Origin of the sequence: Fluviicola taffensis DSM 16823, from assembly GCF_943372375.1 — a bacterium.
GTDB lineage: Bacteria > Bacteroidota > Bacteroidia > Flavobacteriales_D > Crocinitomicaceae > Fluviicola > Fluviicola taffensis_A.
In genome coordinates this window covers 1-44540 of the sequence record NZ_CALRYJ010000024.1, presented here as the reverse complement: position 1 = coordinate 44540, position 44540 = coordinate 1, and the positions used below count along the sequence as shown (strand labels likewise).

The 44540-nt window shown below is 39.2% G+C and carries 41 protein-coding genes and 1 tRNA gene; 22 read left to right on the top strand and 20 right to left on the bottom strand.

Annotated features, from left to right (window positions below):
• Positions 1–341: 341 nt before the first annotated feature.
• Positions 342–1178, bottom strand: coding sequence for a T9SS type A sorting domain-containing protein (locus AAG807_RS20000; protein WP_341908054.1), 837 nt, complete (start codon positions 1176–1178; stop codon positions 342–344).
• A 322-nt stretch (positions 1179–1500) separates the two neighbouring features.
• Here AAG807_RS20000 and AAG807_RS19995 point away from each other — a divergent pair, with 322 nt between their 5' ends.
• The 4 genes from AAG807_RS19995 (at position 1501) to AAG807_RS19980 (ending at position 4444) form a co-directional block, all read left to right on the top strand.
• Positions 1501–2352: a helix-turn-helix transcriptional regulator gene (locus AAG807_RS19995; RefSeq protein ID WP_341908052.1), complete on the top strand. Its 852-nt coding sequence runs from the start codon at positions 1501–1503 to the stop codon at positions 2350–2352.
• Positions 2353–2418: 66 nt separating this feature from the next.
• Positions 2419–3234: an alpha/beta hydrolase-fold protein gene (locus AAG807_RS19990; RefSeq protein ID WP_341908049.1), complete on the top strand. Its 816-nt coding sequence runs from the start codon at positions 2419–2421 to the stop codon at positions 3232–3234.
• Positions 3231–4133 (top strand): hypothetical protein, encoded by a 903-nt coding sequence (locus tag AAG807_RS19985; RefSeq protein WP_341908047.1) that lies wholly within the window; start codon positions 3231–3233, stop codon positions 4131–4133. Before AAG807_RS19990 ends, AAG807_RS19985 begins: the two co-directional genes overlap by 4 nt.
• A 65-nt stretch (positions 4134–4198) precedes the next feature.
• Complete coding sequence (locus tag AAG807_RS19980; RefSeq protein WP_341908044.1) at positions 4199–4444, top strand: hypothetical protein; 246 nt, start codon at positions 4199–4201, stop codon at positions 4442–4444.
• A gap of 129 nt (positions 4445–4573) precedes the next feature.
• Here the strand turns inward: AAG807_RS19980 and AAG807_RS19975 are convergent, their stop codons facing one another.
• On the bottom strand, positions 4574–5011 hold the full coding sequence (locus tag AAG807_RS19975) for an SRPBCC domain-containing protein (protein ID WP_341908040.1): 438 nt from the start codon (positions 5009–5011) through the stop codon (positions 4574–4576).
• A gap of 68 nt (positions 5012–5079) precedes the next feature.
• Positions 5080–5655, bottom strand: coding sequence for a Crp/Fnr family transcriptional regulator (locus AAG807_RS19970; RefSeq protein WP_341908038.1), 576 nt, complete (start codon positions 5653–5655; stop codon positions 5080–5082).
• Between the two features lie 283 nt (positions 5656–5938).
• On the opposite strand from AAG807_RS19970, the gene AAG807_RS19965 reads away from it, so the two are divergent.
• A complete protein-coding gene (locus AAG807_RS19965; RefSeq protein ID WP_341908035.1) occupies positions 5939–6307 on the top strand; it encodes a BlaI/MecI/CopY family transcriptional regulator in 369 nt (122 codons plus the stop codon).
• Entirely contained in the window at positions 6300–7742 is a 1443-nt protein-coding gene (locus tag AAG807_RS19960) for a TonB family protein (protein WP_341908032.1), read from the top strand. The genes AAG807_RS19965 and AAG807_RS19960 overlap by 8 nt, the downstream gene beginning before the upstream one ends.
• A 366-nt stretch (positions 7743–8108) precedes the next feature.
• Here AAG807_RS19960 and AAG807_RS19955 read toward each other — a convergent pair whose 3' ends face one another.
• From AAG807_RS19955 to AAG807_RS19930, 6 genes are all read right to left on the bottom strand, one after another.
• Positions 8109–8291, bottom strand: a complete 183-nt coding sequence (locus AAG807_RS19955; RefSeq protein ID WP_341908030.1) for a hypothetical protein — start codon at positions 8289–8291, stop codon at positions 8109–8111.
• Positions 8292–8334: 43 nt separating this feature from the next.
• Complete coding sequence (locus AAG807_RS19950; protein ID WP_341908027.1) at positions 8335–8832, bottom strand: VOC family protein; 498 nt, start codon at positions 8830–8832, stop codon at positions 8335–8337.
• A 79-nt stretch (positions 8833–8911) separates the two neighbouring features.
• Positions 8912–9727: a helix-turn-helix domain-containing protein gene (locus tag AAG807_RS19945; RefSeq protein WP_341908024.1), complete on the bottom strand. Its 816-nt coding sequence runs from the start codon at positions 9725–9727 to the stop codon at positions 8912–8914.
• A 171-nt stretch (positions 9728–9898) separates the two neighbouring features.
• The gene (locus AAG807_RS19940; RefSeq protein WP_341908021.1) at positions 9899–11065 is read right to left on the bottom strand and encodes a DUF418 domain-containing protein; all 1167 of its coding nucleotides are present in this window, start codon (positions 11063–11065) and stop codon (positions 9899–9901) included.
• A 125-nt stretch (positions 11066–11190) separates the two neighbouring features.
• Positions 11191–11694 carry a GNAT family N-acetyltransferase gene (locus AAG807_RS19935; protein WP_341908018.1) on the bottom strand — a complete coding sequence of 168 codons (504 nt, stop codon included), beginning with the start codon at positions 11692–11694 and terminating at the stop codon, positions 11191–11193.
• 591 nt (positions 11695–12285) lie between these two features.
• A complete protein-coding gene (locus tag AAG807_RS19930) occupies positions 12286–13275 on the bottom strand; it encodes a hypothetical protein (RefSeq protein WP_341908015.1) in 990 nt (329 codons plus the stop codon).
• A gap of 304 nt (positions 13276–13579) precedes the next feature.
• On the opposite strand from AAG807_RS19930, the gene AAG807_RS19925 reads away from it, so the two are divergent.
• Positions 13580–15355: a DUF6119 family protein gene (locus tag AAG807_RS19925; protein ID WP_341908012.1), complete on the top strand. Its 1776-nt coding sequence runs from the start codon at positions 13580–13582 to the stop codon at positions 15353–15355.
• A 220-nt stretch (positions 15356–15575) separates the two neighbouring features.
• On the opposite strand, the gene AAG807_RS19920 is transcribed toward AAG807_RS19925, so the two are convergent.
• The 3 genes from AAG807_RS19920 to AAG807_RS19910 form a co-directional block, all read right to left on the bottom strand.
• Positions 15576–16793 (bottom strand): PIN domain-containing protein, encoded by a 1218-nt coding sequence (locus AAG807_RS19920; RefSeq protein WP_341908010.1) that lies wholly within the window; start codon positions 16791–16793, stop codon positions 15576–15578.
• Between the two features lie 135 nt (positions 16794–16928).
• Positions 16929–17002: transfer RNA gene (locus AAG807_RS19915), tRNA-Ile, on the bottom strand.
• 204 nt (positions 17003–17206) lie between these two features.
• On the bottom strand, positions 17207–18244 hold the full coding sequence (locus AAG807_RS19910) for a COX15/CtaA family protein (protein WP_341908007.1): 1038 nt from the start codon (positions 18242–18244) through the stop codon (positions 17207–17209).
• Positions 18245–18433: 189 nt separating this feature from the next.
• Between AAG807_RS19910 and AAG807_RS19905 the strand changes: the two genes are divergently transcribed.
• Positions 18434–18838, top strand: a complete 405-nt coding sequence (locus AAG807_RS19905) for a hypothetical protein (RefSeq protein ID WP_341908005.1) — start codon at positions 18434–18436, stop codon at positions 18836–18838.
• A 113-nt stretch (positions 18839–18951) separates the two neighbouring features.
• Positions 18952–19737, top strand: coding sequence for an NAD(P)-binding domain-containing protein (locus AAG807_RS19900; RefSeq protein WP_341908002.1), 786 nt, complete (start codon positions 18952–18954; stop codon positions 19735–19737).
• Here the strand turns inward: AAG807_RS19900 and AAG807_RS19895 are convergent, their stop codons facing one another.
• From AAG807_RS19895 to AAG807_RS19885, 3 genes are all read right to left on the bottom strand, one after another.
• Complete coding sequence (locus AAG807_RS19895; RefSeq protein ID WP_341907999.1) at positions 19738–20586, bottom strand: DUF4412 domain-containing protein; 849 nt, start codon at positions 20584–20586, stop codon at positions 19738–19740.
• Between the two features lie 91 nt (positions 20587–20677).
• A complete protein-coding gene (locus AAG807_RS19890; protein ID WP_341907996.1) occupies positions 20678–21403 on the bottom strand; it encodes a LytTR family DNA-binding domain-containing protein in 726 nt (241 codons plus the stop codon).
• A gap of 3 nt (positions 21404–21406) precedes the next feature.
• Positions 21407–24424 (bottom strand): histidine kinase, encoded by a 3018-nt coding sequence (locus tag AAG807_RS19885; RefSeq protein WP_341907993.1) that lies wholly within the window; start codon positions 24422–24424, stop codon positions 21407–21409.
• Positions 24425–24576: 152 nt separating this feature from the next.
• Between AAG807_RS19885 and AAG807_RS19880 the strand changes: the two genes are divergently transcribed.
• A complete protein-coding gene (locus tag AAG807_RS19880) occupies positions 24577–27258 on the top strand; it encodes a PKD domain-containing protein (protein ID WP_341907990.1) in 2682 nt (893 codons plus the stop codon).
• Positions 27259–27325: 67 nt separating this feature from the next.
• On the opposite strand, the gene AAG807_RS19875 is transcribed toward AAG807_RS19880, so the two are convergent.
• Positions 27326–27673, bottom strand: a complete 348-nt coding sequence (locus AAG807_RS19875) for a group III truncated hemoglobin (protein ID WP_341907987.1) — start codon at positions 27671–27673, stop codon at positions 27326–27328.
• A 111-nt stretch (positions 27674–27784) separates the two neighbouring features.
• Between AAG807_RS19875 and AAG807_RS19870 the strand changes: the two genes are divergently transcribed.
• Together AAG807_RS19870 and AAG807_RS19865 are read left to right on the top strand one after the other, a co-directional pair.
• Positions 27785–29404, top strand: coding sequence for a hypothetical protein (locus tag AAG807_RS19870; RefSeq protein WP_341907984.1), 1620 nt, complete (start codon positions 27785–27787; stop codon positions 29402–29404).
• Positions 29405–29566: 162 nt separating this feature from the next.
• The gene (locus AAG807_RS19865; protein WP_341907981.1) at positions 29567–30169 is read left to right on the top strand and encodes a hypothetical protein; all 603 of its coding nucleotides are present in this window, start codon (positions 29567–29569) and stop codon (positions 30167–30169) included.
• Positions 30170–30233: 64 nt separating this feature from the next.
• Here AAG807_RS19865 and AAG807_RS19860 read toward each other — a convergent pair whose 3' ends face one another.
• Entirely contained in the window at positions 30234–30746 is a 513-nt protein-coding gene (locus tag AAG807_RS19860) for a gamma carbonic anhydrase family protein (protein WP_341907978.1), read from the bottom strand.
• A gap of 185 nt (positions 30747–30931) precedes the next feature.
• On the bottom strand, positions 30932–31852 hold the full coding sequence (locus tag AAG807_RS19855) for a LysR family transcriptional regulator (RefSeq protein ID WP_341907975.1): 921 nt from the start codon (positions 31850–31852) through the stop codon (positions 30932–30934).
• A gap of 173 nt (positions 31853–32025) precedes the next feature.
• Between AAG807_RS19855 and AAG807_RS19850 the strand changes: the two genes are divergently transcribed.
• From AAG807_RS19850 to AAG807_RS19835, 4 genes are all read left to right on the top strand, one after another.
• Positions 32026–32472, top strand: coding sequence for a Dps family protein (locus AAG807_RS19850; RefSeq protein ID WP_341907974.1), 447 nt, complete (start codon positions 32026–32028; stop codon positions 32470–32472).
• 155 nt (positions 32473–32627) lie between these two features.
• On the top strand, positions 32628–33245 hold the full coding sequence (locus AAG807_RS19845; protein ID WP_341907971.1) for a peroxiredoxin: 618 nt from the start codon (positions 32628–32630) through the stop codon (positions 33243–33245).
• Between the two features lie 5 nt (positions 33246–33250).
• Entirely contained in the window at positions 33251–33565 is a 315-nt protein-coding gene (locus AAG807_RS19840; RefSeq protein WP_341907967.1) for a thioredoxin family protein, read from the top strand.
• Entirely contained in the window at positions 33546–33803 is a 258-nt protein-coding gene (locus AAG807_RS19835; RefSeq protein ID WP_341907963.1) for a hypothetical protein, read from the top strand. Before AAG807_RS19840 ends, AAG807_RS19835 begins: the two co-directional genes overlap by 20 nt.
• A gap of 279 nt (positions 33804–34082) precedes the next feature.
• Here the strand turns inward: AAG807_RS19835 and AAG807_RS19830 are convergent, their stop codons facing one another.
• Both AAG807_RS19830 and AAG807_RS19825 read right to left on the bottom strand, forming a co-directional pair.
• On the bottom strand, positions 34083–34529 hold the full coding sequence (locus AAG807_RS19830; protein WP_341907961.1) for a cold shock domain-containing protein: 447 nt from the start codon (positions 34527–34529) through the stop codon (positions 34083–34085).
• A 92-nt stretch (positions 34530–34621) separates the two neighbouring features.
• On the bottom strand, positions 34622–34816 hold the full coding sequence (locus AAG807_RS19825; protein WP_013684866.1) for a cold shock domain-containing protein: 195 nt from the start codon (positions 34814–34816) through the stop codon (positions 34622–34624).
• An 816-nt stretch (positions 34817–35632) separates the two neighbouring features.
• On the opposite strand from AAG807_RS19825, the gene AAG807_RS19820 reads away from it, so the two are divergent.
• From AAG807_RS19820 to AAG807_RS19795, 6 genes are all read left to right on the top strand, one after another.
• Entirely contained in the window at positions 35633–36178 is a 546-nt protein-coding gene (locus AAG807_RS19820; RefSeq protein ID WP_341907953.1) for a tail fiber protein, read from the top strand.
• Between the two features lie 46 nt (positions 36179–36224).
• Positions 36225–36761: a tail fiber protein gene (locus AAG807_RS19815; RefSeq protein WP_341907950.1), complete on the top strand. Its 537-nt coding sequence runs from the start codon at positions 36225–36227 to the stop codon at positions 36759–36761.
• A gap of 40 nt (positions 36762–36801) precedes the next feature.
• A complete protein-coding gene (locus AAG807_RS19810; RefSeq protein ID WP_341907947.1) occupies positions 36802–37332 on the top strand; it encodes a tail fiber protein in 531 nt (176 codons plus the stop codon).
• Positions 37333–37354: 22 nt separating this feature from the next.
• The gene (locus AAG807_RS19805; RefSeq protein WP_341907943.1) at positions 37355–38491 is read left to right on the top strand and encodes an ABC transporter substrate-binding protein; all 1137 of its coding nucleotides are present in this window, start codon (positions 37355–37357) and stop codon (positions 38489–38491) included.
• The gene (locus AAG807_RS19800) at positions 38488–39411 is read left to right on the top strand and encodes a formyltransferase family protein (RefSeq protein ID WP_341907941.1); all 924 of its coding nucleotides are present in this window, start codon (positions 38488–38490) and stop codon (positions 39409–39411) included. The genes AAG807_RS19805 and AAG807_RS19800 overlap by 4 nt, the downstream gene beginning before the upstream one ends.
• Before the next feature lie 75 nt (positions 39412–39486).
• On the top strand, positions 39487–44540 hold a 5054-nt coding region (locus AAG807_RS19795; protein ID WP_341907938.1), incomplete at its 3' end, for a hypothetical protein.

Genomic DNA, 44540 nt, shown 5'->3' with positions numbered 1-44540 from the left:
AGGCAAAAATGCCTTGATTCCAATTGCAGCCTTCAAGCAATCTTCCGTTCCTGACCGATCTATGGAAAGACGGGGTCAGGACCCCAAATGACAAGCACTTTCCAAGATCGGTAACCGAAACGGAAGACTTTTACTACCAAGTAACACCTAGAAGTACGGGTGAAGATTTTTGCTTCTAATTTAAATTTTCCCTGTCGCGCAATTGGAACTTGTCCGCGGTCAAGACTCCAACAAATAGGATTGTTATCTTTTACGAAAAGTAAACCTCTTTTTTAAGAATGAGAATTCTGTGACTGAAATTTATCTTCCCTGATAACCATGATTACGGATTACAAATGGACTTATTCGAAAGAAACCAATTGTTTGCTTCGGTAGATCTTACCTGAAGCCGTAGCTTGAAACAAGTAAACTCCTGCGCTGATTCCCGTTTGCAATTGGATTGTGTTCTCCGTTCTGACATACGATACCTTTTTTCCCATCGCATCCATAATTTGAAGGTTATCAATCGACAAATCCGGATTCAGGGTAAAAGTCGTTCCGTCTTGCTTCACTAATAATTTATCATCAATCACGTTCTTGTTAAGCGATAAAGATGAATTGCAAATAGTCGTACTGAATGAAATTTGTCCATTGTTTTGAGTTGTTTCCTCTACATATGAATTGGCATTTCCCTGTTCGCTATAGAGAATCATTATATCACTTCCATGAATAACCCACGGTGACCATCTATTTTCCAATTCCTGAATCAAATCTGCATTCACTGCATTTACTGCATTGTAATCGTAAGAAATTGGTGTGTAAATAATCACAGAATGTCCTGTTGGGATATTTTGAATCATATACTTCATTCCTGCAAGCTGCAAGGAATCGTCCGCATTGAAAACAAAGTAATATTCGACACGCTGTCTGCAACTTCCTTCATTCATATTACCGAATGAGTGAGTTGGATTCGCACCATTATAATTCGTCCCCCAAGCTGAACAAGTTGATGGATCTATTACTGCGACGTAAAATGCCGGTTGTGTCCCACACAGACTGTATTCAATAACGTTATCATCGATAGAGAATGAATTGAAGGGTGTATCTGAATTATAGCAATTTACAGATAATGTAGCTTGTCCGTAAGCAGAAGATGAAGCCAAAACAAAGGCAGCAAAGTAGGTAACTATCTGTTTCATAGGTCAGTTTTTTGTGTAAAACTAAAGAAACAATGCTGATTACACAAAAAATCAGTCGGTCAATTACCAATTACGCGGTTTCTTCTCTCAATTAGTACTTCCGGGAAAATTTCTGAATTTTATTTCCCCGGTTTATTTAAACGAGATGCTTACTTCTCCGATTCCTCCTTCAACTTTTCATTCATTGCACGGAAATCATTGAGTGCACTTCCATCGAGCATTTTTGAAAGCATGCGAACTAAAACATCTGGTGTTTTGTACCTGAATCAAGGTTGCCAAAAATAAGCTAAACTACTTCTTTTTTATATCTTTGGTTCTGAGTATGTATCCGGACAAATCATTCATTTCAGTCAAACCTTTCGATAGTACTTTAAACCAGTTTATCGCCTATTATTATTTTCATTTCTCGAAAAATGAATCGATCACAAACTTTATCTACTATCCAAATTACAAAAATGCCTTAACGGTTTATAAAAATTCCAGAGTCACCTTTAAACCTGACTATTCACTCTCTGAACCGGATATATCTACCTCATTCAGTGTATTGTATTCTGGTGTACAGACCAAACCCCGTTTAGCAGAAATAAGAGCACCATTTGATAAAATCGGCATTGTTTTTCAACCCCTTGGGATGAATCATTTTTGTGAGAAGCCGCTATACGAGTTGCAGGCTAACCTGGAAAACCCTGACAAATCCTTTGATTATTTCGGAAACAATTTCACTGAAATCTGTGAGTTAGTATTCAGGGAGCCGGATACCTTACAAAAAGTAAAACTACTGGATCAGTTCTTTTTAGGGAAACATACTGAATTTCACGAAAAAAATCTAATAAACTGTATTGAGTTACTTTTAAAAACAGAAGGGAAACAAACAGTTAAATCACTTGCTGAATCACTTCGAATAAGCCGACGAACACTTCTCCGACTCTTTCAAAAACACCTTTGTTGCACTCCCAAAGCTTATATCGATATCGTACAATTCAGAAAGACACTCGAGCACCAACTTTTGGAAGATCATTCATTGTCATTAACGGAGTTAGCGCATGAAAACCATTACTACGATCAACCTGAATTGATTCATCACTTTCAAAAACTGACAGGTCTTAGTCCGGGGAAATTCATGAAAACCATCCGGCATTTGGGAAAAGAAGCTACTTTTTGGAAGATGGACTGATTCCTGTCCCATTTTACCAATTTGGAACATTTTCGGTCTATTATCTTTGAGCAAAAGAATCCTGAAATGAATAACGTAACACTTTTAACGATCCTATTATTCCCTGTTTTTTTGTTTTCACAAACTCAAAACAATGCCACAAAGGAATATACCATAAACTCTTCTGTTTTTCATGCCGAACGAGAAATATGTGTCTTCGTACCGCACCTAAATCAACCAACAGATTCCTTACCTGTGATTTATCTATTTGATGCACAATGGGAAGAATTTTATGCCTTTACAAATGCAACTCTCGGTTATTTAATCGCCATCAATCGTTTTCCTGCTTGTATATTGGTCGGTATAAAATCTGTTGACAGACAATTTGAACTCACCCCGCCTCCTGTTAATGATGATTGGAAAATGCCCGAGTTGGGAGGTTCCAATTTATTGGAAGCACATTTGCTCCGGGAAGTATTCCCACTCATTGACAGTATTTACAACCCAAGCCCCTACCGATTAGCAATCGGGCATTCGCTTGGAGGAACTTTTATTTTGAATTCGCTAGTCGATTGCCCGGAGTTATTTCATGATTACCTGGCTATGAGTCCGAATTTACAATTGGATGAAGGCGAACTTGTCCTGAAAATCAACCGGAATTTAAAAGAAATCAGTCAACTGGATAAATCCGTTTTCATCAGTATTGGTTCCGAAGGGGAGATTGACGATCTTTTTCGCCCTTTCGTGGAAAAATTAAATGAATCCATGCAAAAATTGGAACAACCTACCTTTCAATGGCATTTCGAACTAAGTGAAAAGATGGATCATGCTACTATTCCATTATCAAGTATTTATCGTGGTTTATTGCATTTAAGTGAACTAATTAAATCTACAATAAAATGAAAATTATAACTTACTCTCTATTGCTCTTAATCTCTAACTATTCATTCAGTCAATTGGAAACACCTTCCACATCTATCAAAAAGCATATGAATTCTTTCGGAATTTCATTTGAGTTAGGTGGAGGTCTGGAAACAGCAGATGATATAGAAACGGTTGTTTCGAGTGATTATCACAGAAGTATCATGGAAGGGGTTGGTAAGCCAAACGTTGGTTTCGGACTGTTTTGGGAACATCAATGGAACTTTCATAAAAACCATGGTCTTCTCTTTGGTATGGCAGTTACCTACACCTCATTCTACTCCGGTGTAACCTTTAAAAACCCTGAATATGCTGGCACACAATATATCGCTCCTACAAAAGAGTACGTGCTTGGCGATTTCCGCCAGAGCTTCGTGAGCCTTGAACTGCCTTTATCTTATACTTATGCCATAAAAACTAAAATTGGAACATTTAATCCGTTTCTGGGCGTAACTCTGAAAACCATAGCCTATGTGCAGGATGCAGGAAGGAATTATGGTGGAGTGAGCAGCACTACTTCGGAGATAAACGGTAATGACACAATTTATTATAATCAGTATTATTTTCGTTATGGAACCAAGAGTATCTCACCTGTATTAATGCCGACAATTGGTTTGAAATACAGCACTGATTTGAAGAATGGCGGTAAAATGAATGTTTCCCTTAATTATAAATTCTTTGTAAAAACGTCTAATACAGTAGAGGCCTATTTGAATAATTATGATAATACCGAAAACGGGATTGAATATCTCTATTTTAGTTCCGATCATCCAATCAGTTATAACCAGTCAACCGGGGAATGGAGCGGTACCAAACAGAGCATTTATTTTAGAGTGAATTTATCAAGCTTTAATGTAGGGGTGTCATATACATTTAAATAATTAACTTAAGTTTTTTACTATCGTATGGAAAATTTGGAAAGACCAACGACCAGCGTTTTTTTGACATGTCGAACGAAGATTGGTTTCCTGTTTTCGATTCGCTTTATTATTCGAAAGTAAAAGCCGGTTCGTTTATCTCATTATCCATTGGATTGATGGTTACCCCATTACCTGGGGTTCGGGAGCACGACAAGCTGGATTGCCCCTGCAGCGCGCCATCAATAACAAAGGCGGAAATGTTTCAATTGATGGAGCTATCGGACCTAAAACCATTGCAGCTGGAAACAGGAAAATCACTTTTCGATGATTGAAATTCATTTTTTTCATTTGATGTGGTTGTGTTTAAAGTTCGCGCACTGATTTATTGATAAATAAGCAATCTTGACTCACAATCCAAAATTGGGTAAGACAACTGAACGGAGTTCGAGAATTCACGAATTCTATTCTTTTTCAGCTTCCTCTTTCAATTTCTGGTTCATCATGCGGAATCCGTCCAAAGTACTTCCATCGAGCATTTTTGAAAGCATGCGAACCAGAATTCCTTTGAACCGTTCGGCTTGGATGAAGGTGGTTGTTCCGTCTCCGTTTTCGATGAGTTCAAAGCGGTGTTCCCCATCAAATAGGCCGGTGATGAACAAATGACCGATCCATTTGAATTCCTTGTTTTCTTCAAAAACGAGCACTGTCGGTTTGAAAGTCATTCCTTTTGCTCCGGGAGGTTCCAAACGGACCACCATCTTCTCTCCTACTTTCACCTGTCCCTGAAGGGATTTGATAAACGGATTCCAGCTTGGATATTTTTCAAAAGCAGTTAGAATTTCCCAAATACGATTGGGTGAAGCCTGAATAACTATTTCCGATTTGATTTCTTTTTTCATCTGTTTGAATTTTGATTATTTGATAAACCAAAGTTCGATGAAAGGAAGGAGTCTGCTCTTGACAAATATCAAGAATTTGAAATACTTTTCTTTCTAAGTCTGCTAAAGGTTTCGGGGGTCATGCCAAGCATGGAAGCCAAATACTGCAAGGGAACCTGGTTAAACAATTCCTTATTCGCATCCCACAATTGATTGTACCGTTCTTCAGCCGACAGGGAAATATAGGTCAGGATCCGGTCTCCCATCGTGGAAAAACATTTCGCCATAAATAGCTTCTCTATTGCATTCCAGGATGGAATGGTTTTCCCCATGTTGTTGTAATCTTCTTTACTAATGACCTGAATTTTGCACTCTGTTAATGCCTGAAGTGCGGATTTGGAAGGTTTCTCAAATAAAAAACTGGATAAGTCGGTAATGAAATAACCCGGCGTTGCAATCCATTTGGTCACTTCTTTATCGGGAAGATTGACCCACTCACGAAGGATTCCGGATTCCACAAACCCCATTTGATTCGAATAGCCATTCTCCTTGAAAAAGTACTCTCCCTTATTCAGGTGAATCGGTCGGAAATAGGAACTGATCGTTTTCAATTCATTCGCATTGACTTCAAACAGTAAAGCAATATTCTTTTCCAATTCGTTCATACTCTTTCTTAAACCACGAAATATAATTAAAATAACGATGATACACTCTCTGTTTTTCCCGCAACGTTTACACACAAAGATTAGTGATTCGCACACTACAAGCTGTGTGTCATTTGTTTTCCCGCAGATGCACAGATTTTAAAAGGCACCTACCGGATGCCTTGTTCATAAACACAAAATATTGCAGACAAAAATCCCAGTAAAATAAAGCTTTTCAAAATTTGTTTTATTTATATTTATAAATATAGTTGTATAATTAGAAAAGTAATTATATCATTGCATTATGAAAAAGGAATTGACAAAAGCGGAAGAACAAATCATGCAGGCCATTTGGTCCGTTGGAAAAGGATTTGCAAAAGATATCCATGAGCAACTGGAAGAACCGAAACCAGCATACAATACGGTACTGACGGTAATCCGCGTGTTGGTTCACAAAGGATTTGTGGAATTCAAAACGTATGGAAAATCCAATGAATATTATCCGATGATCACCAAAGAAGCTTATTCTGCCCAGCGCATCCAATCCCTGAAGGAAAATTACTTTGGGAATTCGAATGCGAAATTGCTGTCCTTTTTCATGAAAGAAAACAACCTCGATCTCCAGGATTTGAATGAACTACTGGAAATCATTAAAAATGAACGCCATGACTGATTATTTGTGGATTATTTTCGAAGTGAATATACTGATCACCTTGTTGTTCGGTATTTTCAAACTCATCCAACGTTACCTTTCGTTTGGGTGGCAACGCTTCTCTCTGCTTTCTATTCCCGTATTGTCGATCGCGGCTGTCTGGACAAAGCACGGAGCCGTTTCCCAATCATCCTGGAGTTATCACATTCCGGTATTCGAATTAGAAACAATCGAAATCAGACCACAACAACCAGTCGCAACTCCTTTTGACTATTCATCCCTGTTGGAGATTACCTATTGGCTCGGAGTCGGATTTCTTTCCCTTTGGATGTTGTTCAACCTCTATCAAGTGATCCGTTTATTTCTAAAGGCGAACCGATCAAAAGAAGATGGTTTTACGCTGATCGAATTACCAAACGAAGCTCCCTCCTCTTTCTTTCGTTTTATTCAATTACCGAGCGGACTTTCGGAATACGATCGCGGGATCATTCTTCAACACGAAAAAGTTCATGCTCAAAAATTGCATTCGGCAGATCGTTTGTACCTCGAAGCGATACATTGTTTATCGTGGTTCAATCCTGTATTGCTACTCATGAAAAAAGAATTGATTCATATCCACGAATTTGAAGTGGATCGGATCATGTACAACAAATACCGCGTCGGCTATATGGAATTCCTGCTGGCGTATTCACTCGGAACTAGTTCATCCTCATATTTATTCACCAATCAGTTTATGACAAAGCTCACACTGATTAAACGCATCAAAATCATGAAAAAAAATTCAAAAAAAGTGTTGGTAGCAGCACTTGCCCTGCCTATCATTGCCGGCGGAATGACCTTGATCTCTTTCACGGGAACAAACGACAAAACTCCTGAGAATAGCTCTACAAAAAGTGGCAGTGGATCACAGGAAACTCCTACCAATAAAAACCCGGAACATTCCAAGGGAACAGTAGCCGTTCCTGAAAAAGGTATTTCCAATACTAGTACTGAAGTCTTGAGCGACAGAACTGACAAATCTACTTTACCAAAGGAAAAGGATATCTATTTCGCGATGCCAATGGGAACGACTGACGAAGCTCCTGTAGTGGACGAGATGCCTGAAATATCGACCAAAATGCGGACTTTGGATACCAAAAGTGTATCGCAGGAAGCAGAAGTGGACAAAATGCCGGAATATCCGGGTGGATCGGAAGGATTGACAAAATACCTTGTGAGTAACATCCGTTATCCGGAAGCTGCTGCCGCTGCAAAAACAACCGGAAAAGTCTTTGTTTCTTTCGTTGTGACAAAAGACGGAAAGGTCAGTAAGGCTGCTATTAAACGTGGAGTAAGCAAGGAACTGGACAACGAGGCTCTGCGCGTCATTTCCGCTATGCCGAATTGGATTCCCGGAGAGAAAGAAGGTAAAAAAGTAGATGCTGAAATGGTATTGCCTGTTTCGTTTAAATTGTAAAATAAAATAGCCCGTTGCAGATTCTTGTGGCGGGCTTTTTTTTCACGCAGATTTCGCAGATTTACGCAGAGATTAGTTGGTTACAGTTGTGAGAAAAATAGGGTTTTGTGAAATCGGGACTTCGGATAAATTCAGTCACCTTCATATTAGACAGAAAACAATTCACTTATCGAATAAAAACCAGTGAAATCAGGTGTTAAATACTTAACCTTTTAATACTCTATCCATGCTTTACCTATGCTCTATCTATAGAGTATCTGCGCAGTATCTTTCAGGTTGCTTAAAAGCTTGTTTAAAGGCGTTGTTTTATCTGACCCGGGAAAGATCATACTATTTACAGTTGTGAGAAAACAGAATCCGGAATAACTAATTCCCCAATGAAGCTACTTCACGCAATTCATTCACTACTTCCTGGAATTTTTCATTGGCTTTGCTTTCAATGTCTCCGGCATCCCGACTAATTCTAAACAGATCTGCTTTCAAGGTTGTATTCCATGATAGTTCCAACATTTGCAGGTGTCCCGGAGGGCAGCATACCGCTGATTGCATCCCAACGGTTTGCGGCTTTGCGTTCGCTCTTTTCTTTTCTCCGTTAGTTCGGTGAATTAAGTGCCATTTTGTTTCCTTCCGAGTCAAGGAAAATTGCAAAGTACCCACTTTCGTCTGCGTGAGCTGTTTTAGGTAATATTATTTGTCCACCATTTTTCTCAACTCTGTCAAGAACTACTTGCAAATCTTCTCCTGCGTTCAAGTACATTGTTACACCGTCTGCTGAATGTTTGTAACCGTCTGCCTGTATGATGACCCCTGTTACCATTTGTCCTTCATAAGGCCAGATTCCCATTTGCATTCCTTCAACATCCATTTTTTCTATTTTGATGTCTAACAATGCTTGATAAAAATTAATTGCTCGTGAAATATCCGTTGCTGGAATTTCAAACATTGAAATGTAACTTTTCATATCTTTTCCTTTTGAGTTTGTTAAAGTGTCTTGTAGCGATGCTTCTGAATTTGTCTTGCCTGAATTGTTGCACGAAACAAAACACATTGCAGAAACCATTGAAGCTAAAATTATTCCTTTGACTGTCATTGATGTTTAAATTTAAATTCCAGTGCAAAGTAATAAGTGACAAAGAAGTCAAAATAGTAGAAATGCGACACTTCAAAATTTATTTATAGAAAAGTGCAGATAGAGCCATATGTTCATTGTTTAAATACTCCTTTGGTGTAACTCCAACCAGATCTTTAAAATCTTTTATGAAATGGTTTTGGTCGAAATAGTCATTTTCGTACGCAATGTCTGTGAGTGTTTCTGATTTTTTGTTAAGCAACAAATTTAATGTTGTTTGAAGTCGAATAGCCTTGCTTAACTGCTTTGGGCTAATACCAATTTGCTTTCTAAAATGCCTTTCTAACTGTCTTCTCTTTGAAATGTTATCAGTCAAAATATCATTTATAGGAGTTGTTCCGTTTGTCTTGAGAAGAACATCAACAGTTGATTTTACGATATTACTAATCGTATTTTTATCAATAAGCATTTTCAAGAAAAAGGCTTCAATAATGTCAATTCGCTGTATAGTATCAGTAGCTTGAATCATTTCTTGCTCTAATATGCTGGCTACTTCTTGTCCGAAAAGTTCTGAAATAGCTGTTTCCTTGTCAACTAAGTTCTCAAGAGGCCTTGTCACGAAGTTTGCAAACCCAATAGGATAGAAACAGATTGCGAAAGTGTCCACATTTCCATTAGGTAAGATGTCAAAGGATTTAGTTCTCTGTCCCATTACCATTGCATTGGGGTGCAGGATAAAGTCGTTCTCAGAAGTGTATCTTCTAATCTTGTCACCAAAATTGAAGGTCATTTCTATGCAGCCGTCAGGTACGATTTTTTGCTTTTGATTTTTTGGGTCAAAAGGCACTTCCAAAATCCAATAAAATTTAACTATGGATTCTAAGTCTTTATGTGGCTTAAATGTCTGATAGTTCATCTACGCGGTCTGTTTCTTAGAGTGACGCATAACGTTTTGCAGCTTGGCGAAGTGGCGGAAATCGAAGCACAAATGTTCAGTTTTGCACAAAAGTTCAATCGAAGAACTGAACTTGATTTTAGTACTGAACCCGCCATTTTGCCAAACTGCTGTTAGGTGCTGTTTTTTTTGTCATCCCGATATTTTTCTCATTAATGTTTCTAATGGACCATTTTTAAATTTCCTGCTCCAAAAAATACTAAATAGAATACTGAAAATATAAAAAATGATTGAATATGTAAGTATGTATATTGAAGAAGTTGGTTTTTCGTCTTCAAGTAAGCCTGTATAATGTTTGCCTGTTAAGAAAGCCATTAAAACCATGCCCAATGTCAAATGAATAACATAATGGGATAGTGTCATTTGTCCCGTTTTTTGTAAAGCTAAAATAAATTTATTGTTTGGAAATTTATCTCCGATAACCATGCAAATGGGAATTACCATAAATGCAAAAGCTATTGTCACCAATACGAAAGGTAAATAAGGCGGAAAATATTCAGCCATAATGTAATCGCTCCAAAATGGATTGAAAAAATGTTGCCGAACCATTAAACGCAATGCTTGAATGGTTATAAAAACCACAAGTCCAATTAGGAAAATATTTCGTTTGATAAGTTTGTCTTGCCAATTTAATCTTCCAAGCCACATTCCAATAAGAAAGTAGGAAATCCAAGGAAATATTGAATTCCAACCATTATAAAAGGTGTTTCTCAAAAATCCAATTGGTGTCCAAAAATCTTTGTATTTAAAAGTGCTGAAATCCCAACTTGTGTCAATTGGAATAACAAAAAGTAAGAAATGAAAAATAATGATTGCTAATAAAGCACCCAGTAAATAATAACGTTTCGGGACGAAAAGCAGAAAAGCCGCCAAGTGCATATAACCACCATAAAAATGTAAAATGTCACCCGACCACCAATTGTAAAGTAATAATCCGATTGCAAATAAAAACCAAGAACGTTTTAGAATTTTTGATTTTAAAGTTGCCTTTTCTTCTTTGCTGTAATTGTTTCTGTTTGTCATTAATGAAACGCCCATTCCAGCACAAATAATAAAGATCGCAGTCGAATTACCAGTAAAAATGTTAAGAAAGTGTCCAACGTTGTCTGTTGGCGACATAATAGAGCCAAAGCTAAAATTAAAATTGACTATAAACATTCCAAATATAGCATATGCTCTTGCTAAGTCAAATCCGATTATTCGTTGTCGCATTTTTAGTAGTTTATTGTCGTTGAGTCTTTCTTGTGAGCCTTGCAGGTAACGGTTTGCGGGCTTGGCGAAGGTGGCGATTTTCACCATCCCGAAAGCTTTCCGGATTGATGCGGAGAACCAAATTTTGATTAACCACAAATGTGTCTGCGGAGCACTGAACCGCCACTTTTGCCAAACCCGTGTTAGCGGTTCGTTGTTTTTGTGTCCAAACTTTATTTTAGTCTCAATGTCATTTGGTCTTCAGTAAAATATTTTCCTTTCCATTTTATTGCGTTGCTCTCAGACCCAAATGTTACAAAGCCAAATTTTTCATAGAGCTTTTTTGCATTGTCATTATTTGAAATTACTGTCAAATTGATTTGTTCGATGTCTGAAATTTGCTTCACTCTTTCAATTAATTTTTCAATTAACTTCTTTGCTATTCCTTGGCCACGAAAGTCTTTGGAAACGTACATTCTAAAAAGAATACCCTTATGCCTTAATTTTTCTCTATCTCCACCGTCACGTGTAAAACTTACTACGCCAGCTAATTCATTGTCTGAATAAGCCCCAAGTGAAAAACTATCTAACGTGTTTTTTGTTGGAAAAGAAGCATTTAAGTCGTCATTAGGTGTTATGCGAAAATTTTCTTCGTCATTAATAAGTCCAAAAGTTAGAAACTTTTTGTAGCGTTCAATTTGGTCAGACTTGATTTCTGTAATTTCAATATCATTCATTTTATTTGTCGTTTTGAGTTGTTCGGTACAATAACCGCTAACGTCCGCGCCGCTTGAAGAAGTTCTCGTTCTTCATTCGCAGAATGAAAGATAAGAGAATTTTGTCAAGCGGCCAGTTGTGTGCTGTCCCGGAGGGCAGCATACGGCTGGTTGCGCAGCGGCGCGGACGTTGGGATGCTTTATAGATCTTGATCCAATAAACTCCATTACAGAACGAGAGTGAGCATTGAGGGCAAAAAGAAAAGCGAACTATTTAGTGGAGGATTTGAAACTTTTTATCGAATAGAAAATCAGTCTGGAACCCAACCGGATTCGAACCGTTTTGGCTTTTTAAAACTGAATGATGTCAAGTGGAAGGGAGATTCAAGATTAAATCCAATGAACTAAAATGATGCTAAATCAGAGATCAAAACAAAAATTCTTATCTAAATTCTTATCCAATCCAAAAACAAAAAGCCGCAGAACCAATGTTTCTGCGGCTTTTGCCTTTGTTTTTTGTGGAGAAGAGCGAACAGAAATGGAACCGGTAATGTTTTTGAACTTTGCTTACATATACGTTTTTAAAGCATTCAGTTGTTATACGATGTAAGTCTAAATTTGTGAACTAACCCCATTACGTTTTGCTAATAAATTTGGAATTAACAAACTTAAAATGGTTCCAAAAATCGCAATAAGTACTCCTAGCATCCAAGCATTTTGAACCTCCATTTCTTTCTGTATTGAATCGAGTTTAGATTGCGTTAATTCCTTAGAATAATCGTCTGTTTTTTTTAATAATTCAATTTCTTGTCTGACTTGAAGAATTGATAAAGTTTTCTCTGGATTATCTGATATTCCAGTTTCAATTACTTTAATTCTTTTTTCTAACGCAGTGATATTTGAATTAATAAAAACCGTGTCAGGCTTGTTATTTGTCCTTTCAAGATGATTTATTTGCACTTCTAAAAGTCTGATTTTTTGTTGAATGGTTTTATAATGGTTTTCTAAGTTTTCACAGCAAGAAATTGGCTCATTTGATGGTTTATCAAAACCCTCTTGTTGGATAAACACCGCTAGTAATGATGCTGAAATACCTACAATCAAACTTAACAAAGTGAAATAAGAGCTTTGTTTAGCTCTTCTTTTTTTGTCTTCAAGTTCTTTTATCTTTTTTTGTAATAACTCTCTTTGTTTAATCTTTTCTTCTGTAATTCTTTTAGCAGATAATGCTTCAAAATTAGGGAAATCATCCTTTGATATTGGTTGAAATGTGTTGTCCTTTGTAAGTTCAAATATTTGAAAATCTTGATGGTCAATAGGGATAACAAGGTAAGCAGGGATACTATTTGTTCCTAAGTAACCGAAGTATTTGAAAAACTGACCTAAAGTAAGCTCTTCAACTCTTCTATCAATTCGATTTTTAAACTCAATTAACCCAATATATTCCTTGTTAATTGTGTCAATAATGATTAAATCTGGTCTAAATACAGTTTTTTCATTTTCTACCCTGATTGCAAATTGAGACAATAAATTATCCTTAGAATACCCCCTACTAAATAGAAAATCGATAAATAAATTTTCAAGTTCCCTTTCTAACATCATCTTTTTAAGGTTCGTGTAAACGTAAAAAATCCTTGGAATCAATTAAAACAGGATCCAGTTCCAATTCTAATATTAAATTCTATTAGAAGGTTCCCTAAGCAAATAGTCCATCATTACGTTAGTATCTCAATACTAGTAAAAAAATCTGGAATACAATGGAGTGGATTTGGTTTTCGGATTAATCTTCCATATCCTCCTCATTCCTCCTCTAAAGGAGGAAGTTTAATGATTTTGAGTAAAAAATTCGTTGGCAATGTACTAATAGCGAGATATTTTTGTAGTTTAACCAGTTAACCTTAACACTATGGAAAAACTTCAGGCTGATATTTTTAAGCTAGATAATGACTTAATTGACACCGATATTACATTTGAAGAATATATCCAATCAATTATTGACGAACATTCTGATAAAGGAAATTTACGCTATATACCAATAGATGTAAAGAATGAAGTAGAAACTGATGCAGGTTTTTATATTAGGTTGTTCATCAGCGATAACAAAGAGAAGCCTGCACCTTGGTTGCAATTTCTAAATTCATTCATAACAGAGGACGAAAGTTCAAAGATGCTTCATCTTAAGAGTAATTACCCTTCTTTTTTATTATTTCTTTTTAATGATGAATCTATATATGCTATTGCAAAAGGGGCAGGAAGTAATGTAATCAAAGATCACATTCTCATTAATTTTGGGTTGGAGGTTATGGAGCGTTTAATTGAGCGCAATGCGTCTGATTTAAGGCAGGCTGATGAAAGAGGGATTTTTGGCTCTGTAATAGCCCAATCTCGCTTCTTTGTTCCCAATCACAAAATGGATGATGAAAACACCTTCGGAAAGTTTTATAAAAACATTAAAGCATTTATTTCTAAAGATAAGTTGGCAAATGAATTAGGCTTACAGACAACTAAGAGTAGTTTAGTCGTTGGTGGAGAAAATTCACTTCAAATAAAAACTAAGAATACCATTGAAGAAATAATCTACAGGATTCAGAAACTTGATCAACTTTTAGTAGCACCAATGCCACCGCAGCATAGAAGAATCAATACTTTTAGACGGCTAGGCATTAAAGAGTTAAATCGTCCATTTTCTGGAACCTCTATGTTTAAATACCATCTTGAAACTCTTTTAGTAAAGTTTGTTTTCACTGAATATAAGTTAGATAAAGATGTAGAAATTTATCATCCTGATATTTTCAAGTATCTAACAGCAGATTACTTAACTTTCTATCACGCTGATGATACGAGTGTGAACAAAGACATAAACTGTAGTGAAAGAGTTACACTACAAAGTGTTTTTGAGCTTTTTAACCTAGCACCTGATAATGAGCAGGATTTTGTTCTTGCACTTAAGTCAATTTATGGACATATTGTTGATGAGACTCAAGAATATTCCTTTGACTCAAAAAACCTACTAGCATGGATAACTGGTGAGGTAGATACAGGAACTAATAAGTATTTCAAGTATGACGATATGTGGCTTCAATATGAAGATTCTTTTGTTACCAATATAAACAACAGCCTTACCTATCTATTGAGCAAAATGGGTAAAAATGAAGCCTTTCCAGTATGGAACTACTCTAAGGAAAAGGAAAGAAAATACAATCTCAACTTTAGGGGTTCAACATATATTGTTTGCGATACAGCTATAGTTAATAATATTGAGATTTGCGACTTCTTCAAAATTGATATTCCCAATAGGACAGCTACTTTCTACCATGTAAAAAATGGATGGGGGCAAAGTATTAGAGTTTTGTGTAATCAAATAATGAACGGCGCAAAGCAAATCAGTAGTATTATCAATAATAGAAATGAACAAGAATTACAGGTTTGGTATAGCCGCATAAAAGCAAAAAATTATGTGTCTCATCCTAATTCTCCAACGTTTGATCAAATTAAAGAACTTTTTAATTGCTCTACTTTTGAATATCATTTAATCTATGGCTCAACCGCCACTAGTGGGCGTGATCTAGAAATATTAAATTCCAGATCAACGATCGCTAAACTATCAGTATTGTCATGTGAAGGTGAAATTAGATCAAATTACGGAATGAATTTCAAAATTTCTAAAGTGCTAATTACATAATAGTAAGTTTCTAAAAACAAAAAAGCCTAGCAAAATTTGCTAGGCTTTCGTGGTGGAGAAGGCGGTACGGGAGTCGAACCGGAGATAGCGGTTGGGCTACTCGAAAGTTTGACCTCGAAGCAACTCAGTAGGGCCCAAGCACAAACTTTGAAGACTATAATGCTTTATCCCTCAATGAAGCCAATCTTTTGGAAGACACTGTCAGACTTGTTATGCCCTTCTAAAGATTGCTAAATTCATACTCTATTTCGTAAATTCCTTTTTGCAGAGGAACATTTAATTGCATAGACTTTATTCCGAAATGGAAATCATGTGTAGTACCGGTCTTTACGAAGATGTTGGTATTAATCCCATCAGAAGGATTAGATACAATTTTATAAGAACTCTTAGCTGGTGGATTTACGAATGGAGTGGCAAACTTTCCAACGACGTGTCCCTTATATGATTCTTCTGCCACTAATATTTTCAAGACTCCCGATTGTGTTTCGCTAGTATCTGTCAGGATTTGATGCTCTAAGATAGAAGCATGATTTTTGTGAATTGAATATCTTTCTTCTTCGACATATTCTTTAACCTCTTCCAATGTTGATGTTTTAGCTTTCCGAATTTCTAAGAACGATTGAAAATCGATTATGGCAATTGATTTTCCATTTGTTTTACGTCTAAATTCATCTAACAACTCTATTCGAGGTGAGACAGGAGTTTCCTGCTGTCTATAGAACCAATCACCATGCCCTTCATTAGTTACAAAAACTATATCAGATTGACGATCTGCTCCAATTTCAAGTGTAGTTTGCCAAACGATTAAATCACCTATGCCGCCATCTAATTTCTTCTGATCTTGTTTTTTAAAGCCCGGCGGAATCTCATGGTTAAATCGATGTTCCAAACGTTTCTCAATTTCATCCTGATTTTCTTTTAGTTCAATGATAATGTCTTTTGTAAAAATATCTTGATACATTTGAGTTACAGGGTCAAGCCACTTCCATTCTTTCAGTTTTTTAGAAAGTGAGTCTAACTTTTCTCTATAAGTATTTTTTAATCTATTGATCTCTAATTCAGCTTCCTTTAAAGCTATGTAATCCTCATCAGTTTCGAATATTGGAAACTTTTCAAAACGTATTTCTGATCTATTAAGCCTCTGCTGCGACTCTACAATTTTACTATAGGCTTCTGCTAGCTTTTTCCCACGATTACTGGCAAATTCACGCGCTACACGTGCTGGTATAAGAAGTTTCCCTGCCGCTTTAAGTTCTGTGAATATTTTTCGGAAATCATCTACCGATTCCTTACTTGTGAAATATGGAGTTAGTAACACCATTGTATCAAAGACGAAAATCGCCCCACCATTCAATTCATCTAATGGTTTATATCTAAACTGAAATATTGCTTCGGCGTCTGGAAATACATTCTCCAAATAAAATTTATCTTGTCCCATTCAGTGATAGTTAATTATGAAATTCAATATTAACAAATTATTGAGTGTGATAACAGGAAAAGTTTGAATTTAAGAGTGAAATAATAAAACAATAAATGCCCGCGATTAGTGGGCATTTATATTTAAATTGTTTTGTGGTCCCACTTGGGATCGAACCAAGCACCTACTGATTATGAGTCAGTTGCTCTAACCGACTGAGCTATAGGACCGTAACTAATATTTCAACTTCCAAGCACCTACTGTACCGATAGCCATCGGCAGAGTCAGTTGCTCTAACCTCCCGATTCCTATCGGGATGAGCTATAGGACCGCACTAAAATTCCAAAACCTGTACTGCTTTGGAGCAATTAGATTGGTGCAAATATACTATTTCTATCGAATTTCAAATCGAAAACGCCAAAAGTCAACGAAATTTATCCGCGGATACTGGTCTTTGCAAGCGGTTTCGATAATGGACGCAAACGGATGAATTGTAAAAACAAGATCCCGAATAAAACGGTAGCACACAATAAATGAGACACTTGCACTAATCCCGGCATATCCGCGTAGGCTAGCAAAACTCCACCAACCAATTCAATGACCAGGACGAAAAATGCCCAGTATACGGATTTCACTTTGTCTGTTTTGTAATTCAGGAACACCAATAGAATCATCAATACCAAGACTGCCCAAGAGAACGAACGATGAATAAAGAATGCCCATCCGAACTGGCTCGTCCAGGAATCTCTTCCTAATCCTTGCTGTGTTAATTGATCGATGTATTCTCGCACCTGTGTTCCCAAAAACATCTGGTAAGCTGTAATTGCCAGGATGATTCCTATCAGCCATTTCATCGCAACAGGTAAATTCAAGGTCTTTTGCTGTACCGGACTAATTCTTCGGATCAATAGTAGCTGTAGGCAAACAACCAATAGTGCCAGGAACATGTGAACGGTAATCGTCCACGGAACCAGGTTTGTTGCCACTACCATGGAACCAAACCATCCGTTCAGTCCGATTACAATCAAGTTAATGAATGCAAGCCAGACAAATCTGCGATCCTTCCGGTATTTCAAAAATCCCCAAAGAAAAATGATCAATACCCCGTTACCTGCCAGGAATCCAACCAACCGATTTCCATATTCTGTCCAAGTCCTTTGTGCATTGAACGGTTCTTCTTGATATGTTCTGGGATCTTTCTTGATCTTCTCCGCTGTTTCCTTCATTCCAAGCGCGGAAAGGAATCGGGCAAACTTCTCTACTTTTGCGACACGTTTTTCACCGTATACTTCCCTGTAATCCTTGGGTAATTGCGCTTCATTGGTTGGAGGAACCCACGATCCGAAACACTTTGGCCAATCCGGACATCCCATTCCACTCCCTGAAGTTCGAACTACACTTCCGGCAATAATCACCAGAAAGATAAACACCAATGTAATCCAGTTTAATCGTATAAAAGCTTTTGAAAACATAGTCGCTATTTGAGCTTCAAAATTAGGTATAAAAGGGGCTGATAAAGCTGATATATGTCATTTTTTTGAATTATCCCACCATTTATACATCGGCTTAAACAAACCACTCAAAGTGAATAGAATACGCCAATTGCAGTATTGTGGAGATTCCTTTTCTATCGTTCCTTTGTCCAACTAAATTATTACGCCATGAAACAGTTACTTTTAATCATCAGCCTACTTTTCACCTCTATCGGTTCATTTGCACAATTAAACATCTCCACGAATTACCGTCAGGATGGAATCTGGAACGAAGAAACCGCACAATGGGATATCACTTCCACGGATGAAGGCGGAACCTTGTTCGAATTCAATAAGGAACTGACCACTTTCCATCACACCACGGCAAGTATTTCTTCCGATTATTTCATCACGAAGTACGATTACAACGAAGAAGAGATCAAGTACACGATGAATATCAAGAGTGATGTCGGAAATGAGTATGAAATGATCATCGACGGGGTGAACAATTGTGTTTGCTTCTTCTATTGGAGAGATAGCAAGTATTATTTGGTAAGACACACGATCAAAAACACCTGGATCAAAGAGAATTAAAATTAGAATGAGAAACAGAATGAGAGTGGATGTCTAAGGTTTTTTTTAGTGTAAACTGATAAATCTCCTCTTCTCTCTCATTCTCATTCTCATAAATAGTGTACATTTATCTCATGAAGATCGGAATAATCGGATTGGGATGGCTCGGACTTCCACTAGCCAAATCACTATTAGACAAAGGACACCATGTCATTGGAACCACCAGATCACGTTCAGTCGGGTTATCCCATGAACGTTTTTCACACGTCTTGTTCGACCCATTGCAAAAAAAGCAGTCGAGTTCGGGTTATTTCAGTGACCTGGACATACTCATTTTAGCGTTTACACCTTCCAGAACGGATGAAAAGGCATACGCCAAGGATTGTGTCCGCTTATTGGATTTTATTTCTCCTAACTGCAAGGTAATTCAGATAAGCTCTTCCAGTGTCTATCCTGAACGGAACGGTACATTTAACGAGTCCGATTATCCTGCAGGTTCCGTAAAGACAAATTCGATAGGCTATGCAGAATTGGCTATCAGTTCCATGCTCCGGGATCGGTTGACTGTTGTTCGTTTGAGCGGACTGGTCGGTCCGAAAAGATATCCGGTGACTTCCATGGCAAAATCGGGAAAGACTTACCAGGCATTCGATCCTGTGAATCTGATTCATTTGGAAGATGCTATTGGTCTGATCGAACATGTCATCCAAAACAAATTGTGGAATAAAACAGTAAACGGATGCTCAACCGAACACCCGTTTAAAGGACAATTTTATACTGATATGGCTTCCAAACTGGGAATCGAACCTCCATTGTTTCAAGACCAAAAGCGCACGGAACGCATTATTTCAAATCATTATTCATTGGAACTTGGGTATAAATACATCTATCCGGATCCGAATGATTTTCCTGTGGCTTGATTATAATTTCGTGATTTTGTAAGCTCCGATATTCACCGTTTTGGTTTCTTTCGAAAGGGCTGTCACCACCATGTGCATTTCCGGTTTTCCTGCCTGGTCGATCGAATTCATCTCCATCATCATTCCTCCTTCGGTAAATGCTTCAGACGGAATCTGTGAAGCGGAAGTTTTACTCATATTCGCAAAAGTCTTGCTTACATCGATCCCTGCATCTTTGGTAATCCAAACTTCTGTTTTCTTATCTGATTCAATGAGCATCTCCTCACATTTATAACCCAGGATCGTTTTGGTTCTTCCCGTTTTGGTAATTTTTGATGCCGGTTTATTTCCTTGATTCATTTGTTGTTGCTGCATTGCAGCTTCCATCGCTTTGGTGGACATCACCATCGCTGTTTTCTCTTTGTCGTTCAGTATGATCATCACTCCGTTCTTCGAATCGAGTATCGAAGCCATTCCCTGGCTATTCGCGTCCATTTTCACAACCTGATCTCCGAAGTTGTAATTGATGATTTGTGACTCCCCCGGTTTTTTGCTGCTTTCCATTTGATAGGTTACGCTGCTTGTAAATGTATAGGATGCCTGATAATCACCGGAAGCTTCTGTTGGAGCTTCTTCTACCGGTGTTGCACTTTCGCTTGAAGCCGGAGCCGGCGAACCTGGTGCCGGAGCAGATTCCTTGGATTTATCATCCATCAGATTTCCGCGTTCCTTATTATTTCTCGTAGTATTGAAATCCTTCGCGTTTGCTTTTTCCTGAGCAGTTTTGCCAATGGATTTAATCAAATCAGATTGCCCTGAAACAACTGAAGATAAGCAACATGCGATTAGCGCCAATAGAAGTATTTTCATAAGTCGGTTTTACAAATCAAATGTAATTAAAGTCAACTAAATCAAGACCCAAAACTTGTGGATCTTCCATTTCAGTGTGTAAATTCCCTACTTAGTTGATTCCTAAAACTTCCAAAAGTTCCATTTTCTTACTTCGGGAAACTCCGATCTCTTCCTGATTGGATAAAATCACGGAACCACCTTCTCCACGAATGTATTTCACTACCTGGTTCAAATTCACCAAATGGGAATTGTGCAATCTGAAGAAGAATGGAAAATCGATCAATTGTTTTTCAATTTCCTTCAGTGTTTTTGAAACTGTGATCTTGCGTTGATGCAAAACAATGGTTGTATAGTTTCCGTCGGATTCACAGCGGATAATCTGATCCACTTCGATCAATTCAACACCGTTCAAGGAAGAAATCGGAATTTTCGGTTTCAATCCCATTCCATTAATCCCGGAAGCTTTCCCTTCCAATCGTTTCTTTTTCACGCGTTGAACACTTTCAACCAGGTCTTCCGCATCAATGGGTTTCACCAAATAATGTACAGCGCCCTGTTTGAAGCCTTCCAAAGCATATTCATCGTAAGCTGTTGTAAAGATTACATCCGATTCCTTATATGTTAACACGTTCAATAATTCAAAGCCGTTCATCTTAGGCATTGATATATCAAGAAAAAGTAAATCCGGTTCTTCGGTATTAATAATTTCGACCGCATCGATTGGACTTTGTAATTCGGCAATCACCTCTACATCAGGACAGAACTTTCGAATTAATATAGCAGTAGTTTCTAAACTGTGCCTTTCATCATCAACAATAATTGCACGTAATTTCATATTCTAATTTAGCATTTCAAAGTACAAGGTAACTAAAGTTCCGATTGCTCGACCATTTTCGTCAATTAAATCTTCTATTTCAAATTCGTTCTGTCTTTTCGTCCTTAAAGTGAGTGAGCGCAGACGATCCTTCGTTATTTGAAGACCGACACTTCCCTCTTTTAACGAACGTTTCCGATTGTTTTCTTTTGCTTTCTCTCTTCCGATCCCGTTATCCTGAACCATGACATAAAGTCCGCTCAATTGTTTTTGAAAGGACACCCGAATTTTCCCGCCTTCTTCGGTTCTGGGCATCAATCCATGCCAAATTGCATTTTCTATAAACGGTTGAATGATCATCGGTGGAATCTGACAATCCAATACTTCCTGTCCATCGATCTGCAAATCGAAATCAAAGTCCTGGTCAAACCGCAAACGCTCAAATTCCAGGTACAATTTCAAAGATTGGATTTCATCGTAAACGGTAATCATATCCTGGCGCGAATAATTCAGGATCATCCTTAGCAGCTTTGAAAACTTGGCGATGTAATCCGCGGCATTGTCCACTTCATCTTTCAGGATAAACAAACGGATCGAATTCAAACTATTGAATAAAAAATGGGGATTCATTTGAGCCCTTAATGCTTTTGACTCCATCTCATTGATCTGCAGGCTGAATTCCGCTTTCATCTGTTCCGTGCTTTGAATCCGTTTGATCCGAGAACGCATGAAAAACCAAATTCCGAAGGCTATAGCCAATGATGATAGTGTAATGAACCACCATCGTCGCCAAAAAGGTCGTGTAATCTTGAACGAATAGGAAATGACCGTGGATTCATCCCCTTCAACCACCTGCACCTGGAAAATATATTTTCCGCTTGGAAGGTTGTGATACAATGCCTCGTTCTTCTGGTTCCCATTGATCCATTTGTCATCCAATCCAAGCAAACGATAACTGACCAAGTTGTTCTCCGAGTTTGAAAAATCCCGAATCCCGAATTCAAACACCAGATTATTCTGATCATAAGAATACTTGGACTTACCCGTTGAAAACCGATTCATCCCATTCATGTCCCTAACCTGAATAATATAGGGAACAGCTTTCTTTCTGACGGGTAGGCTCTTGGAAACATCTCCGACTACATAGGAATTCCGTTGAAGAAAATAAATGGAATCCGGTGTGATAGTGATCCCGAATACATCACTGATCCCATTGCGCCTTTCCAGACTTTGGACTTTCTTCGTAACTATATTGACGATCGCAATGCAGGAAGGATTCAAAATCCATAGTCTTCCTTTGGAATCCAGTGTCAGTTGATTCACCTCATCATTTTGCAATCCGTTGAAGGAGTTGTAAACATTGACTAGCTTTTTCGATGTCAGATTATAACTCCATACACCACTTGCACGCGTCCCGATCCACAGTTTTTGTTTTGCACCAATTGCAAGACAGGTAATCTGGTCTGTATTCTCATGGTTGAAGAGTTTTATTTGTTCCGTTTTTTTTGAACGGATATCGTATTGATACAGTTGCTCGTTTTCGGAAAAGTATACCATTCCATGCTTGTATACCATTGCCAAAGGAAAATTCTCCCGTGTTTCATCCAGTTTCGTTTGTTTTGAAATGGAATAGATCCTTCTCATGGAAAAGTCCTTAAGTCTGAAACAAATCATGCTGGCATCCAATGTTCCGACAAACAGAAGTGAGTCTTCTACCAAGAGTGAATTCTGAAAGCGCTTGTCAATGGATTGGTGATTGGAATGAAGCATCTTCCTGACCACTTTATAACTTCGGTCTATCAGGATCAATCCATTGGCACCAACAACCAACATATTCCCGTTTTTCAGATAATAGAAGGATTTCGCATCGATCAGCCCGTTCAAAGAGACTGTTTCCGGACCTGAGCCGAGGATGCGCTTTAAAACAGGATGTGCTCCCCCTAACAATTGATAAGCACTCTTTCGATCTAGTGAATATCGGACAGCATGCAACTGCATTTCCGTTTTCACCTTCGTTCCATAGATCAGTGATTCATCGTGAACAAAAAGTCCGGCACTGGAACTAGCTATCGCCAATTGGGAATCGAATTTTGTAATCTGAAAAGGCATTACCGCACTGCGTTCGGATTCCTCATAGCGCACATACTCTTTCCTATTCGTATCAAACAACAGAATCTCCTTATTCAAAAAGCAGAGGTACAAATACCTGGGATCCCGCCATTGAATGGAAGCTATTTCAGAAGATCTCAGATCATCAAGCGTAATTGGGAAAGACTTGAACAATCCCTGGTACTGATCAAAATAGAGCAACCCTCCTTTTTTCAGACCGATGAACAAATTCCCTTTGCTATCCTGCACACAGCAAACCATTTCATTTCTATAACTAGTAGTCAGCTCCGGATTGATATCTGTCGATCTTTTAAACTTAAACGGAAGTCCTCCACGATCCTTCACCCCAAAACGATACAATCCGTTGGATGACATGATCCAAAGTTTATTCGGATCCGATTCGTCAATCAAAATAGCGTTTAAACGGGAAACTTTGGAGTCAAATTTATTGAGTGAAAACTGAGCTGTCCTTTTACTTTTTGAATTAAATGAATATAGCTTCCCTTCGGCGGATGCATACCAAATAATATCATTCTGAACAGCCATTGTATTGATCCGGTTGCTTCCAAAGGAAGGGATTGTGTGTTTGCTGTAATTGACAATATCGAAGGTTTCGGTTTGGATCGCTATGAGCCCTTTGTTATAGGTATAGGCCCAAATGGTTTTATTTCCGTCGAACACTAATCCCTGAACGTCATTGGAAGCAATTGAACTGGAATCTATCGGATCGTGTTTGAAATGGATAAACCGCTGTCCATCAAAGCGTTCAATCCCTTTTGGGGTTGCTAACCAGATGAATCCATTCTGATCATACGCCACATCCCGAATCTCATTGGATATCAATCCGTTTTCTTTGGAATACTGAATCAATCCCCTTTGAGCAAAAAGAGCCACATTCGAAAGGAAGAAAAGCAACCAAAGTCGAAATTTCATGTCACCAATGTCGAAACTATATTTTAAATAGCGTGAAACTTATTGAATATTTTCTCCGTTAACATGAAAAATTAAACCGTTTAATCAATAGAGCGTCAAAGTTTTAAAGATTCCAAAAAAAAAACTGATTTTTATAGTGCTTTTCTCCATTTATGCGTAAAAACCTCATACTCTTATTCCTGCTAATTTGGGCGCTTCCATCCCAAGCTTCGCATATTGTAGGGGGAGAAATCTATTATGATTACCTGGGTGGAAACAATTACAAATTCTACATTGCCATTTACCGGGATTGTGCCTCAACAGGCGCATCCTATGACTCTCCGCTTCCTTTAAGTGTTTTTACCGGTACCGGTATTCGAATCTCTGATCACGATGTCAGTTTTCCGGGAAGTGTTGTCTTACCGATCATATTCAACAATCCGTGTATAACTGCCCCAACCGGGATTTGCACGGAACGGGCGATTTATACGGTTATTCTCAATCTACCACCATCGGTCAGCGGTTACATTGTTGCCTATCAGCGCTGTTGCCGAGGTCCCAATATCACCAATCTTGTTAACCCGGATGATACCGGTCTCACTATTAAAGCAATTATTCCTCCGGGAGGTCAAAATCAATACATCAACAGTTCAGCCCGTTTTGTCAATTATCCACCATTGGTTATTTGTAATAACGAGGATCTGAATTTCGATCACAGTGCAACGGATCCGGACGGAGATAGTTTATCTTATGAATTGGTTACTCCACACGCTGGAGCCAACTCAATGAACCCGGCTCCCAATCCCATTCCTAATCCACCTTATCCGAATGTAACCTGGGGTGGTTCCTTTAGTCAGGCAGTTCCGCTTGGACCGGGTTCCACGACAACGATTGATCCCTTAACGGGTCAGTTATTTGTAGATGCGAACAATCTCGGATTGTACGTGGTCGGTATTCGCGTAAACGAATGGAGAAACGGTGTTCTGATCAGTTATGTGACCCGCGACTTTCTCTTCCGGGTGGTGAACTGCAATGTGCAACTTTCAGCAATCGTAACGGAACAGGAAAACACTCCCGGATTCATTTCCTATTGCCAGGGACTCAGTTTCACCTTCGACAACCAAAGTTTTGGGGCGACGAGTTATTACTGGGATTTCGGTGTTACCGGGATCACAACAGATAATAGTACTGCTTTCGAACCTACTTATACGTATCCACAACCCGGAACTTATCAGGTCATGCTGGTAGCCAATCCTGGGTGGCCTTGTACCGATACGGCCTACATTGACTTGATTTTGGAAAATCCATTCCAAGTGGATTTCAACTTTATCGATTCCACTTGTTTCATTGATAACACACTTGACTTTAATAGTCAGATCATCAACGGACCACCGACCACCCAATTCAGTTGGGATTTTGGTCCAAATGCCACGCCTGCAACTTCGACCGCAGCCAATGTATCCAATGTCGCCTTCAGTTCTTCAACAGGAAATGTGGTGACTCTTATAGGGACATACAATGTTTGTGCGGATACGATTTCAAAAACTGTTTTCTTTTATGATAAACCGAACCCGCAGGTAGGCTTTCAGACAAACCATGAATGTGTCGGATATACCCAGACTTTTGCCAATAACTCAACTGGTTCCAACAGCTATTCCTGGGACTTTGGTGTTCCCGGAATTACAACGGATGTGAGTACGGCAGTTTCTCCTACTTACACCTTCCCTGCAGAAGGAACTTATCCGATCACACTCATTGCAAGCAGCGGACCGAACTGTACGGACACATCAATCCAAAACATTACGATTTACGAGCCTCTAACTGTTTCCTTCACACACAATGATTCGCTTTGTGTAACCAGCAACAGTTTCAATTTTGTTGGAAACGTTACCGGACCATCCATCACGACCTATTCCTGGGAATTTGGAAATCAAGCGAATCCATCGAATGCGACCAGTTTAAATGTAAACAATGTGGTGTTTGACACTTCAGGTGTATTTCCAGTCACTTTGACTGCCAGCTTCCTGAACTGTTCCGAAAGTGCAAGCTCCAGTGTATTCATCTTCTCTGTTCCTACCATCGGATTCACCATCAGTGATGAATTGAAGTGCGAGCCTTATCCTGCTCAGTTTATTAATCTAAGTCAATACGAAGCTCCGTTGCTAAACTATTGGACTTTTGGAGACGGAGGAACGAGTACACAAGTCAACCCGCTCCATGTCTACCAAACTGCTGGAATCTATTCCGTTGAATTGACTATCATTTCGACTATTGGTTGTATTGACACTTTCAGTTTGATCCAACAGGATTTCATTACAATCCATCCGAAGCCGATTGCCGGTTTTTCCGTTGATAAAACTGAAACCACTATTTGTGATTCGGAAGTGCAGTTCACGGATTTATCCCAGGGAGCGACGCACATCACTTATTTCTTTAATGAATTGGGTTCCGGAAGCACGGATCCCAATCCAATCCATACTTATTTTACGGACGGAATGCATTATCCGAAACAAATCGTATTCAATCAATTCGGCTGCAGTGACACCACTTTCAAAAGTATCGCGATCGAACCCTTCGTGGTGTATGTTCCGAATACCTTCACTCCGGATGGAAACGAGTTCAACAACGATTTTTATCCTAAAGTCGGGCTGGAACCGGTTGAATGGGATATGAAAATCTTCAATAGATGGGGAGAGACGGTTTATCAATCGACCAACTTTGAGGAGCATTGGGATGGAACATTCAGCGGTCTTCCTTGTAAAAACGACACTTACAGCTATGTGATCCGCTATGTTTCATGTGCGCCTTATGCCAATGCGGAAGTGATTACGGGACATGTAACGTTGTTGCGTTAATTCAAAAGGTGCCTTCGACTGCGCTCAGTCACCTTTTAATCAAAAAGTTAAGCTCAAAAAGTCGCAATTACTTGATGAATTTCGTTTTCATTGTCCAGCCTATCAAGGTCGCGCGTTGTTTTGCCAAATCTGCTTTTTCTCCGATAAAAAATTGATCTACCGTTTCATGGAATAACTTGAGCCAGCGCTCAAAGGATTCTTCTTTCAAATCCAATTTCGTGTGTTTCTCCATCATATTGGCGCTGTATCCTGCTTCATCCAATAAGATAAAGCTCCAAAACTGAACCACTCTTGGCAGGTGTTCTTTCAAATCGAGCTTTGAAAAAAAATGGGAAATCAATTCATCCTTCACTAATTTTTGATAGAATGTTTCCACCAATAATTCCACATCCGCCTTTGATTCTATCTCTTTCATACTTCAAAAATAAGGTTCTTTCGAGAGTTTTTTTATGATAAAAATCAATTTCCTCGTTTACCTTTTTGCTTTTTTGACATTATACTATGGAACCTCGAAAAAATGAACTATATGAAACTGAGACTACCGATCATTGCGCCCTTATTATTTATTGCTTCAATAAGTTATTCGCAAACAAGCCACAAGCAATTGGAAGTGGAAAAAGTTGCTCCCCAAAAAGGACCGTGTGTTGAAATTCCAAGCACCTTTTCGCATGAGACACTTTCCCAATCGAAATCCCTGAAAGAGTTGCAATCAAAAAAGATCCGACGAATCGAATTGGTTTATACCAGCTACAAGGAAAGTGCTGATTTCGATCAGAATCAATTGAATGAAGACCGGATGTACCGATTGAACCAGCTACTTCCCAAACTTCAAATCGACAAACCTGAAGTTGTTTGGATTGAACAAACAGGTGCTACAACCCGTGAGGAGGCGAAAAACTACTTTCACGGCTTCCGGATCTATACCGATGCCACTCCCGATATGAAGGCTTATCACCGCACAAACCTGAAAGACGCAGGAAACCCGGCAACCGATTTTTCGGTAGACAATTCAAAAGGTGGTGTTTTCACTCATCCGAATGGAAGTCAGATCCATATTCCTGCAAATGCGGTGGTTTATGCAAATGGAAAGCCCGTTTATGGAAATTATACGGTGAGTTATACGGAATACCGCAATCCGGCTGAGATCTTATTCTCCGGACTTCCAATGGATTTTAAAGATAAGACGGGATCATACCTCTTCAACTCTGCAGGAATGTATGAACTGCGCGGAACAAAGGATGGTCAGAAATTGACACTTCAGAAGGATATTTCAGTTGATTTCAATTGTACCAAGAAAGCTCCCGGCGTCAACTTTTATGAAATGGACGACCAAACCGGTGAATGGACTGTTTTGAAAAAGGACTTATTCGCTCCAGCCAATAATAATCAGGAATTTAAGCTACAAAAGGTGCTTGCTGATAACAATGATGTTGAAGTGGAAATTGGTCAGCCTAGAGAAGCAAAAATCTCTTATGTCACTTTAAAGCCTTATACGATTGTGACATTGGACGAAGATACACGAGAAGCTTACCGCAGACTTGCTAAAAAATCACCCCAAAAGGTGGAAGAAAGTGTAGCACAGGACCTGACTGCTGATTTCCAGCTGAAAGTACGACCGGAATATGCGGAGCCTTTGATTCAACTGATTTGGGACGAGTACAATGCTAACAAAATCAACAATAATCAGGTTCATGTTAATAGAAAAATGGCAGGCGGTAAAAATAACACCTTGCTTCCCGGAGGCGGGGACAAAGGGCACCAATACCCCAATCTGGTGAGTGGATTGAATTGTGAAAAATTCGGAGTTTACAACTGCGACCAGATCTATCAGGTTGCAAATGCCATCAGCTTTTCTCCGAAATACCTGGATGCATCGACACAAAAGGAGATTAAAAACCAACATATCCTTTGCCTGATCGATAAGGGAGTAAATGGCTCCTTCAGTTTCGATCCGAAGCAGATTATGTGCAATGCAAAAGGAGAAAATATTTTCCTGCTGTTTACTGAAGGCAGAGAAGTTTACTCCATTCGATCGGAAAAAGACAAACTGATCGATTTGAACGCAAAGACACCCGAATTCCGAATGGAAAACATTACCAATCAAGTGAAAACATCCGACGATCTAAAAAATTACCTGGCAATCTAAATCGAAAACCCAAAGCCAGACAAAAGGCATCCGTTCCGGCGGATGCTTTTTTCATTTACATCTCCTTAATTATTAAAAATCAACATTTTAACAGTTTATTATTTGGAAAGCATCTCCGGATTTTCTAAATTGGAAACACATTATTCACTCATTGTCATTCTCATGAAAAGATCATTATTTTTACCAATGGCTGTAATTAGCCTGTTCTTGGCGGCAATTGCATTCAATGCCTGCCAGAAAGAAACGAAAGAACCCCTTTCTTCCGCAAAAGAAGGAAAAGGCAATCCCGCACATGTTGATACCAAAACCTGTGTTCATCCTGTATTTTGTAACAAACAAGTAGACGCTTCCTGCATCGATGGCTATTCTTGTGTTCTTGCAATGATTCCCGCAACAAACAGAAACCGGATCAGATGGCATGTAGGAACACAATGCGGTTGCAGTAATAGTTATAGCTCTACGGTCTATTACACGTTGTACAAATGGACATCCAATACCGCACCGCAGTATACCAAAGTAGCAACATTTAGCTGCAACAATGCTACGATGTGGTATGCAAAAACATTATTAACCAACAGTAGCGTTTTCAACTTGCTCATTGATGAAACCTCCATTACCCGTCCAACCTCCATTTCGGAAGATGCATTCGGTTATCTATACGACACGGGAGGCACTCCAATAAGTTCCAGCGATAACTGGAAATTCACCACAGGTGCAACTGCCGGTACGGTTAGTTGTATTGTTAAAGAACCAGGAGGGATCTAATCGTTTGTTTACAATTGTGATTTCAAAATAAAGAAAGGCTGTTTCCAAATGGAAATAGCCTTTCTCATTTAAACCACCCGGAATACATTACGTAATTATTCGCGATACGTTGTACTTCTCCTTCAAACAATTCGGGAGATAAGGTTTTTACTTTCTTTGCGGGAATCCCTGCATAGACACTCCATGCTTCCACTCGTGTATTTTCCAAAAGAACTGCTCCTGCAGCAATGATGCAATTTGATTCGATGTAACAGTTATCCATCACAATCGATCCCATTCCGATCAACACATTATCTTCGACCGTACAACCGTGAACCAAGGCATTGTGACCGATTGAAACATTATTACCCAATGTGGTTTTCGTTTTCTCGTAAGTACAATGAATCACGGCTCCATCCTGCACATTCACCTGATTTCCCATCCGAATTGAATTCACATCTCCTCGAATAACTGCATTGAACCAAACGGAGCAACGATCTCCCATCACCACATCACCAACTATTGTGGCATTTTCTGCCAAGTAAATATCTTCGCCAAATTGAGGTTCGATTCCTCTACATGATTTTATAAGTGCCATAGTGTAAATTCAAAATGTGAAATTCAAAATTCAAAAGTTTAAAGATATTAAGACTTTAGGATTTTAGGACATTAGGACTTGACAATGTTTGAACTCTGAAGGCTTACAGTCTTGAAATTCTAAGATCCATTATAAAGAGAGCAGCCTCCGTGATAATTTCACAATCAATAATTGATCATTCTCTCCTATTTCCAGCTCAACAATTCCAACTCTTTTGAAACAGGTTTCCCGTATTTATGCTGAATGGATCGAATGATTTTTTCCATAGAATCCCAATTTGCATGACGGAATGCACTTACTGCAATAATCGACCGGCCAGGAAAAGAACCTTGGTTATCCCGAATTGACTTGAACTCGGTGCTTTGGGAAACAAAGGGATGATAGAATTCCGGAATCAGTGTATATCCTCCCTGCTGATCCACCATGCGCATCAATAAATCCATGTTTCCTCCCTGGTAATTCCAACTGGAAGGTAAATCATCGTTGATGGAGCAAAACTGCATCATTTGCGTGCGCAGGCAGTTTCCTTTATTCAGAAGCCATGGTTGCAGATCCTTCAATTGGTCAACTAACAAAATCTCTCCCGGAACACTTGGAGCATAGGCTAAAATCTCTTCAGAGAACATCGGTGTTACGCGGTAATTATTCTGATTCAATGGTCCTGCCAAAATTGCCAAATCCACCTTGCGCTGATCCAGGGCTTCAATTAATTCTTCGGTTTTCAATTCTTCCACAAAAACTTGCGTTGTAGGAAGCAAAGTCTGCCATTCCTGAAAATTATCCAGTAACAAATAAGCTGCTACTGTAGGAATCACACCTATTCTCAACCGTTCCTTGTATGTTCCTGAGTAGATCTGACTGATTCGATCGATTGCCCCAAAATCTCCTTGAATCTGTTGTAAAAGTGGCACCAATGACTTCCCGAAATCTGTCAGCTCCATGGAGTTTGTATCCCGATGAAAAATGAGATGTCCCAGAAGCTCCTCTGCTTTTTTCAATTGCATGGAAAGTGTGGGTTGTGTTACAAAGCATTGCTCTGCGGCTCTGCTGATTGAAGCTGTCTCGTAGACCGCTAAAATGTATGCGATTTGTTGTGGAGAAATCATTATAAATTAATTCTATGGATTTATAAAGCTAATCAATAACATTTATATTTACAAAATAGGCAACTTTGAAGTATGGAAAAAGACCAGAGACACCAGACTAAAGACTTTAGACAATCTTGTCTTTTGTCTATCGTCTTAGGTCTTGAGTCTCTTAAAATCTAAAAAAGAAAACGATGAGTTCACAACAAGATTTAAATAATAAAATGAATTGTCTTTTGGCAACGTATCAGGTACATTATCAAAACTTGCGGGCGATTCACTGGAATATAAAAGGAAACAACTTCTTCGAATTGCATTTGAAATACGAGGAATTGTATACCAGAACACAAGTGATCATTGATGATCTGGCGGAACGGATTCTAACTCTTGGAATCACTCCTCTTCACCGATTTGAGGATTACCTTAAAAACAGTGCCCTGAAAGAAAACGCAACGATTCACGACGGAAAAGAAGGCATGACATACATTTTAAGTGCGCAGGAAACCATTTTGAAATTGGAACGTGAGATCCTGACTGAATCTGCTGATTTGGGGGATGAAGGAACCAATGGAATGATGAGTGACCTGGTGCGTGAAAAAGAAAAAACGAATTGGATGTTTGCAGCTTGGCTTGGGAAATGATTTGACTTTAGGACATCAGGATTTTAGGATTTTAGGATTTAACTAAATTCTTAATCAATCAAACCTGATTTATATCATAGGAAAATCCTCTTTTCTTTTCGAATATTGAATAACAAAAGAATTAATTAATAAATCAAACATAAAAACAACAAAAAATGAGTGTAGTAGGTAAAAAATTTCCTTCCGTATTAGTGAATGCAATGGATGAAATGGGAGATACTTTCCAAATTGATGTATTGCGTCATGCAATTGACAACAAAAAGAAAGTGGTTTTATTTTGGTATCCAAAAGATTTCACATTCGTTTGTCCAACAGAAATTCATGCTTTTCAAGAAGCTGCTGCAGATTTCGCAAAACGGAACACATTAGTTATCGGAGCATCTTGTGATACCGCTGAAGTTCACTTTGCATGGTTAAACACTGCAAAAGACAACGGTGGAATTGAAGGGGTTAAATTCCCATTGATTGCTGATTCAACACGTCGTTTGGCAGAAGAGTTGGATATCTTGGATTTCGATCCGTATGATGAGGATTCAACAGGTGACAATGTGACTTACCGAGCAACATACCTGATTGATGAAGAGGGAACTGTATTCCACGAATCGATTAATCACATGCCTGTAGGACGTAATGTACAGGAGTACATCCGTTTGGTTGATGCATACACACATGTTCAAACACATGGTGAAGTATGTCCGGCAAACTGGGAAGAAGGAAAAGATGCGATGAAAGCTGACCGCACAAGTACAGCAGATTATTTAAGCAAACACTAAAAATCATGTTTACAGAGTTAACGGAAGACAATTTAGAGCAGTTATTGAGTACCAATCAAAAAGTGATGGTTCAATACGGAGCATCATGGTGTGGTAACTGTAAAATCACAAAGCCGAAGTTCAAGCGTATGGCTGAGGAGAATCCTGGGATAGAATTCTATTACGTGGATGCAGAGAAATTACCAAACTCACGCAAATTTGCAGATGTTTCCAACCTGCCAACTTTCGCTGGCTTTGTAGGAGGAGAATTGGTAAAACAAGCTCAAGGAAACAAAGTGGAAATCATTCAAGAGATCAGAGATGCGGTTGCCGGTAATTAAGCACATGGTAGCTTTCATCGCCGAAAATGATGAAGACTACGTGAACGAGACTATTGAAACCCTGGAGCACTTGATTGATGCTCCGGGTTTGAAAGATGAAGAACTGGATGTTATTGGAGAAATCCTTTCCAACCTCTCCGGTGCAATCGAAGTTCACAAGGAAATAAAGTCCGGAAAATCTCAGAAAGATGCCCTGAATGAATTCATGAAGCGGGTTACCGGTTCCATTGATAAATGAATTAAGAAAGGTTCTCGAAAGGGAACCTTTTTCATTTTCACACTCTTTATTGTTATCCAATTGGGATTGATTGCAGGATCTGCAATCGTTGGGGGGAAGAAATCGGTATTCTAAAAAGCACGAATGACACGTGGGATGGGAAGCACAATGGATTATCTGTTCCGGACGGAATATATACTTACACCATTGTCGTAACTTATTCAAATGAAAAAATCGAATTTAAAAGTGGATTTATCGCTGTGATACACTAATAAAATTCGATTCTATCTTAACGGATAATTAATCCTTCTTAACTCTTACAGCTGTTGGTCCTCTTTGTCCTTTTTCAACTTCGAAAGTAACGCGGTTTCCTTCTGTAATCGACTCAGTCAATTGATTTGCGTGAACAAATATACTATCTCCTGATACACTATCTTTGATAAAGCCATATCCTTTCGAATCATTATAGAAAGTTACAGTTCCTGTACGAATTTTCTCTTCTGGTGGTAAGTCCTCTCTTTTCGGGACACCGATAACGATATCTTCAGCGTTGAATTCCAATCGCTTTGAATGATCTGGCGGAGTAGTTGTCTGATTTCCATTCTCGTCAATATAAACGATCATGTCCTCAAAACTTGCTTTTCCACCTTCTTTGCGCTCAAGCATTTTCTTTTCTTTGTCCTTGCGCTTTTTGTCTTTTTTGCTTTGAATCTCTTTTTTATTGAAAGTCTCTTGTGATCTTGCCATTTAATTTTTTAAAATTTCTACTTTTTTAAAATAAAAAAAGAGTTTATTCGTCAGCCGACGAACAAACTCTTTAGTTCAATTATTAAAATCAATTATTGGATTACGCGAACGTTTACTGCGTTCACTCCTCTTTTACCTTCTTCTAATTCGAATTCTACTTGGTCACCTTCACGGATTTCATCAACTAATCCTGATACGTGTACGAAGTGATCTTTTGCGGAGTCATCTTCTTTAATAAAACCAAATCCCTTAGTTTCATTGAAGAACTTTACTGTTCCTTTGTTCATTAAACTTGTTATTAAATAAATATTAGAACGAAGGTACGGTTTAAAATCAGGATATTGATAAAATAAATGCTATTTCCGTTAATTTAACTTTTATTCAACTCTAAAAAAAGAACCTTTTGAGAGTTTCAACACCTCGAAATCCAAGTATTTAAAGGTCTTGACACTTTTTTAAGTCGCTTGATTTTATTTTAAAAAAAAATCAAATGAGATTAATCGATAACCATTTGAATTATAATCGATTATTTTTTTGCTCATACATTTCAAGAATAATCAAGGGTTTCCCCCTAATTTAGATTTTTAGTCGATATTTTTTTAGCTGTCGTCGATTGTTTATTACATTTAATAATTATATTTGTTTTAACCGTAAATATGAAACTTTCACTGATGATAACACCACTATTATTCATTGTGCCTTCAAAGGTCTTTCACGAAATGACAGCTAGTTATCATTTGTCAAAATATAACTTTAACAACTAAAAACTATGTCTACAAAGCCAATTCTCTGTTTTTGAACTTTTCAGCTATTGATTTGATATCTAATTATCATTCATTTAGGGGAAACAAAAATTAACCGCTTTGTTTCATGTTATTTTTTAAGCTATGAATTTCAATAAACTCGTATTCAAGGAATAAATTCAGCCAGCTGTTTTTTACCGCAACAATGAAACACATTCACTTTTATAAACTTCACTATGAGACTATTCATTCCAAACAAACGCAATTCCACTTTAAACTAGTTTTCTGCGTTTCTCATCAAAAAACTAACTGATAATCTGTATTTTACTAAACATCAATATAAACTAAAATCAATTAACTATGGAAGGAACAATTGGCGAAATTCGCATGTTTGCCGCTACGTTTTCACCTAAAACCTGGAGTTACTGTGATGGTTCAATTATAGCAATTGCATCAAACACAGCGCTATTTTCCATTTTAGGAACTACTTATGGCGGAAACGGAACTACAAATTTTGCACTCCCTGACCTTCGTGGTCGTATCGCTTTGGGAGCTGGAAATGCGGTAACCGGTACGGTCTATGCACTTGGTCAAAGATCTGGAACAAACACCACCACTCTTACAGTAGGTAATCTACCTCCGCATGCACACACTGGTGTTGCGAATGTGGTTATTCCCGCATTAAGCGAAGGAGGTACTTTGTCTGATCCGAGCGGTAATCATCTGTCAGCTTTAACAGGAATGTTTGCTCCAGCCTCTGCCGGAGCAGATACACATCTGGCGCCGTTCAATGCAACTGTAACAGATGGTGTTTCAGGAGGAGGTCTATCTATTCCACTTATGCAGGCTTTCACCGGTATGAACTACATTATTTGTATGTACGGTATTTTCCCTTATCGCAACTAATTAGACACTAATCAATAATTTCATTCACTAAAAAAGAACAAAATTTATGGAAGGTTATATAGGAGAAATCCGCATGTTTGGAGGGAATTTTTCCCCTGGATCATGGAATTTTTGTGATGGATCATTGCAAAGTATTGCAGTGTATACAGCTTTATTTTCGATCATCGGGACAATTTACGGTGGAGACGGTCAGCAGACCTTTGCTTTACCTGATTTTCGCGGAAGAATCCCTGTTGGAACAGGACAAGGTCCCGGATTACCACGATACGATTTGGGACAAGTCAGTGGAAGCGAGAATGTTACCTTGACTTCGCAAACGATGCCAATGCATTCACACATTACAAATATTGCAATTCGCATTCCGGCTTACTCCGAGCAAGGAGCTGCAGATCCGAACGGTGCAATTTTGGCAAGTGTCACTAACGCATATACGAATCAGTCAACTGACAGTCTTTTGGCTCCATTCAGTTCTCCTGTCACACTACAACCTGTGGGGGGAGGAATCCCGTTTTCCGTTATGCAGCCTTACTTGGCTCTTAACTACATTATCTGTATGGAAGGTATATTTCCTTCCCGTAATTAATTTATTAACATTGAAAAACTGAAATAAAATGGAAGGTACAATGTCAGAAATACGCTTCTTTGCAGGTAATTTTAGTCCTAAATATTGGGCTTACTGCCAAGGGCAATTGTTATCAATAGCACAAAACACAGCACTATTCAGTTTGCTAGGAACTGTTTACGGAGGAAACGGAACTACAACTTTCAGTCTTCCGAACTTAGCAAGCCGTACACCTGTAGGAACCGGAACCGGTCCTGGTTTAGGAACAATCGATTTGGGAGAAATGGCTGGTGCTCCAACTACCACGTTAATACAGACTCAGATGCCTGCTCATAGTCACCCGGGATCAAGTACCATTAGCGTACCTGCTTACTCGGAGGCAGGAACTTCAGCTGATCCAAGCGGTGCTTTGTTAGCATCAATGAATGGTCTTTACAAAACCGGGACACCGGCAGATTCATTTCTAGCTCCGATGGGCGGTTCTGTTGTAGTGGGAAGTGCAGGTGGTAGTCAACCATTGAATATTGAACAACCTTATTTAGCAATGAATATTATCATTTGCTTACAGGGAATTTATCCATCTAGAAATTAATCGCAATCTGAAGTATTTTAGTATGAACATCAGTTTACTAATACCTCGTTCCGTTTTATATCCATCAATGGGTTTCGATATCGTTGATGGTATAAAGGAAAGTTTAAAAAAAGCGGGAGTCAATGACCCCCGCTTTGACATAAATAATATTGGCGTCGCTGCGCGTGATCAGGATATTTTTGCAAGCTGCGAAAAGGTTCTTATGAATGGGGCTGATATTGTCGTGGCTTACATTAATCCCTCAACTGCCGAATATGTTCACGGACTGTTTGAAGCAAATAACAAGATATTACTTGTATTGGATAGTGGAATGCACTTTTTGCCTCAAAATAAACTCTCTAATGCATTCTTCATATCACTTGATGGAATGCTTTGTTGCAGGGCAACTACAAATCTAGCTGTGAATGCAGGATATCTTCAAAACATTTTCACGTGCTCATTTTATGACGCAGGATACCGTGGTCCGCTTTCTTTTAGCAATGCTTTGGAAAAAAGTGGTGGTCACGTTTCATTCAACCATGTTACTGCTCTCAAGCGTTCCGAATTTACCCTTGAGCCTATAAAAGAACACCTAGCTCAAAACACGGAGCAAGGCATACTTGCGGCTTTCTGCGGAGACATGGCTCTAGATTTCTACAAATCGTTGAGTGAAACAGCTTCTATTAAAGACACTGCTGTTTTTGGTTCACCTTTTATGATTGAAGAAGTTTGGCTGGATAAAATCCCTTATTCGGGTCAAAAGATTACTGCTGTTTCTTCTTGGGCAAGAGCCCTTGATAATCCGGAGAACATTACTTTCAAAGAAGTACTGAACAAACCCGGAAAAGCAAACGTATTCTCTGTAATTGCATGGGAGGCGGGGATATTATTATCCATGGTGTTAGAAGCCCCTGTTGAATCCGTAATCAACATTTGGTCTACTTGCGAATTCAACTCTCCGCGCGGTTCTGTTCGCATGAATCCGGATTCAAACTACCTTGAATCCCCTATTTATCAATGTGAAGTAATTGAAGGTGAAAATGGTTTTTGTGCCTTGAATATAGTAAACGAAATTGCATCTGCAAATGATGAACGTGAACAATTGATAAGCGAGATGAAAGCTTACGGTGATCAAACTTCAAATAGTTGGCATAACGCTTATCCTTGTCTTGAATCATGAATAAAGTAATTGTCTTTTGTAACAATAGAATGGCTCTTCCTGCTATTCAGATCTTGGCACAACACCAAATTTTGTCAGGAATTGGTATTCCCGATACCAATACTGAATTAGAGCAGGAATGCCGGCATTTTTTTGGAGCAAGTAATATTTCCATTCAAAAATTAGAACAAAAAACTCTCGCGGAAGTCACTTTAAACTGGCTTCAAACAACACAATCACATTATGTATTATTAATGACCTTTCCATGGAAAATTCCAGCGTCATTATTAAATACACTTCCTAATAAATTCATAAACTTTCATTATGGATTGCTTCCCCAAATGAGAGGTGCCGATCCAATATTCGAGAGTATCCGCCGACAATTCAATGAAACAGGAATAACAATCCATATTGTGACCTCAGAAATTGATAAAGGCCCTATTTTAATTACTCAAAAAATCTTACTGGATAAACACATTACTCACGGGTTGCTTTGTACTCGTATGGCTAATTTAGCTGCACAAATGTCACAACAATTGATGCATTTATTAAATCAGACTAATTTGCCTGATGGTGAAGTACAATCAGAGCATGAGGCTATGTATTACAACCGTGCCAATCTGAATGATGTTATTATCAATTGGCAAACAATGGATAGCAAATCAATTGATGCACTGATTCGTGCTTGTAATCCTTGGAATAAAGGTGCATACACTAGTCATGGCAATTGGAACTTTCGTATCATCGCTGTTACAGATGCCGGACAATCCGATACTAATTCTACTCCCGGAACAATTTCAAGAGGAGAAAATAACGAATGTCATGTGCATTGCAAGGACAATCGAAAACTAAATATCTCAATTATCCACTCCGAAGAAGGTTTTTTCGAAGGAAATATGTTATTTGAATTCGGAATAAAATCAGGTAATTATCTAAATTAATTTTTTAGGCCTATCTTTGACCGTTAGCTTTAATCTAAACTTTAATGTATGAACATGCAACAAAACAATATTAACATGAGGGTCCTGCTCATGTTTTGTATCCTTTTTGGGATACAAAACAGATCACTTGCCCAGACAACTTTAACTCCCGGAGATATTCTTTTCACAGGATATACCGGTCTAGCAGTAGGGGGAACTGCTCCTGACACTTTCTCTTTTGTTGTACTAACTCCTATTAGCGCTAGTACAGTCATTTATTTTACAGAACGCGGCTATCAAGGAGCCGGTGTTTGGCAAGTAAGTGGTACTACGGAAGGAACGATTTCCTGGACATCGGGTACCGCTTTATCAATCGGTCAAGAAGTTGAAATCGTCGGTATCGGAGCAAGTGCTGCACGGGTTAATGGTACACCAAATGGAACAGTTGCTATTGTAGCAGGTGGAAATGTAACTACCGGGCTTTCTCTTTCGAATGCCGGTGATCAGATAATCGCCTTCCAAGGTGGAGCTGGTGATCCAACTAGTGGATCTGCTGTTATGATCAGTGGTATTAACTGGGCTCTTAGTTGTGGAACCACGACAGTTGCCGGATGGAATGGAGCAGGCTGTTCATACGGCCCTCAGACTTCAACCCTACCTCCAGGGTTAACAGGAGGAACCAATGCATTTTTAGTTGGCCCTCCTGGAGCCACTCCAAACAATGATCATGGTAAATTCAATTGTACCGGAACTCCTTATAGTACTGTAAGTGCTTTGAAAACGGCAATTATGACTTTAAGTAATTGGGTATATAGTAACACAAGTCTGACTGTCTATAATCTTCCTCCAGGTTGTAATTATTATTCAACTTGTACTGCACCAACTATTACTGCTAATCCGCCGAACCGTACTATTTGTGCTGGTAGCAACACTACTTTTACTTCTAATGCAAGTGGTGCAACTGCTTTCCAATGGCAGGAAAACAGCGGATCCGGTTTTATTGACATCGTAAATGGAGGTATTTACTCCAATGCAACAACAAATACCTTAACAATTACCGGAGCAACAGCTGGTATGAGTGGCTATTTATACCGTTGTACAGCAATTAATGGTTCGGCTAGCTGCTTTGCAAATACCAATCAGGCTACACTTACCGTTTCATCTGTTAACACTTCATCTACCTCACAAACAAACGTTTCCTGCAATGGCGGATCGACCGGAGCTGCAAGTGTAAACCCTACAGGGGGAATTGCTCCTTATACCTATTCTTGGTCGCCTTCCGGTGGAACAGGATCTATTGCTACAGGACTATCAGCGGGTGCATATACCGTTACAGTTACCGATAACATTGGTTGTCAGGGAACGCGAAACTATACAATTACTCAACCACCGGTACTTAACGGTAGTACAGTAGTAACCAATGTTGCTTGTAACGGAGGAACAAATGGAGCGATCAACCTGACACCTTCCGGTGGAACACCAGGCTATACTTTCAGTTGGGTCAGCGGACCAACAACCGAAGACAGAACAGGTCTTGCTGCGGGAACATACTCCGTAACCATTACAGATGCCAACGCATGTACTCGTAATGTTACCGGTATTACCGTAACACAACCAACATCAGCAGTTTCAGGAACAACAGTTGTAACAAACGTAGCTTGTAACAGTGGAACTAACGGAGCAATAAACTTAACTCCTAACGGAGGAACAGGACCATATACTTTCAGTTGGGTCAGCGGACCAACAACCGAAGACAGAACGGGTCTTGCTGCCGGATCATACTCAGTTACAATCACTGATGCAAATGCTTGTACAGGAACCGTTTCAGGAATAACAGTAACTCAACCAACTGCAGTTTCAGGAAGTACGACTATAACAAATACTACCTGCAACGGTGGAACAAATGGTACGATTGACCTTACACCTACCGGCGGAACACCTGGATATACTTATAGTTGGGGTGGCGGTGTCACTACCCAAGACAGAACATCTCTTGCTGCCGGATCATACTCGGTTACAATCACTGATGCGAACGGATGTACAGGAACAGTGAATGCTACCGTAACTCAACCAACTGCAGTTTCAGGAACAAGAACGGTAACAAATGTTGCTTGTTTCGGTGGAAGCACAGGCGCAATTAATCTTACTCCTACAGGTGGAGTTGGGCCTTACACATTTAACTGGGCAAGCGGACCAACAACAGAAGACAGAACTAGTCTTACTGCTGGAACCTACTCTGTAACAATCACAGATGCTAACGGATGTACGGGAACTGTTGCAACAACGGTAACACAACCTACGGCAGCAGTTTCAGGAACTACAGTAGTAACCAATGTTGCATGCTTTGGTGGAAATACCGGTGCTATTAATCTTACACCTACAGGTGGAGTTGGACCTTACACCTTTAACTGGGCAAGTGGACCAACAACAGAAGACAGAACAGGTCTTACTGCAGGAACGTACTCCGTAACCATTACAGATGCAAATGCATGTACGGGAACAGTTTCACCAACGGTAACACAACCTGCATCGGTAGTTTCAGGAACGACCGTAGTAACGAATGTATCTTGCTTCGGCGGATCTAACGGAGCAATAAACTTAACTCCTAACGGAGGAACAGGACCATATACTTTCAGTTGGGTCAGCGGACCAACAACAGAAGACAGAACAGGTCTTGCTGCTGGAACATATTCAGTAACAATCACAGATGCAAATGCATGTACGGGAACAGTTTCCGGAATAACGGTGACTCAACCAACAGCTATTTCTGTTACACCTGCTTCGCAAACAAACGTTTCTTGTTTCGGTGGATCAAATGGTGCGGCAGCTATTAATACTCCTACTGGCGGTGCTGGTGGTTATACTTACAACTGGACTCCAGGAAATCCAACAGGTGACGGAACAGTTTCTGTAACTGGTCTTTCGGCAACAACTTACACTTGTACTGTAACCGATGCAAATGGGTGTGTTGCTTCACAAAATTTCACGGTGACTCAACCAACAGCTATTTCTGTAACTCCTGCTTCCCAAACAAATATTTCTTGTTTCGGTGGATCAAACGGTGCAGCTTCAATTAATACTCCAACTGGTGGTGCCGGTGGTTATACTTACAACTGGACTCCAGGAAACCCAACAGGTGACGGAACAGTTTCTGTAACTGGACTTTCTGCAACAACTTACACTTGCACTGTAACAGATGCAAATGGATGCGTTGCTTCACAAAATTTCACGGTGACTCAACCAACAGCTATTTCTGTTACACCTGCTTCGCAAACAAACGTTTCTTGTTTCGGTGGATCAAATGGTGCAGCTTCAATTAACACTCCAACTGGTGGTGCTGGTGGCTATACTTACAACTGGACTCCAGGTAATCCAACAGGTGACGGAACAGTTTCTGTAACTGGACTTGCTGCAACAACTTACACTTGCACTGTAACCGATGCAAATGGATGTGTTGCTTCACAATCATTTACGGTGACTCAACCAACAGCTATTTCAGTAACAGCTGCTTCTCAAACAAACGTTGCTTGTAACGGTGGTTCGAATGGTGCGGCTGCTATCAATACACCTACTGGTGGTGCAGGGGGCTATACTTATGATTGGACTCCAGGTACACCAACAGGTGATGGAACAACTGCCATAACTGGTCTTGTTGCCGGAACATACACTGTTACTGTAACGGATGCAAATGGTTGTACGGCTAATCAAGCATTTACGGTAACTCAGGCTACGGCTATTTCTGTAACTCCTGCTTCTCAAACAAACGTTGCTTGTAACAGTGGTTCGAATGGTGCGGCGGCTATCAATACACCTACTGGTGGTGCAGGGGGTTATACTTACGATTGGACTCCAGGTACACCAACAGGTGACGGAACAACTGCCATAACTGGTCTTGCTGCCGGAACATACACTGTTACTGTAACGGATGCAAATGGTTGTACGGCTAATCAAGCATTTACGATTACTGAGCCAACGGCTATTTCGGTGACACCTGCTTCACAAACAAATGTTTCTTGTTTTGGTGGGTCAAACGGTGCGGCGGCTATCAATGCCCCAACAGGTGGAACTCCGGGTTATACCTACGATTGGACTCCAGGTACACCAACAGGTGACGGAACAACTGCTATAACAGGTCTTACTGCCGGAACATACGCTGTTACTGTAACGGATGCAAATGGTTGTACGGCTAATCAAGCATTTACGATTACTGAGCCAACAGCTATTTCGGTGACAGCTGCTTCGCAAACAAACGTTTCTTGTTTTGGTGGATCAAACGGTACGGCGGCTATCAATGCCCCAACAGGTGGAACTCCGGGTTACACTTACGATTGGACACCAGGTACACCAACAGGTGACGGAACAGCTTCCATAACAGGTATTGCTGCCGGAACATACACTGTTACTCTAACAGATGCAAATGGTTGTACGGCTAATCAAGCATTTACGATTACTGAGCCTGCTGCTATTACCAATTCGTTCACTGCAACAGATTGCGATAGTTATACCTGGAATGGTCAAACATACAATACAAGTGGTACTTATGCCCAAGTGTTGACAAGTACTTCAGGTTGCGACAGCACAGTGACTTTGACCTTGACCATTAATTTCTCTAGTTCTGAGAGTTTGAATGTAACTGAATGTGAAAGTTATACCTTAAATGGTCAAACTTATACAACGAGTGGTACTTATACACAACTATTGACTAATTCAGCGGGTTGTGATAGTACTATTACACTTAACTTGACGATCAATTCTGCTTATGCAGATACAACTGTTGCAACAGCATGTGATTCTTTGATTTGGAATGGACAAACATTTACAACAACTGGTTTCTATACATTATCCTTTACGAATGTAAATGGTTGTGATAGTATCCTGAATTTGGATTTGACCATTGTTTCTGCGCCAGTAGCTGGAATCACATCTTTGGATGTCATCACTTTACAAGCTACAGGAACAGGTACTTATCAATGGATTAATTGTTCCGGGCAAGCAATTGCCGGTGAAACAAATGCCACCTTTACGGCAACTGCCAATGGTTCTTACGCTGTAATTGTTTCAAATGGCACATGTAGTGATACATCTGATTGTGTTGTAATCAGCCACGTTGGTTTAGATGAAAACAAAAATTCGTTTGGAGTTACTTTAAC

Bases quoted from the DNA above. Each gene is read 5' to 3' on its own strand.
- AAG807_RS19935 (WP_341908018.1), bottom strand. From the start codon at position 11,694: ATGAATGATATTGAAATTACAGAAATCAAGTCTGACCAAATTGAACGC.
- AAG807_RS19950 (WP_341908027.1), bottom strand. From the start codon at position 8,832: ATGACAGTCAAAGGAATAATTTTAGCTTCAATGGTTTCTGCAATGTGT.
- AAG807_RS19820 (WP_341907953.1), top strand. From the start codon at position 35,633: ATGGAAGGAACAATTGGCGAAATTCGCATGTTTGCCGCTACGTTTTCA.
- AAG807_RS19955 (WP_341908030.1), bottom strand. From the start codon at position 8,291: ATGCAATCAGCGGTATGCTGCCCTCCGGGACACCTGCAAATGTTGGAA.
- AAG807_RS19945 (WP_341908024.1), bottom strand. From the start codon at position 9,727: ATGAACTATCAGACATTTAAGCCACATAAAGACTTAGAATCCATAGTT.
- AAG807_RS19815 (WP_341907950.1), top strand. From the start codon at position 36,225: ATGGAAGGTTATATAGGAGAAATCCGCATGTTTGGAGGGAATTTTTCC.
- AAG807_RS19960 (WP_341908032.1), top strand. From the start codon at position 6,300: ATGACTGATTATTTGTGGATTATTTTCGAAGTGAATATACTGATCACC.
- AAG807_RS19850 (WP_341907974.1), top strand. From the start codon at position 32,026: ATGAGTTCACAACAAGATTTAAATAATAAAATGAATTGTCTTTTGGCA.
- AAG807_RS19835 (WP_341907963.1), top strand. From the start codon at position 33,546: ATGCGGTTGCCGGTAATTAAGCACATGGTAGCTTTCATCGCCGAAAAT.
- AAG807_RS19940 (WP_341908021.1), bottom strand. From the start codon at position 11,065: ATGGTGAAAATCGCCACCTTCGCCAAGCCCGCAAACCGTTACCTGCAA.
- AAG807_RS19900 (WP_341908002.1), top strand. From the start codon at position 18,952: ATGAAGATCGGAATAATCGGATTGGGATGGCTCGGACTTCCACTAGCC.
- AAG807_RS19870 (WP_341907984.1), top strand. From the start codon at position 27,785: ATGAAACTGAGACTACCGATCATTGCGCCCTTATTATTTATTGCTTCA.
- AAG807_RS19845 (WP_341907971.1), top strand. From the start codon at position 32,628: ATGAGTGTAGTAGGTAAAAAATTTCCTTCCGTATTAGTGAATGCAATG.
- AAG807_RS19970 (WP_341908038.1), bottom strand. From the start codon at position 5,655: ATGAACGAATTGGAAAAGAATATTGCTTTACTGTTTGAAGTCAATGCG.
- AAG807_RS19905 (WP_341908005.1), top strand. From the start codon at position 18,434: ATGAAACAGTTACTTTTAATCATCAGCCTACTTTTCACCTCTATCGGT.
- AAG807_RS19985 (WP_341908047.1), top strand. From the start codon at position 3,231: ATGAAAATTATAACTTACTCTCTATTGCTCTTAATCTCTAACTATTCA.
- AAG807_RS19925 (WP_341908012.1), top strand. From the start codon at position 13,580: ATGGAAAAACTTCAGGCTGATATTTTTAAGCTAGATAATGACTTAATT.
- AAG807_RS19800 (WP_341907941.1), top strand. From the start codon at position 38,488: ATGAATAAAGTAATTGTCTTTTGTAACAATAGAATGGCTCTTCCTGCT.
- AAG807_RS19990 (WP_341908049.1), top strand. From the start codon at position 2,419: ATGAATAACGTAACACTTTTAACGATCCTATTATTCCCTGTTTTTTTG.
- AAG807_RS19860 (WP_341907978.1), bottom strand. From the start codon at position 30,746: ATGGCACTTATAAAATCATGTAGAGGAATCGAACCTCAATTTGGCGAA.
- AAG807_RS19825 (WP_013684866.1), bottom strand. From the start codon at position 34,816: ATGAACAAAGGAACAGTAAAGTTCTTCAATGAAACTAAGGGATTTGGT.
- AAG807_RS19930 (WP_341908015.1), bottom strand. From the start codon at position 13,275: ATGATGTTAGAAAGGGAACTTGAAAATTTATTTATCGATTTTCTATTT.
- AAG807_RS19865 (WP_341907981.1), top strand. From the start codon at position 29,567: ATGAAAAGATCATTATTTTTACCAATGGCTGTAATTAGCCTGTTCTTG.
- AAG807_RS19885 (WP_341907993.1), bottom strand. From the start codon at position 24,424: ATGAAATTTCGACTTTGGTTGCTTTTCTTCCTTTCGAATGTGGCTCTT.
- AAG807_RS19920 (WP_341908010.1), bottom strand. From the start codon at position 16,793: ATGGGACAAGATAAATTTTATTTGGAGAATGTATTTCCAGACGCCGAA.
- AAG807_RS19810 (WP_341907947.1), top strand. From the start codon at position 36,802: ATGTCAGAAATACGCTTCTTTGCAGGTAATTTTAGTCCTAAATATTGG.
- AAG807_RS19875 (WP_341907987.1), bottom strand. From the start codon at position 27,673: ATGAAAGAGATAGAATCAAAGGCGGATGTGGAATTATTGGTGGAAACA.
- AAG807_RS19840 (WP_341907967.1), top strand. From the start codon at position 33,251: ATGTTTACAGAGTTAACGGAAGACAATTTAGAGCAGTTATTGAGTACC.
- AAG807_RS19880 (WP_341907990.1), top strand. From the start codon at position 24,577: ATGCGTAAAAACCTCATACTCTTATTCCTGCTAATTTGGGCGCTTCCA.
- AAG807_RS19975 (WP_341908040.1), bottom strand. From the start codon at position 5,011: ATGAAAAAAGAAATCAAATCGGAAATAGTTATTCAGGCTTCACCCAAT.
- AAG807_RS19995 (WP_341908052.1), top strand. From the start codon at position 1,501: ATGTATCCGGACAAATCATTCATTTCAGTCAAACCTTTCGATAGTACT.
- AAG807_RS19980 (WP_341908044.1), top strand. From the start codon at position 4,199: ATGTCGAACGAAGATTGGTTTCCTGTTTTCGATTCGCTTTATTATTCG.
- AAG807_RS19965 (WP_341908035.1), top strand. From the start codon at position 5,939: ATGAAAAAGGAATTGACAAAAGCGGAAGAACAAATCATGCAGGCCATT.
- AAG807_RS19805 (WP_341907943.1), top strand. From the start codon at position 37,355: ATGAACATCAGTTTACTAATACCTCGTTCCGTTTTATATCCATCAATG.
- AAG807_RS19895 (WP_341907999.1), bottom strand. From the start codon at position 20,586: ATGAAAATACTTCTATTGGCGCTAATCGCATGTTGCTTATCTTCAGTT.
- AAG807_RS19855 (WP_341907975.1), bottom strand. From the start codon at position 31,852: ATGATTTCTCCACAACAAATCGCATACATTTTAGCGGTCTACGAGACA.
- AAG807_RS19830 (WP_341907961.1), bottom strand. From the start codon at position 34,529: ATGGCAAGATCACAAGAGACTTTCAATAAAAAAGAGATTCAAAGCAAA.
- AAG807_RS20000 (WP_341908054.1), bottom strand. From the start codon at position 1,178: ATGAAACAGATAGTTACCTACTTTGCTGCCTTTGTTTTGGCTTCATCT.
- AAG807_RS19910 (WP_341908007.1), bottom strand. From the start codon at position 18,244: ATGTTTTCAAAAGCTTTTATACGATTAAACTGGATTACATTGGTGTTT.
- AAG807_RS19890 (WP_341907996.1), bottom strand. From the start codon at position 21,403: ATGAAATTACGTGCAATTATTGTTGATGATGAAAGGCACAGTTTAGAA.